General features: G+C 40.3%; 55 protein-coding genes and 2 tRNA genes. 55 read left to right on the top strand and 2 right to left on the bottom strand.

Features of this window, described 5'->3' with window-relative positions:
- Positions 1-339: 339 nt before the first annotated feature.
- The 10 genes from ACIFPW_RS08650 to rsmI all read left to right on the top strand — a co-directional run bounded on the left by ACIFPW_RS08650 (position 340) and on the right by rsmI (position 7,307).
- Complete coding sequence (locus ACIFPW_RS08650; RefSeq protein WP_194222578.1) at positions 340-537, top strand: sigma factor G inhibitor Gin; 198 nt, start codon at positions 340-342, stop codon at positions 535-537.
- A gap of 168 nt (positions 538-705) precedes the next feature.
- Entirely contained in the window at positions 706-2,145 is a 1,440-nt protein-coding gene (locus ACIFPW_RS08645; RefSeq protein ID WP_430243518.1) for an aminotransferase class I/II-fold pyridoxal phosphate-dependent enzyme, read from the top strand.
- A 4-nt stretch (positions 2,146-2,149) separates the two neighbouring features.
- Positions 2,150-2,788 (top strand): dTMP kinase, encoded by a 639-nt coding sequence (tmk, locus tag ACIFPW_RS08640; RefSeq protein WP_430243516.1) that lies wholly within the window; start codon positions 2,150-2,152, stop codon positions 2,786-2,788.
- A gap of 38 nt (positions 2,789-2,826) precedes the next feature.
- Entirely contained in the window at positions 2,827-3,108 is a 282-nt protein-coding gene (locus tag ACIFPW_RS08635) for a cyclic-di-AMP receptor (protein WP_430243514.1), read from the top strand.
- A 74-nt stretch (positions 3,109-3,182) separates the two neighbouring features.
- A complete protein-coding gene (holB, locus tag ACIFPW_RS08630; protein ID WP_430243512.1) occupies positions 3,183-4,169 on the top strand; it encodes a DNA polymerase III subunit delta' in 987 nt (328 codons plus the stop codon).
- 4 nt (positions 4,170-4,173) lie between these two features.
- On the top strand, positions 4,174-5,001 hold the full coding sequence (locus ACIFPW_RS08625) for a PSP1 domain-containing protein (RefSeq protein WP_430243511.1): 828 nt from the start codon (positions 4,174-4,176) through the stop codon (positions 4,999-5,001).
- Positions 5,002-5,017: 16 nt separating this feature from the next.
- Entirely contained in the window at positions 5,018-5,362 is a 345-nt protein-coding gene (gene yabA / locus ACIFPW_RS08620; RefSeq protein WP_098445898.1) for a DNA replication initiation control protein YabA, read from the top strand.
- Between the two features lie 89 nt (positions 5,363-5,451).
- Positions 5,452-6,189, top strand: coding sequence for a tRNA1(Val) (adenine(37)-N6)-methyltransferase (locus tag ACIFPW_RS08615; RefSeq protein ID WP_430243509.1), 738 nt, complete (start codon positions 5,452-5,454; stop codon positions 6,187-6,189).
- Positions 6,176-6,478 carry a GIY-YIG nuclease family protein gene (locus ACIFPW_RS08610; RefSeq protein WP_226616837.1) on the top strand — a complete coding sequence of 101 codons (303 nt, stop codon included), beginning with the start codon at positions 6,176-6,178 and terminating at the stop codon, positions 6,476-6,478. Before ACIFPW_RS08615 ends, ACIFPW_RS08610 begins: the two co-directional genes overlap by 14 nt.
- Positions 6,438-7,307: a 16S rRNA (cytidine(1402)-2'-O)-methyltransferase gene (rsmI, locus tag ACIFPW_RS08605; RefSeq protein WP_430243507.1), complete on the top strand. Its 870-nt coding sequence runs from the start codon at positions 6,438-6,440 to the stop codon at positions 7,305-7,307. Before ACIFPW_RS08610 ends, rsmI begins: the two co-directional genes overlap by 41 nt.
- Positions 7,308-7,358: 51 nt before the next feature.
- Here the strand turns inward: rsmI and ACIFPW_RS08600 are convergent, their stop codons facing one another.
- A complete protein-coding gene (locus tag ACIFPW_RS08600; protein WP_430243505.1) occupies positions 7,359-7,637 on the bottom strand; it encodes an AbrB/MazE/SpoVT family DNA-binding domain-containing protein in 279 nt (92 codons plus the stop codon).
- A gap of 536 nt (positions 7,638-8,173) precedes the next feature.
- Between ACIFPW_RS08600 and metG the strand changes: the two genes are divergently transcribed.
- The 45 genes from metG to lysS all read left to right on the top strand — a co-directional run bounded on the left by metG (position 8,174) and on the right by lysS (position 52,654).
- Positions 8,174-10,114, top strand: a complete 1,941-nt coding sequence (gene metG, locus ACIFPW_RS08595; protein ID WP_430243503.1) for a methionine--tRNA ligase — start codon at positions 8,174-8,176, stop codon at positions 10,112-10,114.
- Between the two features lie 279 nt (positions 10,115-10,393).
- Entirely contained in the window at positions 10,394-11,164 is a 771-nt protein-coding gene (locus ACIFPW_RS08590; RefSeq protein ID WP_303536035.1) for a TatD family hydrolase, read from the top strand.
- A 160-nt stretch (positions 11,165-11,324) separates the two neighbouring features.
- Positions 11,325-12,611, top strand: a complete 1,287-nt coding sequence (locus ACIFPW_RS08585) for a ubiquitin-like domain-containing protein (protein WP_430243501.1) — start codon at positions 11,325-11,327, stop codon at positions 12,609-12,611.
- Between the two features lie 155 nt (positions 12,612-12,766).
- Positions 12,767-13,324 carry a ribonuclease M5 gene (rnmV, locus tag ACIFPW_RS08580; RefSeq protein WP_226616842.1) on the top strand — a complete coding sequence of 186 codons (558 nt, stop codon included), beginning with the start codon at positions 12,767-12,769 and terminating at the stop codon, positions 13,322-13,324.
- Entirely contained in the window at positions 13,321-14,214 is an 894-nt protein-coding gene (rsmA, locus tag ACIFPW_RS08575; protein WP_430243499.1) for a 16S rRNA (adenine(1518)-N(6)/adenine(1519)-N(6))-dimethyltransferase RsmA, read from the top strand. The genes rnmV and rsmA overlap by 4 nt, the downstream gene beginning before the upstream one ends.
- Positions 14,215-14,418: 204 nt before the next feature.
- Positions 14,419-15,297, top strand: a complete 879-nt coding sequence (gene yabG / locus ACIFPW_RS08570) for a sporulation peptidase YabG (RefSeq protein ID WP_194222590.1) — start codon at positions 14,419-14,421, stop codon at positions 15,295-15,297.
- Positions 15,298-15,588: 291 nt separating this feature from the next.
- Positions 15,589-15,846, top strand: coding sequence for a biofilm formation stimulator Veg (veg, locus tag ACIFPW_RS08565; RefSeq protein WP_098445908.1), 258 nt, complete (start codon positions 15,589-15,591; stop codon positions 15,844-15,846).
- A 140-nt stretch (positions 15,847-15,986) separates the two neighbouring features.
- A complete protein-coding gene (locus ACIFPW_RS08560; RefSeq protein WP_430243497.1) occupies positions 15,987-16,169 on the top strand; it encodes a small, acid-soluble spore protein, alpha/beta type in 183 nt (60 codons plus the stop codon).
- A 173-nt stretch (positions 16,170-16,342) separates the two neighbouring features.
- A complete protein-coding gene (gene ispE / locus ACIFPW_RS08555; RefSeq protein WP_404684326.1) occupies positions 16,343-17,212 on the top strand; it encodes a 4-(cytidine 5'-diphospho)-2-C-methyl-D-erythritol kinase in 870 nt (289 codons plus the stop codon).
- 61 nt (positions 17,213-17,273) lie between these two features.
- Positions 17,274-18,128 carry a pur operon repressor gene (gene purR / locus ACIFPW_RS08550; protein ID WP_194222593.1) on the top strand — a complete coding sequence of 285 codons (855 nt, stop codon included), beginning with the start codon at positions 17,274-17,276 and terminating at the stop codon, positions 18,126-18,128.
- The gene (locus ACIFPW_RS08545) at positions 18,125-18,499 is read left to right on the top strand and encodes a RidA family protein (protein WP_194222594.1); all 375 of its coding nucleotides are present in this window, start codon (positions 18,125-18,127) and stop codon (positions 18,497-18,499) included. Before purR ends, ACIFPW_RS08545 begins: the two co-directional genes overlap by 4 nt.
- A 258-nt stretch (positions 18,500-18,757) precedes the next feature.
- Positions 18,758-19,048, top strand: coding sequence for a septation regulator SpoVG (spoVG, locus tag ACIFPW_RS08540; RefSeq protein ID WP_098445913.1), 291 nt, complete (start codon positions 18,758-18,760; stop codon positions 19,046-19,048).
- Positions 19,049-19,238: 190 nt separating this feature from the next.
- Entirely contained in the window at positions 19,239-20,606 is a 1,368-nt protein-coding gene (glmU, locus tag ACIFPW_RS08535) for a bifunctional UDP-N-acetylglucosamine diphosphorylase/glucosamine-1-phosphate N-acetyltransferase GlmU (RefSeq protein WP_430243495.1), read from the top strand.
- Between the two features lie 114 nt (positions 20,607-20,720).
- Entirely contained in the window at positions 20,721-21,671 is a 951-nt protein-coding gene (locus ACIFPW_RS08530; RefSeq protein WP_194222596.1) for a ribose-phosphate diphosphokinase, read from the top strand.
- Between the two features lie 76 nt (positions 21,672-21,747).
- Positions 21,748-22,398 (top strand): 50S ribosomal protein L25/general stress protein Ctc, encoded by a 651-nt coding sequence (locus ACIFPW_RS08525; RefSeq protein WP_194222597.1) that lies wholly within the window; start codon positions 21,748-21,750, stop codon positions 22,396-22,398.
- A gap of 121 nt (positions 22,399-22,519) precedes the next feature.
- A complete protein-coding gene (pth, locus tag ACIFPW_RS08520) occupies positions 22,520-23,077 on the top strand; it encodes an aminoacyl-tRNA hydrolase (protein WP_430243493.1) in 558 nt (185 codons plus the stop codon).
- A gap of 57 nt (positions 23,078-23,134) precedes the next feature.
- Positions 23,135-23,365 carry an anti-sigma-F factor Fin family protein gene (locus tag ACIFPW_RS08515; RefSeq protein WP_283153210.1) on the top strand — a complete coding sequence of 77 codons (231 nt, stop codon included), beginning with the start codon at positions 23,135-23,137 and terminating at the stop codon, positions 23,363-23,365.
- 232 nt (positions 23,366-23,597) lie between these two features.
- Positions 23,598-27,131: a transcription-repair coupling factor gene (mfd, locus tag ACIFPW_RS08510; RefSeq protein ID WP_430243491.1), complete on the top strand. Its 3,534-nt coding sequence runs from the start codon at positions 23,598-23,600 to the stop codon at positions 27,129-27,131.
- A 151-nt stretch (positions 27,132-27,282) separates the two neighbouring features.
- Positions 27,283-27,813 (top strand): stage V sporulation protein T, encoded by a 531-nt coding sequence (gene spoVT / locus ACIFPW_RS08505; protein ID WP_194222601.1) that lies wholly within the window; start codon positions 27,283-27,285, stop codon positions 27,811-27,813.
- Positions 27,814-27,937: 124 nt separating this feature from the next.
- Positions 27,938-29,530 carry a putative polysaccharide biosynthesis protein gene (locus ACIFPW_RS08500; RefSeq protein WP_430243489.1) on the top strand — a complete coding sequence of 531 codons (1,593 nt, stop codon included), beginning with the start codon at positions 27,938-27,940 and terminating at the stop codon, positions 29,528-29,530.
- 3 nt (positions 29,531-29,533) lie between these two features.
- Positions 29,534-30,988, top strand: coding sequence for a nucleoside triphosphate pyrophosphohydrolase (gene mazG / locus ACIFPW_RS08495; protein WP_430243487.1), 1,455 nt, complete (start codon positions 29,534-29,536; stop codon positions 30,986-30,988).
- An 18-nt stretch (positions 30,989-31,006) separates the two neighbouring features.
- On the top strand, positions 31,007-31,267 hold the full coding sequence (locus tag ACIFPW_RS08490) for an RNA-binding S4 domain-containing protein (protein ID WP_194222604.1): 261 nt from the start codon (positions 31,007-31,009) through the stop codon (positions 31,265-31,267).
- 161 nt (positions 31,268-31,428) lie between these two features.
- On the top strand, positions 31,429-31,737 hold the full coding sequence (gene yabP / locus ACIFPW_RS08485; protein ID WP_194222605.1) for a sporulation protein YabP: 309 nt from the start codon (positions 31,429-31,431) through the stop codon (positions 31,735-31,737).
- Positions 31,734-32,324, top strand: coding sequence for a spore cortex biosynthesis protein YabQ (gene yabQ, locus ACIFPW_RS08480; RefSeq protein ID WP_430243485.1), 591 nt, complete (start codon positions 31,734-31,736; stop codon positions 32,322-32,324). The genes yabP and yabQ overlap by 4 nt, the downstream gene beginning before the upstream one ends.
- Positions 32,325-32,336: 12 nt before the next feature.
- Positions 32,337-32,720, top strand: a complete 384-nt coding sequence (locus ACIFPW_RS08475) for an FtsB family cell division protein (RefSeq protein ID WP_226616861.1) — start codon at positions 32,337-32,339, stop codon at positions 32,718-32,720.
- A 119-nt stretch (positions 32,721-32,839) separates the two neighbouring features.
- A complete protein-coding gene (locus ACIFPW_RS08470) occupies positions 32,840-33,280 on the top strand; it encodes a S1 domain-containing RNA-binding protein (RefSeq protein ID WP_430243523.1) in 441 nt (146 codons plus the stop codon).
- 272 nt (positions 33,281-33,552) lie between these two features.
- Positions 33,553-33,629 (top strand) — tRNA-Met (locus ACIFPW_RS08465).
- A gap of 12 nt (positions 33,630-33,641) precedes the next feature.
- Positions 33,642-33,716 (top strand) — tRNA-Glu (locus tag ACIFPW_RS08460).
- A 490-nt stretch (positions 33,717-34,206) separates the two neighbouring features.
- Entirely contained in the window at positions 34,207-36,666 is a 2,460-nt protein-coding gene (gene spoIIE, locus ACIFPW_RS08455) for a stage II sporulation protein E (protein WP_430243483.1), read from the top strand.
- 60 nt (positions 36,667-36,726) lie between these two features.
- On the top strand, positions 36,727-37,458 hold the full coding sequence (locus tag ACIFPW_RS08450) for a VWA domain-containing protein (RefSeq protein ID WP_430243481.1): 732 nt from the start codon (positions 36,727-36,729) through the stop codon (positions 37,456-37,458).
- Positions 37,427-38,404 (top strand): serine/threonine protein kinase, encoded by a 978-nt coding sequence (locus ACIFPW_RS08445; RefSeq protein WP_430243479.1) that lies wholly within the window; start codon positions 37,427-37,429, stop codon positions 38,402-38,404. The genes ACIFPW_RS08450 and ACIFPW_RS08445 overlap by 32 nt, the downstream gene beginning before the upstream one ends.
- Positions 38,405-38,506: 102 nt before the next feature.
- Positions 38,507-39,892 (top strand): tRNA lysidine(34) synthetase TilS, encoded by a 1,386-nt coding sequence (tilS, locus tag ACIFPW_RS08440; RefSeq protein ID WP_430243477.1) that lies wholly within the window; start codon positions 38,507-38,509, stop codon positions 39,890-39,892.
- A gap of 21 nt (positions 39,893-39,913) precedes the next feature.
- The gene (gene hpt / locus ACIFPW_RS08435; protein WP_098445932.1) at positions 39,914-40,453 is read left to right on the top strand and encodes a hypoxanthine phosphoribosyltransferase; all 540 of its coding nucleotides are present in this window, start codon (positions 39,914-39,916) and stop codon (positions 40,451-40,453) included.
- Positions 40,454-40,523: 70 nt separating this feature from the next.
- Positions 40,524-42,458 carry an ATP-dependent zinc metalloprotease FtsH gene (ftsH, locus tag ACIFPW_RS08430; RefSeq protein WP_430243475.1) on the top strand — a complete coding sequence of 645 codons (1,935 nt, stop codon included), beginning with the start codon at positions 40,524-40,526 and terminating at the stop codon, positions 42,456-42,458.
- Positions 42,459-42,641: 183 nt separating this feature from the next.
- A complete protein-coding gene (locus ACIFPW_RS08425) occupies positions 42,642-43,427 on the top strand; it encodes a type III pantothenate kinase (RefSeq protein WP_430243474.1) in 786 nt (261 codons plus the stop codon).
- 269 nt (positions 43,428-43,696) lie between these two features.
- Complete coding sequence (gene hslO, locus ACIFPW_RS08420; RefSeq protein WP_430243472.1) at positions 43,697-44,578, top strand: Hsp33 family molecular chaperone HslO; 882 nt, start codon at positions 43,697-43,699, stop codon at positions 44,576-44,578.
- 87 nt (positions 44,579-44,665) lie between these two features.
- Positions 44,666-45,592, top strand: a complete 927-nt coding sequence (gene cysK, locus ACIFPW_RS08415; RefSeq protein WP_430243470.1) for a cysteine synthase A — start codon at positions 44,666-44,668, stop codon at positions 45,590-45,592.
- A 308-nt stretch (positions 45,593-45,900) separates the two neighbouring features.
- Entirely contained in the window at positions 45,901-47,295 is a 1,395-nt protein-coding gene (locus tag ACIFPW_RS08410) for an anthranilate synthase component I family protein (RefSeq protein ID WP_430243521.1), read from the top strand.
- A gap of 18 nt (positions 47,296-47,313) precedes the next feature.
- Positions 47,314-47,898, top strand: a complete 585-nt coding sequence (gene pabA, locus ACIFPW_RS08405; RefSeq protein ID WP_430243468.1) for an aminodeoxychorismate/anthranilate synthase component II — start codon at positions 47,314-47,316, stop codon at positions 47,896-47,898.
- On the top strand, positions 47,889-48,743 hold the full coding sequence (gene pabC / locus ACIFPW_RS08400; protein WP_430243466.1) for an aminodeoxychorismate lyase: 855 nt from the start codon (positions 47,889-47,891) through the stop codon (positions 48,741-48,743). The genes pabA and pabC overlap by 10 nt, the downstream gene beginning before the upstream one ends.
- A 69-nt stretch (positions 48,744-48,812) precedes the next feature.
- The gene (folP, locus tag ACIFPW_RS08395; protein ID WP_430243519.1) at positions 48,813-49,634 is read left to right on the top strand and encodes a dihydropteroate synthase; all 822 of its coding nucleotides are present in this window, start codon (positions 48,813-48,815) and stop codon (positions 49,632-49,634) included.
- 20 nt (positions 49,635-49,654) lie between these two features.
- On the top strand, positions 49,655-50,020 hold the full coding sequence (folB, locus tag ACIFPW_RS08390) for a dihydroneopterin aldolase (RefSeq protein ID WP_194222620.1): 366 nt from the start codon (positions 49,655-49,657) through the stop codon (positions 50,018-50,020).
- A complete protein-coding gene (gene folK, locus ACIFPW_RS08385; protein ID WP_194222621.1) occupies positions 50,013-50,537 on the top strand; it encodes a 2-amino-4-hydroxy-6-hydroxymethyldihydropteridine diphosphokinase in 525 nt (174 codons plus the stop codon). The genes folB and folK overlap by 8 nt, the downstream gene beginning before the upstream one ends.
- Positions 50,489-50,701: a helix-turn-helix domain-containing protein gene (locus ACIFPW_RS08380; protein ID WP_283153205.1), complete on the top strand. Its 213-nt coding sequence runs from the start codon at positions 50,489-50,491 to the stop codon at positions 50,699-50,701. The genes folK and ACIFPW_RS08380 overlap by 49 nt, the downstream gene beginning before the upstream one ends.
- Before the next feature lie 459 nt (positions 50,702-51,160).
- Positions 51,161-52,654 carry a lysine--tRNA ligase gene (gene lysS / locus ACIFPW_RS08375; protein ID WP_430243464.1) on the top strand — a complete coding sequence of 498 codons (1,494 nt, stop codon included), beginning with the start codon at positions 51,161-51,163 and terminating at the stop codon, positions 52,652-52,654.
- A gap of 13 nt (positions 52,655-52,667) precedes the next feature.
- On the opposite strand, the gene ACIFPW_RS08370 is transcribed toward lysS, so the two are convergent.
- Positions 52,668-52,906, bottom strand: a 239-nt coding sequence (locus ACIFPW_RS08370; RefSeq protein ID WP_430243462.1) for a hypothetical protein, incomplete at its 5' end; no start/stop codon positions are given.

Here is a 52,906-nt window from a genome sequence, read left to right as displayed (position 1 = left end):
GTAGGACGTCGCTGGGCAACATAAGAGAAGCGAGAGACCTGAGGGTTTCTCGCTTTTTTGTATGGTTTTTTCACGTTCGCGGAATAAATCTCAAATTCGCGGAATTAATCCGATTTTCGCGGAAATATCTAAAATATAGCGAAATAAAATCGGTATTTTTTTACCTTCTTAAGCTACAAGGATAATATACTTATGAAATTTCCTTTCTTTTTTAAAATCACTGACACGGGATAAGTTAAAGCCACATATCCATAGAAAGAAGAAAAAATAGGCTAAAATGAAGTGAATCGGTATAGATCCACTATAATTAGGCAAAGCTTTTACCATGGAGGTGGGAAGATGGAGAAGACAATCAGGCATAGCTTAAGTGAGTGCTGTCTTGTTTGCGAAGAACACAGTTTAAAAGGTATTCATATTTGCGACCGATTTATTTGTTATGAGTGTGAGCGAAAGGTAATTCAAACAGATACCAGTCATGAAAACTATCAATTTTATCTTGAAAAACTACGAAAACTACGACTTAGTCGATTAGCATAAGCAGATAGCTGTTTTATAGGCTATCTGCTTTTTTACGGAAGAATGTGAAGCGGCAGTAAGTAGGAAGAGACGATACAGATTTACTTGCGCCTTTACTTCTCCGAAAGTCTAGATAATGATAGAATACTAGTATAAGTAATGAATCTTCGATAGATAGAAGTTGGTTTTATGAATAAAGCAGATCAAGCACCTTTATATGAAGCATTAACTATGCGGAAGGAACAGAACCCCCTCTCATTTCATGTACCAGGTCATAAAAACGGTAAGGTTTTTTCAACTTATAGAAGTGCGGATAACTCATTTAAAGAAATATTGAATATAGATGCCACAGAACTTTCTGGACTAGATGATCTTCATCATGCAGACGGTCCAATTAAGAAGGCAGAGCAGCTTACTGCTGATCTTTATGGAAGTGTTGAAAGCCGATTTTTGGTAGGGGGATCTTCAGCTGGTAACCTTGCGATGATCATGGCATTATGTTCTGAAGGGGACATTGTTCTTGTTCAAAACAACTGTCACAAATCAGTACTAAATGGACTTCGCTTATCGAAAGCACATCCTATTTTTCTTACTCCCTCCATTGATGAGGAAAGTCAGGTGCCAACAGGTGTGTCAGTTGATCTCATCCATCGAGCGATCACAAGATATAAGAATATTAAAGCAATCGTACTGACAAACCCCAATTATTACGGAATGACGAAAGATCTAAAACCGATCATTTCTTATGCTCATGAGAAAGGAATTCCGGTTCTTGTTGATGAAGCACATGGTGCACATTTTGTAAGAGAAAATTTTTTTCCTGAAAGTGCTTTGAAACAAGGAGCAGATGTTGTTGTTCAATCAGCACATAAAACACTCCCCGCCATGACGATGGGTTCATATTTACATATAGGTGATCCGAAGTACAGGAATGCAATAAACGATTATTTACAAGTCTTTCAATCAAGCAGCCCTTCATACCCGATTATGGCTTCGCTCGATTTAGCCAGACACTATATTTCTTCACTTCCTGACAATCAGCTCGGTCAAATTTTAGAAGAGATTCTTCAGTTTAAGCACCGGCTGAATAAGATTCCTGGTATAAACGTTATTGGAGATGTAAGTCATGCTTATAAGCAGATTGATCCAATAAAAATAACGGTCCAGTTATCTGGCACCTCAGGATATGATTTGGCAAAAAAGCTTGAGAATGAAGGTATATTTGTTGAGCTTAGTGACCCATTAAACATTTTGCTCATTTGTCCCATAGCATTTAATGGTGAGGCTTATGAGCGAACGTTACAGGCATTTGAAAGGATTGCAGTTCATAGGGATGAAGCCACATTTAGAATACCTATGAATCAGTTGAATCATGAAGAGATAACATTTCCTGCTTATTCTTTTGCGAAGTTGGAAACGATGAATACCAATACAGTTAGTATTAGAAACGCTGTTGGTTTAATTGCAGCGAAAGCCATTATCCCCTATCCCCCAGGAATTCCTATCGTTCTGCCAGGGGAGCGCATAACTTTAGGTAAGATTCAACTAGTAGAAACAGTGTTGAATGGCGGAGGACACATACAGGGGATGAATGGTGATATGATTGAGATTGCAATAGAAGAGGAGTAGGGCATTGAAAGGATTATTTATAACATTTGAAGGACCGGATGGCGCAGGTAAGTCAACACAGGTTCAAAAACTAGCCGATTATTTAAACGAAGAAGGCATTCGTTTTATTCATACAAGAGAGCCAGGTGGTACAGCTATAAGCGATCAAATTAGATCTTTGATCCTTAATCCAGAACATGAAGAGATGGTGGATGAGACGGAAGTACTTCTTTATGCTTCCTCCCGAGCTCAGCATGTGAGAGAAAAGATTCTTCCAGCATTAAACGAAGGATATCTTGTACTGTGTGATCGCTTTGTTGATGCATCAATCGCTTATCAGGGGGTTGGCCTTGGATTAGATGTAGAAACGATAAAGGTCATCAATGAATTTGCAACAGGAGGACTAACACCTGATCGAAGCTATATGATTGATCTTCCTGTTTCTGTTGGTAAAGAAAGAATGGCGGCAAGAAATCAACTTGATCGGATAGAGCAAAAAGGAACCGCTTATCATGAAAAGGTGAGAGAAGCTTTCCTGGAATTATATAAAAATAATAATGAACGGATTCATTTGATTGATGGTGAAAATGCTGTCGATGAGATTTTTTCCTCAATAAAAAAGGATTTTACAGTGTTGTGGGATAACTATTGTAGTAATAACTAATTGACGGGTGCATGCTTGCCGCCCGGGGAGGGATATACATGAAACTAGTAATGGCTGTCGTTCAGGATAAGGATAGTAATCGGTTATCCAATGCCCTGGTCGATCATAATTTCCAGGCGACAAAGCTTGCGACTACAGGTGGATTTTTACGTGCAGGAAATACGACATTTCTAGTAGGTACGGAAGATCATCGTGTACAAAAGCTTCTTGATATTATTAAAGACAATTGTCAGAGTAGAGAACAGATGGTGGCACCGGTCTCTCCGATGGGAGGAAATGCAGATTCTTATGTACCGTATCCTGTTGAAGTGTCAGTTTGAGGAGCAACGGTATTTGTTCTTCCAGTAGAGGCCTTCCATCATTTTTAATATGCACGGTAGGATGAGTGATAGCAATGACAGATTGGAATGAATTAAAAGACCGGCAACCCACGGTTGTTAGAATGGTCATAAATAGTTTCAAGAAAGAACGTCTTTCTCATGCGTATTTATTTGACGGTGGGGCAGGAACAGGCAAAAAAGATATTGCGGTTCATATGGCGAAAACGTATTTTTGTCAGGAAAGAACAGGAATCGATCCGTGTCAAAACTGCAGAGACTGTAAAAGGATTGATTCTGGGAATCATCCCGATTTTCATCTCCTAGAACCTGATGGACAATCGATTAAAATCGATCAAATTCGTAAGCTTCAGAAGGAATTCTCTTATCTTGGGGTAGAATCTCGAAAGAAAGTTTATATATTGAATCATTCAGATCGAATGACAACTCAAGCTGCTAATAGTTTACTTAAATTTCTTGAAGAGCCAGGACAAATGACGATGGCTATTCTCTTAACAGAGCAAAAGCAGCATATTCTATCCACGATTTATTCGAGGTGCCAGGTTATTACATTTCAACCCCTTTCAACAAATGGGGTGGAACAAGCGTTAGTGAATGACGGAGTAACAACACACCTTGCTAAATTAGCTGCTCAATTAACGAATGATCAGCGTGCAGCAAAGGAGTTGGCGCTTGATGAGTGGTTTGCACAGGCTAGAGCGATAGTGATACAATTAACTGAAGAGTTGAAGGAAAGACCTCATCAGGTTTTCCTAACGATCCATGACAAATGGCTAGCTCATTTTAAGGATAAAACGCAGCAGGATATGGGACTTAATCTTATGCTTTTTTGGTATAAGGATATAATGAAAATACAACTGCAGGATAATCGGATTGTCTATGCAGATCAGAAGGATAAGCTCGAACGTTATGCCCTTCAATTCGGAAGAAAGAAGATAAGTCAGCATATGATGGCGATACTTGATGCCAAAAGACGTCTGAGTGCAAACACAAACCCGCAGTTTGTGATGGAACAGCTAGTACTCAGGTTACGGGAGGGATAAGTTTGTGTATGAAGTAGTTGGCGTTCGCTTTAAGAAAGCGGGGAAGATCTATTACTTTGATCCGAGTAGCCTCCAGGTGTCCAACAAAGAATTTGTTATCGTGGAGACTGCAAGAGGGGTTGAATTTGGGAAAGTCGTATTAGCAAACAAGCAAGTTGATGAAGAGGATGTTGTACTTCCTCTCAAGAAAGTAATTCGCATAGCTGATGAAAAAGATCGCCTTGCGGTAGAAGATAATAAACACGCAGCTGAAGAAGCCTTTGAAGTGTGTGTTTCTAAAATTGAAGAGTACAAGCTTGATATGAAGCTTGTTGATGTTGAATATACATTTGATCGGAATAAGATCATCTTTTACTTTACAGCAGATGGAAGAGTAGATTTCCGCGAACTTGTGAAAGGACTCGCATCCATCTTTAGAACAAGAATTGAACTTCGTCAGATTGGTGTAAGAGATGAAGCGAAGATGCTTGGTGGAATTGGACCATGTGGCCGAATGCTTTGTTGCTCAACATGGCTTGGTGATTTTGAACCTGTTTCGATTAAGATGGCGAAAGATCAAAATCTATCTTTAAATCCTGCTAAAATTTCTGGTCTTTGCGGCAGGTTAATGTGCTGTTTGAAATATGAGAACGATGCTTACGAATCCGATAAAAAAGAGCTTCCAGACGTTGGAAAGACGATTCAAACCGGACAAGGTAAAGGGAAAGTTGTTGGGTTGAATATATTGGAACGTCTTGTTCAGGTCGAATTATTTGAACTCAACCGCGTGACAGAATATACGCTTGATGAATTGATACAAGACGGCGCAGTATCTACGCAAGCCACAGATTGATTGAGGTGGAACGGAAGTGGAGAAAAAAGAAGTTTTTTCACGTGTAAGCTCAATGGAAGAACAGATTGGTGACTTATACAAACAATTAGGCGAACTAAAAGAACATCTTGCAGGACTTCTGGAAGAAAATCACCATCTCGAAATTGAGAATCACCACTTGCGAGAGCGGTTAGAACAAACTTCAGAGCCGAAGAGTCATTCATCTGGCAAAAAGAAGCGCGGTAAACCAGAAGTTGGAGAAGGGTATGATAATCTTGCGAGATTATATCAAGAAGGTTTTCATATTTGTAATCTCCATTACGGTAGCATCCGGACAGAGGGAGATTGTCTTTTCTGCTTGTCGTTCTTAAATAAAAAGTAGTGATTTGGTCTTTCCACATCTGGAAAGACCTTTTTTACAATTAAATAACTTGTTCACTAAAGAATTAAAATAGATAGGAGAAAAGCATCATGCATTTATATGATGATGAACGGATTGACTACATCATTGAAAATGAATTAAGAATTATTCAAAGCCCAACGGTATTTTCTTTTTCTCTAGATGCCGTTCTACTTGCACGATTTGCCTGGGTGCCGATAAAACATGGTAAAATAATTGATCTTTGTACAGGTAATGGCATTATTCCACTTCTATTATCGAGAAGAAGTCAGGTTCCGATTGATGCGGTCGAAATTCAAGATCGGCTATATGACATGGGGACGAGAAGTGTGGATTTAAATGACCTTAATGAACAGCTTACCCTACATCATGGAGATATTCGGGACCTACCAGCTGGGTTATTAAAGGAATCTTATGATGCAGTAACATGCAACCCACCCTATTTTCAAAGTAAGCGAAATGAACAGCGTAATCTAAATGAACACCTTACCATCGCCCGACATGAAGTTATGTGTACTCTCGAAGATGTTATTCAATCTTGCAGTCGTTTAGCGAAACAGGGTGGGAAGGTATCACTGGTTCATCGTCCTGAGAGGTTACTTGATATTGTGACGCTAATGAGAAAATACCGTGTTGAACCTAAGAGAATGCAGCTTGTTTATCCGAAAGCTGGTAAACAAGCAAACACGCTATTAATAGAAGGAATTAAAGATGGGAAGCCTGATTTAAAAGTGTTGCCGCCGTTCATCGTTTATCAGAAAGATAATACGTATAGTGACGAGATGAGAAATGTTTATGAAGAACTATAGTCATTTTGTTTACATGCTCGAATGTCGAGATGGTAGTTATTATACTGGCTATACGACGGACTTATCTCATCGATTAGCTCAACATGAATGTGGAAAAGGTGCAAAATATACGAGGGGGAGAGGTCCACTACACCTTGTTTATCAAGCAGAATACGAGACAAAAAGTGAAGCAATGCAAGAAGAATATCGGATCAAACAACTATCTCGTATACAAAAAGAAAAGATAATAAAAGAAAAGAGGCAAGTTCATGTGGAGTCAGAAGAGTTACAAAGAGAGCGAGACAGGTAAACTTTATCTAGTACCAACCCCAATCGGAAACCTGAATGATATGACTTTCCGCGCTATACAGACGTTAAAAGACGTAGATCTTATTGCTGCAGAAGATACAAGACAATCAAAAAAGCTAACGAATCATTTTGAGATTGAGACACGGTTGATTAGCTATCATGAACATAATAAGGAATCGAGTGGAAATAAACTTTTGGAGCGTTTAAGGGAAGGACAAAGTATTGCTCTTATAAGCGATGCTGGAATGCCTGCTATATCAGATCCAGGGTATGAAATTGTGTCGGCATGTGTGGCAGAGGAAATTCCTGTTATTCCATTACCGGGTGCGAATGCAGCAATTACTGCTCTTGTGGCATCAGGTTTACCAACACAGCATTTCTATTATTATGGTTTTTTATCTAGACAAAAGAAAGAGCGAAAAATTGAATTACAACAGCTAAAAACAATTCCTTCACCAGTTCTATTCTATGAGGCTCCTCACCGCTTAAAAGAAATGATGAAAGCGGTTCTTGAAGTTCTAGGAAACAGAGAAATTATTATAGCAAGAGAATTAACGAAGAAATATGAAGAGTTTATTAGGGGATCAGTTGAAGAGGTGCTTCGCTGGTGTGAAGAAAATGAAATCCGTGGTGAATTTTGTGTGATCGTCGAAGGCGGCATAGTTGAAGAAGTGAATGAAGAGCTTTGGTGGGAAGATTTCACCTTACGAGATCATGTAGAACACTATATTAGTGACGGAATGAAAAGTAAGGATGCGATCAAACAAGTGTCGATTGATCGCGAGCTACCAAAAAGAGAAGTGTATCAGGCCTATCATGTAGAATCTTAGAGTACAAAAAAAGCTCCTGCCTTTATTGGCAGGAGCTTTTCTATACATTCATTATTTAGCAAGAGCTTTTTGGATTTCTTCCAATACTTGCTCCGCACCTTCGCGACTAAGGATTAGTTTGCCGTTACCGATGGCAAGATTGTCATCGGATACTTCACCAGTTACCTGGCAAGTCATGTTAGGCTTATTTTTTTTTAGGATGATGCGCTCATCGTCAACGTAGATTTCAAGAGCGTCCTTTTCTGCAATACCAAGTGTACGGCGTAGTTCGATCGGAATAACAACACGGCCAAGCTCGTCAACTTTACGTACAATACCAGTAGATTTCATGTTTTATACTCCCCTATTCCCAATTTTTTATTAATTACGTCAGGATTCGACAAATTTCTCTATTTATGTTCTATATAATACCAGTGTTTCCCATAAGCGTCAATCCTTTTAATCGGGTAAATATTTCCTATAATAGGTTTGTTACGGGATTCGAAGTACTATATTATTACCAAAACCTGACTTCCTTAAATAAATGATTCGACAATTTTCTTGTAAATCCTTCGACATTAATTGTAAATTTGTGTAGGTTACACGATTTAAGCTCCGCTTCCTTGCATTTCTTCCTTAAATTAGTTATATTTTGATGAAGAAGAATTGTACTTGAATGAACAAAATGATGTTACACAGCGATACGCAAACGCGGGCTGTAGTTGAGAGTTGCTAACGTTCTCGTCCTACATGGGGCGGGAGCTTTTTATCCAGTAGCCCCCACCTCTAAACGTGAGTCAATTTTGCGTTAAGGTGGGGGATTCACTGTTCTAAAGAACGAATTAAGCTTTTCACTTTATCACTGTTTTAATCAAGGAGGAAGCAACATGGGTGACAAGACGTTTTATATTACGACACCGATCTATTATCCTAGTGGAAAGCTCCACATAGGTCATGCCTACACAACTGTAGCAGGAGATGCTATGGCACGTTACAAGCGTTTAAGAGGTTTTGATGTTCAGTATTTAACAGGAACGGATGAACATGGGCAAAAGATCCAAAAGAAAGCACACGAGCAGGGGGTTACTCCTCAGAAGTATGTTGATGACATCGTTGCTGGCATTAAAGATTTGTGGGATAAGTTAGACATTAGTTACGATGATTTTATCCGTACAACCGAAAAGCGTCACGAGGAAATTGTCGAAACGATTTTTCAAAAGATGTATGAGAAGGGTGATATCTACCTTGACCAATATGAAGGTTGGTATTGCACACAATGTGAGTCCTTCTTTACTGAACGCCAGTTAGTCGATGGGAAATGTCCCGACTGTGGACGTGAGGTGGAGAAAGTAAAGGAAGAGTCTTACTTCTTTAAAATGGGCAAGTATTCCGATCGTCTATTGAAATTTTATGAAGACAATCCCGAGTTTATCCAGCCGGAATCTCGAAAAAATGAAATGATCAATAACTTTATCAAGCCTGGTCTTGAGGATCTTGCGGTATCAAGAACTTCTTTTGACTGGGGTGTTAAAGTTCCAGGAGATCCGAAACATGTCATTTATGTTTGGATCGATGCATTGTCCAATTACATCACCTCCCTTGGGTATGGCACTGAAAATGATGAGCTTTATAATAAGTTCTGGCCAGCGGATGTGCATCTTGTTGGGAAAGAAATCGTTCGTTTCCATACGATTTACTGGCCAATTATGCTGATGTCACTAGACCTGCCGTTACCAAAGAAAGTCTTTGCTCATGGTTGGTTGTTAATGAAAGATGGAAAAATGTCTAAATCCAAAGGTAATGTGGTTGACCCAGTTACCTTAATTGACCGCTATGGCCTTGATGCTTTACGTTATTATTTATTGCGTGAAGTACCGTTCGGTTCAGATGGCGTCTTTACACCTGAGAGCTTTGTGGAGCGAATCAATCATGATTTGGCGAACGATCTCGGCAACCTGTTAAATCGAACAGTAGCGATGATCGCTAAGTACTTCGACGGTGAAGTACCTGTGTATGAAGGATCGGTCACAGATTTTGATGATACTCTTGTAGAGATGGTAGATTCAACAATTTCTAAAGTAGAGACCTCTCTTGAAAACATGGAGTTTTCAGTTGCCCTTGCTTCGATTTGGCAGCTCATTAGTCGAACGAACAAGTACATTGATGAAACAGAACCATGGATTCTTGTTAAAGATGAAACTCATAAAGACAAGCTTGGTGCTGTAATGGTTCACCTCGCTGAATCATTAAGACAAGTGGGTATTCTATTGCAGCCTTTCCTTACGCAAACGCCTAAAAAGATCTGGTCACAGCTAGGTATTGAAGAAGGTGAGAAAACAAGTTGGGAATCATTAGGATTCAAAAAAGGATTCGGTGGTACAACGGTTCAAAAAGATGCTCCGCTTTTCCCAAGACTTGACCGTGAAGAAGAGGTTGCATATATAGTTGAACAAATGGGTGGCAATGTCGTTAAGGAAGCACCGCCAATTGAAAAACCAGATTTAGATGAAATTTCAATTGATGACTTTACAAAAGTTGATTTAAGAGTCGCCCAAGTACTTGAAGTAGAGCCGGTGAAAAAAGCCAATAAGTTATTGAAATTAAAATTAGATCTTGGTTATGAAACGAGACAAGTTGTTTCAGGAATTGCAAAACATTATAAACCAGAGGAACTCATCGGCAAAAAAGTTGTTTGTGTTTCCAATCTTAAGCCAGTAAAGCTTAGAGGAGAATTATCTGAAGGTATGATTCTAGCAGGTGAGCATGACGGCGAGCTGAAATTGTCGACTATTGCTGAAAGCTTGCCAAATGGAACACAAATCAAATAATGACTCATGACTCGGTCTTAAAATAGACCGGGTCTTTTTTACTTTCTAATTCACAATAAATCCCTGCCATTTACTTTGCTATTTGTGACTAAACTTCCATTTTGAGTTGCAAGATAAGTATACAAAAAAGAACCAAAACACCTTAATATACAGAATATTCTAACTTATTTTGTGAGCATTGTAAACAAAATGTAATTAAAATGAAACTGTTTAGACTTAGAAAATAACTAGGACATTTGGTACACTAGCATCGTACTAGAGCGGAGAAGGAGTTTTGACATGTTATTCGACACACACACGCATTTGAATGTTGAACAATTTTCCGAAGATCAAAAAGAAGTAATTGAGCGTGCCCAGGCAGCGGGAGTAAGCAAGATGGTTGTTGTTGGTTTTGATCGTGAAACGATAACACATGCTATGGAACTTGTTGAACAGTATGATTTTCTTTATGCAGCCGTAGGTTGGCATCCTGTTGATGCGATTGATATGAAAGAAGAGGACCTTGAGTGGATTGAAGAACTTGCTGGTCATCCAAAAGTAGTAGCAATCGGTGAAATGGGACTTGATTATCATTGGGACAAATCACCTCATGACATACAAAAAGATGTTTTTCGTAAGCAAATTCAACTTGCGAAAAAAGTGAAATTACCGATCATCATACATAATCGTGAAGCGACGCGAGATGTCATTGATGTATTGAAAGAAGAAAATGCAGCTGAGGTAGGTGGCATCATGCACTGTTTCGCTGGAACTGTAGAAGAGGCTAATGAGTGTCTTGATATGAATTTCTACATTTCTCTAGGTGGACCAGTAACATTTAAGAACGCTAAACTACCAAAAGAAGTAGCGAAAGAAATACCAATTGATCGTTTACTAATTGAAACGGACTGTCCTTTTCTAGCACCACACCCAAACCGCGGGAAGCGAAATGAACCTTCATATGTGAAGCTCATCGCTGAACAGATTGCGGATTTGAAAGAAATGGATTATGAAGAATTAGCAAGAAGAACATCCGAAAATGCTATGACATTATTCGGTATTAGTCGCTAATAAAAAAGACCGTTGTCGTTAAAAAGAAATGATAGCATGCTTTTAAAAATAACTTCTCCCATCATACAAGATCGAAGTAGATGCCTTTTCTACTAAACTAGCAATTGGGGATAAGTAAGAAGCTTTTCTTTTTGAAACACAGTCGGTTCAGGGGGTAACTATGACAATGAAATCGAACATGGAAAACTTTTTTGCTCGTGTTAAGGGTGGAAAGAACGTATTCATGATTTGTTTAAGTGTAATTGTACTAGGTTTAGTCTCCGGCTTTATCGTGTTTGAAACTACAAAAGCTTCGGTCACGCTTGTCCTTGATGGAGAAGAGAAGCCGGTAGATACACATGCAGATACAGTTGCGGAGTTATTAAAGGATGAAGAATTGAATATTGGTTCTCATGATTATTTAAGTCACGATTTATCAGCCAAGGTTGAGGCTGGAGATGTGATTGAATGGAAACCGGCTTTTCAAGTAACGCTATCGATTAATGGGGATAACCAACAAGTTTGGTCCACCAAAGATACAGTGAAAGGGTTACTTGAAGATCAAAACATGGAGCTCGGTAAGCATGATCAAATGTCTGTATCACTCGATGATGAATTGAAAGAAAATATGACGATTGCCGTTGATGAAGCTTTCAAAGTTGCGGTAAACGACGGTGGGAAACAAAAAGAGATTTGGACAACTTCGACTACGGTCGCTGGCTTTTTAGAACAGCAGAATATACAACTTGGAGAACTTGATCGCGTAGAACCCAAAAAAGATGAGGACGTTACAGCGAACTCGGAAATCAACGTGATTCGAGTGGAAAAGGTCACCGATGTAGTGGAAGAGACGATTGACTATGCAACGATTAAGAAGAATGATAGTTCAATTCAAAAAGGTAAAGAAACAGTCCTAGAAGACGGACAAGAAGGCAAGCGGGAGAAACGTTACGAAGTTGTTTTAGAAAATGGTAAAGAGGTTTCCCGTGAGCTTAAGAAAACTGATGTAGTGAAGGAAAGCAGTGACAAAATCGTTGCTGTTGGTACCCAGGTTATTACACAAACAGCTGTGAAAACTAGCAGTGCCCCTTCAACTCAATCTAAATCAACAAAGACAGCTAGTAAGCCTGCTACAAAAACTTCAAAATCACCATCTAAACCTGAAAGTAAGTCGTCAGGGAAGGTAATGAACGTATCGACGACAGCTTATACGGCAAATTGTGCTGGCTGTTCAGGTATCACATCTACGGGCTTTAACTTAAAATCTAATCCTGATGCGAAAATCATTGCGGTTGATCCTAGTGTGATTCCACTCGGCTCAAAAGTTCACGTAGAAGGATATGGAACGGCTATTGCGGCTGATACGGGTGGTGCGATTAAAGGTAACAAGATTGATGTGTTTTTCTCTTCGAAGTCTGCAGCTTACGCATGGGGAAACAAGACTGTTCAAATTACAATCCTCGATTAGTGATCGAGATATGGTATGCTAATAACACAGAGTGGGGAAAGTCTCTCTCTGTGTTTTTTGTATGATAAAGAAAAGATATATGAGAGAAACTATAAAAATTCACGTGTAGTTATAATAACAGGGTAGAATCGGTTATGTATTATGGAGGAAACAGAGTGAAAGTAAAAGAAATCATTATCGTAGAAGGCAAAAACGATACATTGGCTGTGAAACGAGCGCTTGATGCGGATACGCTAGAAACGAATGGATCTGAGATTAGCGAAGAGACGCTTAGACGTATTGAGCTTGCTTGGAAGAGACGAGGCGTAATTGTTTTTACAGATCCAGATTATCCTGGTACAAGAATTCGTCAAATCATTAGTGACCGACTGCCTTCTTGTAAACACGCCTTTCTAAATAAAAAACGTGCCATCTCATCTAATGGAAAGAAAGTTGGAATTGAACATGCCTCTATTCAGGATATTCAAGAAGCCATTCTTTCAGTAAGAGAAGAGATAGAAGCTCCAGATGTTTTGATTGAATGGGAGGATCTTATCGCTGCTGGTCTGGTTGTAGGCGATCGTTCTAAGGAGAGAAGAAAAGCTTTAGGAGATCGGTTGCAAATGGGCTATATGAATGGAAAGCAGCTTTTCAAACGGCTACAAATGTTTCAAATTTCAAGAGAAGAGTTTAGTCAGGCTTTGGAAGAAGTGTTACAGGAGGAAGAGAAATGAATAAAGAAATATCAACCCCTTTTAGAACAAAAGAAATTTTATCTAAACATGGTTTTACTTTTAAGAAAAGTCTTGGACAGAACTTTTTAATTGATTCGAATGTCCTAACAAAAATTGTTGACCAGGCTAAGTTATCACCGAATTCTGGCGCTATCGAGATCGGGCCAGGTATTGGAGCCTTAACAGAGAAACTAGCAAAACAAGCTAAAAAGGTCGTGGCATTTGAGATTGATCAGCGTCTACTCCCTATTCTAGAAGACACTCTTTCTCCTTATCCACACGTTCACATACGTCATAGTGATGTGTTAGAAGCCGATGTTCGTCAAGTGATTGAAGAAGAGTTTGAAGAGGGTCAGGATTTGATGGTAGTAGCGAATCTTCCTTACTATGTGACGACGCCTATTCTCATGAAGTTATTGGAAGAAAAATTACCAGTACGTGGGATCGTTGTTATGATTCAAAAAGAAGTAGCAGAGCGTATTGCTGCAAAGCCTGGTTCTAAGGAATACGGCTCATTATCACTTGCAGTGCAATACCATGCAGTGGCTAAAACGGCTCTCACAGTACCAAAAACCGTTTTTGTACCAAAGCCCAATGTAGATTCATCCGTTCTTCACTTGGAGCTGCGTAAGGAGCCTCCTGTCGATCTTTTGAATGAAGCCTATTTCTTTGAAGTGATTCGAGCAAGCTTCGGTCAACGTAGAAAGACCTTATTGAACAATTTGCAAAATAATCTTTTAAGTAAAGAGCAAAAGCCAATGATTGAGGAAGTATTACAAGAGACAGGGATTGATGGAACACGTCGGGGCGAAACGCTCTCAATGGAAGAATTCGCGGCGTTGAGTAATGCTTTTTATAGCAGAAAAAATGAAACTAAAAAAACACCTTGATTGTGGTGCACCCCGAAAGTTAGAGTTATAAACTAACTTCCGGGGTGTTTTTTTAGTTTTCATGATTCGAACATCTTCCTAATAATCAGTGAAGGTAAACCAAGTTCTCATTTCTATATAAATCATCTTTTCTTAAAGTTCTCATATAGTAGGTAAAGGAGATGCTGTTTAGTCTTTCAGGTCAAGCGGTGTGGAGGGAAGATAATGACGATGAAAGAAGGAGATATCGTTGCCAGGCGTTCATATGGCTGTGACTTAATCTTTCGAGTAACAAGGATGAATGAGTCAAGTAAGTCAGCGGAGCTCGTGGGCGAGGATATGAGGCTAATCGCAGATGCCCCGTTTGACGACCTGGTGGTAATTGACTCCAATGAACACAAAATGAGACGGGAGCAGTCCAAAGAGAAAGAAGACTATTCCTTTCGTTTGTTTCGACAAGACTATCAACTGTTGCGAATGAAGCGAGAATATTCGGCAACTAGTCATTTTAAGAAAGAAACAAGTTTTTTTGAACTACCGGGGAAAATTCTTCATATTGACGGGGATCCACTATACCTTAGTAAATGTTTGGAAATGTATAAGCGTCTTGGCGTCCCGGTTTATGGGCTATATATGAAGGAGAGCGAAATACCGGAGAATATTATCAAATTAGTTAACAATGTTAGACCAGATATTTTGGTTATCACAGGGCATGATGCGTATACAAAACATAAAGGCGAGAAAAAGGATCTTCAATCGTACCGAAATTCACGGTACTTTGTTCGAGCTGTAAAAGAAGTGAGAAGTGTTTTTCCGAATCTTGATCACCTTGTAATTTTTGCTGGAGCGTGTCAGTCTCATTTTGAGTCACTCATTCGTGCAGGGGCTAATTTTGCAAGCTCTCCAGCTCGAATCAACATTCACATGCTTGATCCAGTTTTTATCGTATCCAAAATTGCACTCACATCTTTTACTGATCACGTTAATGTTTGGGACGCTCTTAGAAACACGTTGACTGGTGAAGATGGACTTGGTGGAGTAGAAACAAGAGGAATTCTACGCACAGGTATGCCTATGAAGGACCAGGAGGATTATTCAGAGTGAGCGAACGGGTGGAATACATATCCATCCGTTCGCTTTTTTACGTCAGTTTTAATAAAAAAATAAGCTCGTTGAAAGGGGCTAGAATAGAGAAATGTTCTTTTGCGAAACCTGAGATAACCAGCATATTTCAATGAGTATACATATTTTTCGACAAATTAAGAAACAATAAAAATACACATCATCAGTAAATAACAATTGACATTGTTTTTGCTTCGTTGTTATAATTTAAGTTTTATTTGACAAGGTGATGCAAAAGATGTTATAATTTGTCTAAGTGAGGTGGAGGTTCCGATGGCAAAAACGATTATTGAGATCAAACAAACGTTACAATCTCAGGTTGGCAAACGGTTGACCTTAAAGGCAAACGGAGGTCGCAGAAAGACAATTCAACGTTCAGGCATCCTTGAAGAAACCTACCCGGCAGTGTTCATTGTTAAGCTGGATCAGGACACGAACGCATTTGAGCGTGTGTCATACAGCTACACAGATATTCTAACAGATACAGTACAAATTACATTTAATGAAGAACAAGCGGCAGTAAGCGGTTAAGGCAAATGGTCTAACTGCTTTTTTGCTTTATTTGGGAATAAATAATTTTTCTCTTTCTTTTGGTTACATATTGGCAGTATAGCGATGGCTTTCGATCCTCACACTAAGAGTGTTACAGGATAGAAAGGAGCTTGATTCGCATGGCAAGACGTAAAGGGATTATGTCTGATCAATTGAAAGAAGAAATTGCGAAAGAGCTTGGTATTTATGATACGGTTCAGAAAGAAGGTTGGGGAGGAATAAAAGCTCGCGATGCAGGTAACATCGTGAAGCGTGCTATTCAACTAGCTGAGGAGCAACTTGCAAACCAACAAAAACACTGAACCCTGTGACGATTGAACTCTGACTAATAGTCAGGGTTCTTTTTTGTTGCAGAGAAGTTAAACTCTCCCGTGGTTGCATCCTATTCCGTTTCTTTCTTTTAGGCTTGTTGTGTTACAATAATTCACAGTAAGTTAAAATGTCGAACGGTAGGACGAAAATGTAGGTGAACGAGATGAAAAGAAAACTGAGTGTGAAAGCACCGGCGAAAATAAATTTAGCACTCGATGTGCTTCATAAACGACCTGATGGCTTTCATGAAGTAGAAATGGTTATGACGAATGTCGATCTTGCAGATCGACTTGAGTTAACGGAATTGAGACGAAATGAAATCATTATTGAGTCAACAAGCGGTTTTGTTCCAGACGATCAAAGGAATTTAGCTTTTCAAGCTGCAGCATTATTAAAGAAAAAGTTCAACATTCGGCAGGGTTTATCGATCAAGATTGATAAGCAAATTCCAGTTGCTGCTGGTCTTGCTGGAGGAAGCAGTGATGCTGCCGCGGCATTACGAGGACTTAATGAGCTTTGGCAATTAGGTTTAACTTATGATGAGCTTGCTAATATTGGTTCTGAGATAGGGTCAGACGTTGCATTTTGTGTATATGGTGGCACCGCCCTTGCAAAAGGACGTGGAGAAATTATTCAGCCAATGGATGCACCACCTCCTTGTTGGGTGATTCTTGCTAAGCCTTCTATTGGGGTATCGACAGCAGATGTATATCGACGCCTTAGAACAGCAGAGATGAACCATCCAGACGTAAGAGGAATGATGCAAGCAATAGAGGAAAAAAATTATGAAGCGATATGTCAGCGCCTTGGTAATGTTCTCGAGGATGTTACATTGAAACTTCATCCTGAAGTACGTCAAATTAAAGAAAAGATGGAAAGCCTCGGAGCAGACGGTGTGCTGATGAGTGGCAGTGGGCCAACTGTCTTTGGTCTTACACGACATGAATCGCGCATGCAACGAATTTATAACGGTTTAAGAGGTTTTTGTGGTCAAGTTTATGCGGTACGTCTATTAGGTGAGAAGAACCCTTGAATAAATCCGTACATTAGTGATATATTATGATTAATTATTCGGATTTTTTGGAGGTTCTTCTATGAAGATGAAACGAAGTTCTCGGCTAGTGGATATGACAAGGTATTTATTAGAGCATCCACACCGGTTAGTTTCACTAACTTATTTCTCAGAGCGATACGGGGCGGCTAAATCATCTATAAGTGAGGATTTGGTCATCATTAAAGAGAATTTTGAACAACAGGGTGTGGGATCGTTGTTAACCGTTCCAGGTGCAGCTGGAGGCGTAAGATACATGCCGCTTATTAGTGAAGAAGAAGCAGATCGTGTGGTTGGTGAACTATGCGATTTTCTAGAAAGTCCTGATCGTCTTCTTCCGGGTGGTTATTTGTATTTAACAGATATCCTCGGTAATCCGGAAATTATGAATCAGGTTGGCCGCTTATTTGCGTCTGTTTTCGCTGATCGTAAAATTGATTGTGTGATGACTGTTGCTACGAAAGGAATCCCCCTTGCGTATGCTGCTGCAAGTCATCTTAACGTTCCGGTTGTCATTGTTAGACGCGATAGCAAGGTCACTGAAGGCTCAACAGTAAGTATTAACTATGTATCAGGATCGTCAAAACGAATTCAAACAATGGCGCTTGCTCGTCGAAGTTTGAAACCAGGAGCGAACGTTTTGATTGTAGATGATTTCATGAAGGCTGGTGGAACAATTCAAGGAATGGTTAATTTGCTTGAAGAATTTCAAGCAGACGTTGCTGGAATTGGAGTGCTTGTTGAGGCTGAGGGTGAAGGCGAAGAACGACTAGTTGAAGAGTACGTATCTATGATGAACCTTGGTGGAGTCGATATGAAAGAGCGATCGATTCAGGTTGCGCCAGGGAATTACAAGAAATTTCTTACGCCATTAACAGAAGGAGTGGAGAACGAATGAAGACAGTCTATACGAAATCAGCACCAGAAGCGATTGGCCCCTATTCACAAGGAATGATCGTGAATAACATCTTTTATAGCTCTGGCCAAATTCCTCTTAAAGCAGATGGAACGCTCATTGATGGAGCGATAGAAGACCAGACTCATCAAGTATTTCAAAATGTGAAAGCTGTTCTAGAAGCTGCCGGATCTTCACTCGAGAATGTCGTAAAAACTACAGTTTATATTAAAGACATGAACCAGTTTAGCGCGATCAATGAAATCTATGGTGAATATTTCAATGCACATAAACCCGCAAGATCTTGTGTTGAAGTTGCGCGTCTTCCAAAAGATGCCCTTATCGAAATTGAAGTCATTGCTCTAGTAGGCTAATCAATTTAACCCACTCATCCGCTGAGTGGGTTTTTTATTTATGAAACTTTTTTCTAATTGATTTAAGTTTTTGGAGTAAATGTCACTAAGGTGATTAATTTAGCTTCTTTCAGTCGATTTTTTATTCTGAAATAGAATCTTAGTGTGAAAGCAACTAAATTTTTATAACATTTTTTATATTTAGAAGAAGGAATTAATAACTAGAAGTTGAATAGTGCATATATGCTCTAATTAATGGAAAAAGGTGGTGCACTCAAGTTGGAAATTACAGATGTTCGCCTACGCCGTGTGAATACGGAAGGACGCATGCGCGCAATCGCTTCCATCACAATGGATCATGAATTCGTCGTTCATGATATTCGCGTCATTGATGGGAATAACGGCATGTTTGTAGCGATGCCAAGCAAAAGAACTCCAGATGGAGAGTTTCGCGATATCGCTCATCCAATTTCGTCGAATACAAGGGAAAAGATTCAAACAGCTGTATTAGCTGAATATCACCGTGTTGGTGAAATGGAAGCTGCTTATGAGGAAGCTGGAGCTTCCTAATCGTAAAAGTCTGGTCAACTGACCGGGCTTTTTTATTTGACCAGAAATTTCGCTTCATTTAGAAAAAAGTCATAGACCTTTCTTTTCCAACTTTTTATATGCTGAGGATTTAGGGAACTTCCTTGAAAATGAGGGGTTTTTGAGATATAGTCAAAGTGGAAAAATAGGATACAATGGAGGAACCATATACATGAATAGATTTGCAGTTGTGTTAGCAGCAGGTCAGGGAACACGGATGAAATCAAAGCTTTATAAAGTGCTTCACCCCGTTTGTGGGAAGCCTATGGTAGAGCATGTTGTTGATCAACTTGATGAACTTAAGCTCCAAAACATTGTAACTGTCGTCGGTCATGGCGCTGAAAAGGTTCGTGACCAGCTTGGTAGTCGAGTGAATTATGTCCTCCAGGAAGAACAGCTTGGTACAGCGCATGCTGTGATGAAGACTCAAGACACCCTAAACGATAAGGATGGCGTCACCCTTGTCGTATGTGGAGATACCCCTTTAATTACGAAAGAAACAATGGATGCACTATTGACTTATCATGAAGATCAGGGTGCAAAAGCCACGATTCTAACAGCAGATGCGGATAATCCATTTGGATACGGTCGAATTATCCGTGATGAGAATGGAAGTGTTCAACGAATTGTCGAACAGAAAGACGCAAGTGAAGCTGAGCAGAAAGTAACGGAAATTAACACAGGTACATACTGTTTTGATAACAAAACCCTTTTTGAGACGCTTCAGCTCGTTAAGAATGAAAATGCTCAGGGAGAGTATTATCTTCCAGATGTTGTTGAAATTCTTCAAAAGCAAGGTGAGATCGTAAGCGCCTATCAAACAGCAGATTTTGATGAAACAATGGGCGTAAATGATCGAGTCGCGCTTTCAAAAGCTGAAATTGCGATGAAAAAACGAATTAATGAGAAACATATGCGTAATGGCGTTACGTTAATTGATCCCAATCAAACATATATTTCTTCAGAAGCAGTGATTGGTCAAGATACTGTTATCTATCCAGGAACCACTATAACTGGCAAAACCACTATTGGTAATGAAGCTAAGATCGGCCCTAACTCTGAAATTAAGGATAGTAAAGTTGGAGATAAGAGCGTTGTGAAACAATCGGTTATTCATGATAGTGAAGTGGGAAATGCTGTCAATATTGGTCCTTTCGCACACGTTCGTCCAGCTTCACAAATTGGGAACGAAGTGAAGATTGGAAACTTCGTTGAAGTAAAGAAGTCTGTTATGGGTGATGGTAGCAAAGCTTCCCATTTAAGTTATGTTGGCGACGCTGAAATTGGTAAAGATGTGAATCTTGGGTGTGGTTCAATTACAGTAAATTATGATGGTAAGAAAAAGTACCTAACAAAAGTTGAAGATGGCGCGTTCATTGGATGTAATGTGAATTTGATTGCCCCTGTAACGGTAGGTAAAGGTGCAACTGTTGCTGCTGGATCGACGATCACAGATGATGTTCCTGAACAGGCGCTATCAATTGCTCGTTCTCGTCAGACGAATAAAGAAGACTACGCAACGAAAAAGAAGGATAGTTAATTTTAAGAAGATAAGAAAGCTTGAACTCTTGGTGTCTTACTACAATGCATAATCGTTTTGAAGTGATTAAGACGCTCGCGCTTTTCTTACTAATTAATGGAGGGGTACCGGCCAATGGCTAATTATTTAGATCCAAACTTGAAAGTGTTTAGTTTAAACTCGAATCCTGATCTTGCAGAAGAGATCGTAGAACATATTGGTGTTCCGATGGGGAAATGTTCTGTTGTTCGCTTTAGCGATGGGGAAATCCAGATTAACATTGAAGAGAGTATTCGTGGGTGTGACGTTTACGTTATCCAATCAACTTGTGCTCCAGTAAACGAAAACATTATGGAGCTTCTTATCATGATTGATGCGCTAAAGAGAGCCTCAGCTAAAACAATTAATATTGTACTCCCTTATTATGGATATGCACGTCAGGATCGTAAAGCAAGGTCTCGTGAACCCATTACGGCGAAGTTAGTTGCAAACTTACTTGAAGTTGCTGGAGTAACTCGACTCATTACACTCGATCTTCATGCTTCTCAGATTCAAGGATTCTTTGACATTCCTGTTGATCAATTAATGGGGGTTCCGACTCTCGCTAAACACTTTGAAGAAAAGAACCTTGAAGATATTGTTGTCGTATCTCCAGACCATGGCGGTGTAACTCGTGCTCGCAAGCTTGCTGAGCGACTGAAGGCACCAATTGCTATTATTGATAAGCGTCGTCCACGTCCAAACGTAGCAGAGGTCATGAATATTGTAGGTAATATTGAAGGGAAAACGGCAATCATTATTGACGACATTATTGATACGGCCGGTACAATTACCTTAGCAGCCAATGCATTGATCGAAAATGGAGCGACTGAAGTCTTTGCATGCTGTACGCACCCTGTTTTATCAGGACCAGCTATTGAACGCATCGATCAATCTAAAATTAAGGAACTTGCTATCACAAATACGATTCCGCTTCCGCATGATAAGCAAATCGATAAAATCACACAACTATCTGTTGCACCTCTTCTTGGTGAAGCAATCATCCGTGTTCATGAGCAACTTTCTGTAAGTAAATTATTTGATTAAATAATTTATGTTTATTGCCTCGTGATTATGGGTATCCATATAGAAGAGTAAAACCTAATCAGGAAGGTGATTTCAAATGGCAGCAACATTAAAAGCATTAGATCGTAATACGAAAAAAAGAAGTGAACTTAGAACATTACGCGAAACAGAAGAAGGACTTCCGGCTGTTCTTTACGGTAAAGACCGCAAAAGCGCACCGGTACAGGTTGACGCTTTAGAGTTCATTAAAGTATATCGTCAGGTCGGAAAAAACGGCGTTATTGAATTGAACTTTGAAGGACAGGGCACTTACCCAGTCATGGTTTACGACATGCAAGTTGACCCAATCAAGAATCAAGTTCTTCACGTAGACTTCTATTCAGTTGACCTTAACAAGGAAGTTGAAGCGGAGGTTCCAGTTCATTTGACTGGCGAAGCTGCAGGTAGCAAAGAGGGTGGCGTTGTTCAGCAAATGCTTCACGAGATTCTCGTAAAAGCGAAGCCGAACGATTTCCCTGATAGCATCGACGTTAGTATTGCTGAACTTAACATTGGAGACGCTATTCAAGCGGGAGATCTTCCAAAAGGAGATAAATACGAAATTCTTCTAGACGCTGAAGAGCCAATCGCTTCGATTGTTCCTCCGACGGAAGAACCTGCTGAAGACGAAGAAGAAGCTGATGAAGTGGCTGAAGAGCCACCAGCAGATCAAGAAAAAACTGATGATGAAACAACGAAAACCGAATAAACTTCGAAGACGTAACCGAACGGGTTACGTCTTTTTTTCAAGATAATGAGCTAACAGGTGAATAAGTGCTCGCATTTTTGATAGGATAGAATAAAAGTAATGAAAGGTAGGGCGTCAGCTGTTGAAATTAATTGTAGGCCTCGGTAATCCGGGGAAGAAATTTGATAATACAAGACATAATGTAGGATTCATGGCTATTGATCAGCTATCGAAAGACTTAGGCATATCTTTAGATCAAAAGAAGTTTCAAGGGATCTATGGGAAAGGTATAGTAAACGGAGAAGTAGTGTACCTCTTAAAACCGCAAACATATATGAACTTGTCAGGTGAATCGGTACGTCCTTTGATGGAATACTTTAATATTGAAGTGAATGATATGCTAGTCATTTACGATGATTTGGACCTTCCTACTGGTAAAGTGAGAATTCGTCAAAAAGGTAGCGCCGGTGGTCACAATGGGATGAAGTCGATTATCACGCACATTCATACTCAAGATTTTAAGAGAGTGCGGATAGGAATAGATCGATCTGCCAGACAGTCCGTTATTGACTACGTTTTAAAGCCATTCTCTAAAGAAGAGGCAGAGCCAATTCAGCTTGCCATTGAACAGACGGTCAAAGCTTGTGAAGCATGGACAACGACGTCGTTCCCAGAAGTAATGAATCAATATAACACATGAATATCCTTCTATTCTCCCGTCCATACTAGTAAAAGTTAGGAACAGGGAGGATCTGTTATGGATATTCATTACGTATGTCGTCACTGTAGAGCTGAGATTGGAAGATTGTCACAGATGAATCACACAGCTGATGAACTCGGATTTCAGCAGCTCACTGAAGAGGAGCGGCAAGCAATGGTTCATTACCACCACGATGGTACAATTGAAGTGAAAGCCATTTGTGAAGATTGTCATGAAGCTATGGAGCGTACGCCTTCTTTTCATGAGCTTGATACATTTATTCAGTAAGAAGCTTTGGGAGTTCGTCCAAAGCATTTTTGCGTTAACAGAATGATTATAAAGAATAGTCTGTGTTATAGAATATAAATTTAAGAGAAGTCTAGCTTCAGTGACAGGTCCCTTGGGCTGCTTCGCCTTTTTCAAAACAATCAAGATTTGTTTTGACTAATTGGTGGAAGCGTTTCTTGGGACTACATGTGCGCTTGCGCTTTTCAGAGTGAGAGGGGAGAATAACCTACCGATGTTAGGCTTAAGAGAATATTTTAGTAAGGGCGATGAATTCCAGTCCGTTTTTACCGGGGTGAAAGAGGGTCTTAAAGAACAACTTGTTGCAGGGCTAGCTGGTTCTGCTCGGATGTTCCTAATGGCTTCTCTCTATCATGAAACAAAGCGCCCCCAGCTGATTATTACCCATAATTTATATCAAGCACAAAAGCTGTATGAAGACATGTGTGAGCTTGTTTCACCAGACGAAGTGTACTTATACCCAGTTAATGAACTCATTTCTTCGGAAATCGCGATTGCTAGCCCGGAATTAAGAGGGCAGCGAATGGAAGCTTTAAATTATTGGATGAAAAATAACAATGGTATTGTGATTGCCCCGATCTCGGGAGTAAGAAGATATTTACCACCGAAGAGTATCTGGGAAAAAAGCCAGATTTCGTTTGCATTAGGCGACGATATTCCTTTGGATGAAACACTCGCTACTTTTGTAGCGATGGGTTATGAACGAGTACCAATGGTATCTTCACCGGGGGAGTTCAGTGTGCGTGGTGGTATCATAGATATTTATCCATTGACTGAAAATAGCCCAATACGAATTGAGTTATTTGATACTGAAGTTGATTCGATTCGATTTTTTGACATCGAGTCTCAGCGCTCTGCTAATAAAACAGAACGAATTACGATAGGACCAGCAGACGAAGTTGTTTTATTCCCTGAGCACTATGAAAAAGGGGCAGAACGTCTTCAACAAGAACTTCAGACTTCTTTAAAGAAAGTGAAGGATCAGAAAGTAAAAGAAGCAATGCATGAAAACATTACTTACGAAATTGATCAATTAAAAAGCCAGCAAAATTTTCAGGGTGTTATCAAATACATGGACTTCTATTACGATCAGCCTGCGAGTTTGCTAGACTATTTACCCGATGATGGTCTGGTCGTTTTTGATGAAGTGAGTCGCATTCAGGAAATGTCATCTGATCTGGATAAGGAAGAAGCAGAATGGCAAACAGCTCTTCTCAATCAAGGAGAGATTGTCTCGTCTGTTTCCCTATCGAGATCTTATGATACGTTATTCGCTAAGCCTGTACACTCAACTATCTATTTATCGATTTTCTTACGACATGTTCCCTATACAAATCCTGAGAATATCATTAATGCTTCAAGTAAAGCGATGCAAAATTTCCATGGTCAGATGAAAGTATTAAGTACTGAGATTGAACGATGGAAGAAAAGCGGTATGGCGATTGTCTTTCTTGCAGCAACGGAAGAAAGACGTAAACGACTTGAACGTGTACTAGAGGATTATGAAATTAATGCGATGATGGTCGAACAAGATACGCCGATCTCTCATCAGCAGCCACAGATATTAATCGGAAGTCTTAATGGTGGATTTGAACTGCCGATGCAAAAGCTAGCCGTTCTAACAGAGGCGGAAGTGTTTACGAAACAGTCGAAAAAACCGCGTCGCTCTCAAAAGATGTCTAATGCCGAGCGAATCAAGAGTTATTCAGAACTAAAAGTAGGCGATTATATCGTTCACGTGAATCATGGGATAGGAAAGTATCTCGGTATCCGAACCCTTGAAGTGAGTGGTATTCATAAGGATTACCTGTATGTGAGCTATGCTGGTAATGACAACTTGTATGTACCAGTTGAACAAATTGATCAGGTGATGAAGTACGTTGGATCTGAAGGAAAAGAACCAAAACTATATAAGCTTGGTGGAACAGAATGGAAGAAAGTTAAACGTAAAGTACAATCTTCCGTTGAAGATATTGCAGACGATTTAATTAAATTGTATGCAGAACGTGAAGCAAGCGTTGGCCACAGCTTTGAGAAAGATACGGAAGAGCAAAGAGAATTTGAAGCTGCATTCCCTTATCAAGAAACAGACGACCAGCTTAGAGCCATTCAAGAAATTAAAGAGGATATGGAAAAAACACGTCCGATGGATCGATTGCTTTGTGGAGATGTTGGTTACGGTAAAACAGAAGTCAGTATCCGTGCCGCTTTTAAAGCTATAATGGACGGAAAGCAAGTAGCCTTGCTTGTTCCAACTACAATTCTAGCTCAGCAGCATTTTGCAACGATTCAAGAGCGTTTTGCAGATCATCCGATTAACATTGGCTTATTAAGTCGTTTTCGCTCACGTAAAGAGCAAAATGAGACGTTAAAAGGATTAAAAAATGGGACCGTAGATATTGTTATTGGTACGCACCGTCTTTTATCAAAGGACGTCACCTATAACGAGCTTGGGTTACTTATTGTAGATGAAGAACAGCGTTTTGGAGTAACACATAAAGAGAAAATTAAGAAGTTAAAAGCGAATGTCGATGTGCTTACTCTTACTGCAACGCCAATTCCACGAACGCTTCATATGTCGATGTTAGGTGTGAGGGACCTATCTGTGATTGAGACCCCGCCTGAGAATCGCTTCCCAGTTCAAACGTATGTGGTTGAATATAGCGGCACGCTTGTACGAGAGGCAATTGAAAGAGAGCTTGCTCGAGGGGGACAGGTCTATTTCCTATATAATCGAGTGGAATCAATTGAATACATGACAGACCAAATTCGTACACTAGTGCCTGAAGCAAGAGTTAGCTTTGCACACGGTCAAATGACTGAGACGGAGCTTGAATCTGTGATGATTGATTTTCTTGATGGCAATTACGATGTTCTTGTAAGTACAACGATTATTGAAACAGGCGTTGATATTCCTAATGTCAATACACTGCTCGTGTATGATGGGGATAAAATGGGACTTTCTCAGCTCTATCAACTACGTGGTCGCGTTGGGCGTTCCAACCGAGTAGCTTATGCTTATATCACTTATCAACGGGATAAGGTTTTAACCGAAGTAGCGGAAAAACGTCTTCAAGCGATTAAGGAATTTACTGAACTAGGTTCTGGATTTAAAATTGCGATGCGAGATCTTTCGATTCGAGGTGCTGGTAACCTTTTGGGTGCAGAACAGCATGGGTTTATTGATTCAGTTGGTTTTGATTTATATTCTCAAATGTTAAAAGATGCCATCGAAGAAAGAAAAGGTGATGCACCGAAAGAGAAGGCATTTAGCGTTGAAATTGACCTTGAAGTGGATGCCTATATTCCTGGTACGTATATTAACGATGAGAAACAGAAAATCGATATGTATAAACGTTTCCGATCAATTGAATCGTTGAAAGATATTATGGACTTACAAGATGAAATGATGGATCGCTTCGGTGATTTTCCTGAAGAAGTGGACTATCTTTTCCAGGTCTCCCGCATGAAAGAGATTGCCAAAGAAGTTAAGGTTGAGAAAGTTGGCCGAAGTAAAAAAGATATACAACTTCTATTCCACGAATCGGCTCGAGAGGCGATTGGTGGGGAAACAATTTTTGAAGTAGCGAATGAATTTGGAAATAAGTTAGCTTTAGGAGCAGATGGAAATAAAGTGAAGGTAACGGTGAAAGGGAGAGGTCTTGATACAAAAGCTCACCTACAGCTTGTTGAGAAAGTCTTAAAGAAAGTGAAGCAAGCAGTAAAACAGCCAATGAATGCGAATTAAAGTCGATTTTGGATGAATCTCATAATTTTGACAGGTTTGTGAATAGAACTGATACCTCGAAAGGATACTAATGGAAACATATTGTAGAACAAACAATAGTAAAAGTGATTGGAGCAATCACCTACAACTTCCAGAAAGTGAGGCAACTTAGATGAAAGCAACAGGTATCGTTCGTCGTATTGATGATTTGGGTCGTGTTGTCATTCCGAAAGAAATTCGCAGAACCCTCAGGATTAGAGAAGGAGATCCATTAGAAATTTTTGTTGATCGCGAAGGGGAAGTTATTCTTAAGAAGTATTCTCCCATTAGTGAATTAGGTGACTTTGCCAAAGAGTATGCCGAGTCTCTTGCAGAACATTCGGGACACATTGCTCTCATATCTGACCGAGATGTCTATATTACAGCTGCGGGGGGACCAAAGAAAGAGTATTTGAACAAAAGCATTGGCGATTCTGTAGAAAAAGCAATGAATGAGCGAAGAAGTTTACTGAACGAAAGTAAGTCAGAGCTCATTGAAGGTGTTCCTGTTGATACAGGTCACGTGATAGCTCCAATTATAGCGAATGGCGATCCAATTGGTACGGTGATTCTACTTGCAAAAGAAGATGAAAAAGTGACTGAATTGGAACAAAAGCTGTCTGAAACGGCAGCTGGTTTCCTAGCAAGACAAATGGAACAATAAGTATAGAAGAAAATGGAGGCCAATGCCTCCATTTTCTTCGTTTTATGAAGCTTGAAAAGTTTCCCACTTTTATTCATGTGATATAATTCGTACATAAACTGGTACTTTCATTTGGCAGGTGTATATGACAAAAGAAGAAAATCAAAAAGGATTTTGGCAAGGCGCACTTCTGCTAACTGCAGTAGCCCTTTTTATGAAAGTCCTCAGCGCCGGCTATCGAATTCCTTATCAAAATATAACTGGTGACATCGGTTTTTATGTGTATCAACAAATCTATCCATTTTACTCAATCGCGATAATACTTGCTACATATGGGTTTCCTGTAGTGATCTCCCGACTTATTTCAGAAGAAATTGCAAAAAGGGAGTATGAGAAGGCTGAGGAGCTTTCACGGTATAGCTTTTGCGTGCTTGTGATTCTAGGCATTACAGGCTTTATTTTGCTTTATACAGGTGCGCCAGCGGTGGCGGCTTTAATGGCGGATCGAAATTTAGTTGGTCCTCTGCGAATGACGGCATTTTCATTTCTTATTATGCCTGGCATTGCTTCAATCAGAGGTTTTTTTCAGGGGCAGGAAAATGTGGTACCTACTGCATGGTCTCAAGTGACAGAACAATCGATTCGTGTTATCGCTATTCTTGCTATTTCAATTGGTCTAGTAGCGGGCGGAGCGGATGCATATGCGACTGGTACAGGTGCAGCGCTAGGGTCAATATTAGGAGGAGTCGCTGCGCTATTGCTTCTTGTAGTGCTTCGATTTAAAAAACGAGTAGCTAAAATAACGAAAATCAAATTTGAGTCTTTTCGGTTCATTGGCATTGCGCGTAGGCTCCTAACAGAAGGTACGTTAATTTGTGTAAGTGCGCTTGTATTGGTGCTATTTCAGTTAATGGATGCTTTAACGATTGTGCCGGGATTAACTGAGCATGGTCTTTCTTCTTTAGAAGCTCGTGAAACGAAAGGGGTATTTGATCGAGGACAGCCATTAATGCAGGTCGGTACCGTTCTGGCCACATCTCTCTCATTATCGATTGTCCCAGTCATTTCTAAAGCGGCTGCAGAGAATAATGAGATATTGATTCGCGAAAAAGCAGCTCTTGCTCTTAAAGTGAGCTTTGTAATAGGGCTTGCTGCTGCAGCAGGATTGGCCATTATTATGAGTGAGACAAACATGATGTTATTTAAAGATCAATCCCTTTCTGCTACGCTCAGTATCCTTGCCATTGCAATCTTTTTTAGTTCGCTTAGCATGACGGCAGCAGGTGTTTTGCAAGGAGTAGGCTTAGCGAGAAACGCTGCTCGGTATGCTGGAATTGGAATACTAGTGAAGGGATTATTAAACCTTGTTCTAATCCCGCTTATCGGTATTAATGGGGCGGCAGTGGCCACGGTTTTTGGCTTTGTCGTTGTCGCTACGCTCGCCATTCTTGCCGTATATTACAAAGTAGGGCTTCTCCAGTACCAATTTCATTTAAGGCGTGCAGTAACAGCCGTTATGTTCATGAGTGCAGCAGTAATCATTCTGCAACTATTTATCCCCTCCTTCCTTTCTAGGGGGCTTTCAAGCGTTTCAGCACTTGGAGGCGCATTACTCGGAGGCATCGTTTTTGGGTTTGCAACATTAGCGCTGCGGGTGTTTACAGAGAAAGAATTAATGCAATTGCCAAAAGGAGAAATTATTACGATCTATCAAAATAAATTACGGAGAGGGGCATAAGCGATGCCACGTATAACAATTGTAGGAACTGGAGCGGGAGATCTCAGTCAGCTTTCACTAGGAAGTTACCGCACGCTTCAGTCAGCTGAACGGATATTTGCTAGGACGCTTGATCATCCCGTTCTTAGGGAATTGATGGATGATGGGCTATCGATGACAGGGTTTGATGAGGTATATGAAGCGAATGAATCTTTCGAGGAGACTTATCGAACCATTGTTAATCAGCTGTTTCATGAAGCACAAAAAGGATCGCTTGTTTACGCAGTACCTGGTCATCCAATGATGGCTGAAGCAACCGTGCAGCTCCTGTTGGAAGAACAATCTCAACATGGTGTTGAAGTGACTGTTGCTGGAGGTCAAAGCTTTCTTGATGCGCTTTTTACTGCAGTTCGAATCGATCCTATTGAAGGTTGTCAAATTCTAGATGCCACGCGTTTTACAAAGTCTGAGGTTCAGGTACGTAATCACTTAATCTTTGTCCAAGTTTATGATCAATTTACAGCATCGAGTGTAAAACTCACATTAATGGAGCTCTTACCTGACGATTATGAAATTACTGTACTGCAAGCAGCGGGAAGTCGGGATGAGAAAATCGTCTCTGTTCCCCTTTTTGAATTAGATCGTTCGATGGAAGTAAATAATTTAACCGCTGTCTACGTTCCTCCAGTAAAAGAAGAAAATCTTCTCTACCAGGATTTCGGATGGTTACGAAATGTGGTTGCAACACTGCGAGGACCTGGGGGGTGTCCGTGGGATAGAAAGCAGACGCATGAGTCTCTCAAAAAATATTTGATTGAAGAAGCCTATGAAGTATTAGAAGCTATTGATGATCAAGATGAAGAGCATCTCGCAGAAGAGCTTGGTGATGTGCTGCTTCAAGTTATGCTTCATGCTCAGATAGGTGAAGATGAAGGTATGTTTTCTGTGGATGATGTGATTCATAAGCTAAACGACAAATTAATACGGAGGCATCCACACGTATTCGGCGACGAAAATGTGCAAACAGCCGAGGAAGTAGCTGGTGTTTGGAAGCGAGTGAAAGAAGAAGAAAAGAAAATTGCACCATCACAGTTTGATCAGGTACCAAAAGGGCTTCCAGGTCTCATGCGCGCCAATGAAATCCAGAAGGCTGCTGCGAAAGTCGGGTTTGACTGGGACGAAGTTGAACCGATTTGGGCAAAGATTTATGAGGAACTAGCCGAATTTAAAGAAGCTGTAAATGAAAAATCTTTTGATGATCGAGAAGACGAATTAGGCGATTTAGTGTTTGCTGTCGTCAATTTAGCTCGGTACTATAAAGTTGATCCGGAAGTGGCGATCCATCGCACGAATCATAAATTCTTCTCGCGTTTTCAATATATTGAGAATCGGGTAAAGGAAAAGGGACTTGAGATCGAGAATTTATCACTTGAGGAACTTGATCACTTCTGGGATGAGGCAAAAGAAAAAGGAATTTAATAGGGAGCGTTGAAACAAATGAGATTAGATAAATTTCTGAAAGTATCGCGTTTAATTAAACGTCGTTCAATCGCAAAAGAAATTTGTGATAAAGGACGAATTGAAGTGAATGGAAATAAAGCTAAAGCTGGAACAAATGTGAAGGCCGGCGACGAACTGGTGATTTCCTTTGGTCATAAGAAAGTGACGGCCCGAGTTGATGAAATTAAAGAAACAACGAAGAAAGAAGAAGCTAGCAATATGTTTACCATTTTAAAAGAAGAAGCTGCAGGTGAATAAAAAAGATCCGAGAGGGTCTTTTTTTTATTGATGTTCATTTTGAAATTCTCTTTTAATGAGAAGGGAATGGGCTACTTTTTGAATCGTTTTAGCCATCAGAACAGCTTGTTCTAAATGATCTCTTCTTCTCATAGACATGTATCGAGAAGAGGAGGAGAGCGATGGATAATTATTATGAATATGGCACATACGATAAGGCTTCTAACACCCCTGAGCATGATTTAGTTATGAAGTCGCGAAAGTCGCTTGAAATTACAGGTGTGAAGCACGTCGATAGCTTCGATAATGAAGAATTTCTTCTAGAAACAGCAATGGGATTTCTTGCGATCAGAGGGCAGCATTTGAAAATGAAAAATTTAAATGTCGAGCAAGGTCGTGTTTCGATCGAAGGGAAAATCTTTGATCTTAGTTATCTCGATCATCACGAAGGGGAAAAAGCTAAAGGTTTCTTTAGCAAGCTGTTCAAATGACGCTAACGGTGCAATTTTATACGATGGTAGCCATGGTGGCTATGGGGGTGTGGCTTGGTATAGCCATGGATACCTATAGCCGTTTTCTTCATCCAGATAGAAGTAAAAGTTTGTGGCTCTATGCGAACGATATCGTTTTCTGGTTGCTACAAGGGCTGATTATCTTTTATGTTCTCTATCTTGTTAACGAGGGTGAATTACGATTTTATGTCTTTTTGGCCATATTATGTGGTTATGCAGCATATCGGTCCCTTTTTCAACCGTTATATCGCCGTTTACTTGAACGAATCATTTTAATAACTATTGCTATTATTCGTTTTGTGAAGTCTTTATTTATTTATCTTATTTATCAGCCGATAAGGTTCATATTGAAAGTTGTATTTAGCTTATGTATGATGATAGTGAGTATTATGACAACCATTTTTTGGTTTATCTTTAAGTTTTTTTGGGTACCGTTAAAGTGGGGATTCTCGTTGATCTGGCGATTAATACCACAATCGGTACAAATGCCACTAATAAAATTAGCAGGAGTTGCCGATAAAATAAAGAACTACATATACCATTGGTTAACTAAAATACGAAAGTGAGGAGGGAAAAGCTTGGTTACTGCGAATAAGCGTAAGCCTAAAGTTACGGAAGTGCATTCGGAATATCATCAAGAGAAACAGCTACAGGACAAAGTGAAAGAACGAAGAAAGAGAGGTCTTGTACGGCGTCTGACAGCCTTCGCGGTAGCTGCTTTAGCCATAGCTATTCTATTCATCTCCGTATTCACTTCACAGGCAGCAACGATCGAAGAAAAAAACTTACAGCAAAAGCAGGCTGAAGAAGAATTAACGAAACTGAAAGACCAGGAAAAATATTTAACGGAAGAAATTGAGAAACTTAATGACCTTGATTATATCGGTGAATTGGCAAGAAGAGACTACTTTATGTCAAAACCCGGAGAGACAATCTTTAAGCTTCCTTCTTCCTCAAATTGACACGTTGTTTTTTGAAGGGGTATAATTAGCGTACGACTGATCTTTTAAAGATTCTAAGGAGGAGCTTTTTTTACATGGCAATCTAAGTAGGCAGCAAGTTACAGGGAAAGGTAACAGGTATTACAAATTTTGGCGCGTTTGTTGAACTACCAGACGGCAAAACAGGTCTCGTTCACATTAGTGAAGTTGCAGACAATTATGTTAAGGACATTAATGATTTTCTTTCAGTTGGCGATCAGGTTGAGGTAAAAGTCATCCAGGTTGAAAACGACGGTAAAATTGGTTTATCGATTAAGAAAGCAAAAGATCGACCTGCTCCTGAGCGTCCTCAGGGCCGTCCACAAGGTCGCCCTCAAGGTGGAGGAGGCCGTCCACAAGGCGGTGGAAGACCTGGAGGCGGTGGTTTTAAAGGTAAGCCACGCGGTGGTGGCGGACGTCCACCGGTAGAGTCATTTGAGGATAAAATGAGCAAGTTCCTTAAAGACAGTGAAGACCGCCTTTCAACTTTGAAGAAACAAACAGAGTCAAAACGCGGTGGTCGCGGCGCTCGTCGCGGCTAGGGCTTGTTGTCTACTATTTATATTCTATAACAAACCAGGCATGCATTCGCATGCCTGGTTTGTTATATGTGAAGATGTATTCCCTGTCATCTCAGTAAATATTTTTGGTTAATTTTCTTAAGTATTTTGCAGTATAGGATTATACGAAATGAATCTTTTATCGTTGCTGAAGAAGATTATAAGATTTTTATGCAAAAATATTAAAAAGAAGTTGACACAAACTTTCTCGCAATGTATTATATATCTTGTGCTTAAGAAAGCAACAGTCTTATGGCGGTGTAGCTCAGCTGGCTAGAGCGTACGGTTCATACCCGTGAGGTCGGGGGTTCGATCCCCTCCGCCGCTACCATTTTTATTAATTGGCCCGTTGGTCAAGTGGTTAAGACACCGCCCTTTCACGGCGGTATCACGGGTTCGAATCCCGTACGGGTCACCACTTATTAGTAATAACTATTCATTTGAATGTTTGTTATATACATAGTCTGCTAAAAAACACCCTGCATTAATAAAATGCAGGGTGTTTTTTTGTCTTGTCTTTCATGATTTCACTATGAGTCCTAGGATTCATAGTGAAAATAAACGTTATTAATATTCTTTTATTGGTTTTATGAGAGTTTCTTTTCTTTTTTATCTTTAACATTTCGACCTTTTATTTCTAGTTGCTTTTTTAGATAGAAAAGCATGAAAAAGCTTTATCTTTCTAATGAAAATTCATACTCTCCTATAATATGGATCGTTCCAGTTGTTTACAGGTTTCTTGTTCTGTCTACAAGTGATTGACAAGCTTCACTGAAAGAAGTCGAGAAGTTTATATCATACCTGTTCTTTTTTTGACAAAAAGCGAATTTCTATTGTGTTTTAATGATTAACACAAACTGCTTCAAGCAGATCGGTGAAAAAAAGAATGAAAGAAAGCAGGTGGGGGAATGCAAAGCGAACTAGTGATGGAAAGGTCAAAATCGAAGGTGGGCAAATGGATTCACGGAACAAAGAGTCGATTAGAAACGATTCTATTCCAGCGAGGTCTTCTGCTTTTTGTGATTGGGTTCCTACTTGGACGAGCTGTTATCCTTACTCAGGTTACTCCTTTCGCTATTCCTTTTTTTGGCGCAGTATTCTTCCTGAGACGAGAACGTGCACCTATGATTATCGTTGCTTTATTAGCTGGAGCGGTATCAACGGCTAATTTGCAGAATACAGCATTTATAATGTGTGGCATTCTTGTTTTTCTATTCATTAATCGTTTTGTGAAGTTATCTTCCCTTTCTCTTGTTAAGACGTTACCCATACTTGTGTTCTCAACGAGTATGTTGGGACGTCTGATCCTAAGTTTACTTACTGAACGTTCATTAGCTAACACAAATTGGATCCTAGCAGCTGTTGAAGGTGCTCTTGGAATGATACTAACCATTATTTTTATTCAGAGTATACCGGTATTATCTATTAAGAAAAGAACTCAGGCTCTAAAAAATGAAGAGATCATTAGTTTTATCATTTTATTAGCAACGATGTTAACAGGAACAATAGGTTGGGTTGTATATGGTTTCTCAATTGAAAATATCCTTTCTCGGTATCTCGTATTAATTTTCGCATATGTAGGTGGAGCAGCGATTGGCTCAACAGTTGGCGTGGTTACTGGCTTGATACTGGCCCTCGCTAATGTAGCTAGTCTCTATCAGATGAGTATGCTTGCGTTCTCGGGATTACTTGGTGGGTTATTGAAAGATGGTAGAAAAGTTGGAGTTGGTATGGGTTTACTGATCGGTACGTTATTAATCGCTTTATATGGGAGTGGTCCTGAGTTTCTATATCCTAATCTGATGGAGTCTGTGATTGCCGTATTACTCTTTTTCTTCACACCGTCTAAAGTTACTTCACAGCTTTCTAAATATATCCCGGGAACGGTGGAACATGCGAATGAGCAGCAACAATACTTAAGAAAAGTACGCGACGTTACAGCTAATCGTGTCGAACAATTTTCAAGCTTATTTCAGGCTCTTTCTAGTAGCTTTACAGATGCCGATCTTCAAGGTGAAGAACAGTCAGAACGCGAAGTTGATTATTTTCTAAGTCACGTTACAGAAAAGACTTGTCAAAATTGTTTTAAGAAAGAAACTTGCTGGGCGAAAAACTTCGATGCCACCTATGGGTATATGACAGGGATAATGGAGGAACTGGAACAAACGGCGGAATTGACTAACTATAGTCTGAAGAGAGATTTCGATAAGCACTGCATTAAGGCAAATAAGGTGATTGATCTTATTGGAAAGGAGATGAGTCACTATCACGCCAATCGAATGTTAAAAAAACAAGTTCGTGAAAGCCGGAAGATCGTTGCCGATCAATTGCGTGGAGTGTCGCATGTTATGGGGGATTTCGCGAAAGAAATACAAAAAGAGCGTGATAACCTCCACCAACAAGAAGAGCAAATCATGGATGCCATTCAAAGTATGGGTCTGGAAGTAGGACAGGTGGAAATCTACAGCTTAGAAGAGGGAAACGTCGACATTGAGATGAAGATACCTGCCTGCGGAGGGAGAGGAGAAGGAGAAAAGGTCATCGCTCCAATGCTGTCAGATATTCTAAAGGAAAACATCGTCGTGAAAAGAGAAGTGTGTGCAGAACATGAGCACGACACATGTCACCTTTACTTTGGTTCAGCTAAAGATTTTGTGATCGAAACAGGCGTAGCAAATGCAGCGAAAGGAGGAGCTTGGATATCTGGAGACAGTCATTCTACGATTGAGCTAGGTGCAGGCAAATATGCTATTGCGATAAGTGACGGAATGGGCAATGGAGAGAGAGCGCATCAGGAAAGCACGGAAACCATTCAACTCCTTCAAAAAATTCTACATTCAGGAATTGATGAGACGGTGGCGATTAAATCGGTTAACTCTGTTCTATCTTTACGAAATACCGACGAAATATTCTCAACGCTTGATTTAGCCATGATTGACTTACAGGATGCTTCAGCCAAGTTTCTTAAAATTGGATCAATTCCAAGCTTTATAAAAAGAGGCGATCGAGTCATGATGGTGGAATCTGGTAATCTACCGATGGGGATTATTCCAGAATTTGATGTAGAGGTCGTAAGTGAACAATTAAAAGCTGGGGATCTCTTGATCATGATGAGCGACGGTATTTATGAAGGGGTTAAAAATATAGAGAATCCGGAGTTCTGGATGAAGCGGAAAATTAGAGAGCTTTCAACAGATAAGCCACAAGAAATTGCAGACCTCATCATGGAAGAAGTAATTAGGACGGAGTATGGCAGAATTGATGATGACATGACGATTGTAGTGGCAAGAATAAAACGTAATGTGCCTAAATGGTCAACTATTCCAATCTATTCAGCTCCTTCATTCAGGAAGAAAAAAGCGCAGTAGGTAAGTATAAACTCTCCTCCTAAAGGCGATGCTTGTAACAGCAAAAAAGGAGGAGTCGAGATGAAGAAAGGAACGCTAAGACAGATTCTATTAATCACAGACGGATGTTCAAATCAGGGGGAAGATCCGGTTGCAATGGCGGCTCTTGCACGGGAGCATGGAATGACAGTGAATGTAATTGGAGTGCTAGACGAAAACGAGCGGACAGATCATGGACTAAAAGAAATTGAGAATATTGCATTATCTGGCGGGGGCATCCACCAGCTTGTTTATGCTAAGCAGCTATCGCATACGGTACAAATGGTTACACGTAAAGCGATGACCCAGACGATTCAAGGATTCATTCATAAAGAATTGCAATCGATCTTGGGTAGCGAAAAAGAAATAGAAGATTTACCACCTGACAAACGGGGGCAGGTCGTGGAAGTGGTCGATGAACTGGGGGAAACGATGGATCTCGAAGTGTTGATTATGATCGATACAAGTGCGAGTATGCAGCATAAACTTCCTACGGTAAAAGATGCCCTTCTTGATCTTTCAATTAGCCTTCATTCAAGAATCGGTGAAAACGAATATTCTCTATATGCATTTCCCGGGAAACGAAAGCAAGTAGAACGTCTAATGGATTGGACGCCAATGTTGAAAGATATTCATACCATTTTTCCAAAGCTGACATCTGGAGGCATTACGCCAACAGGTCCGGCATTAAAAGAAGCGATCGAAGCTTATCAGAAAAAACGCTCAAAGAGAGGGCTATTAGATGACGGGTACTTCGAAGAATCAGGCAGCTGATGTTTCTCGTGGAACAAGACTAAGTGGGAAATGGAATCAGCAAAGCTACCAAATTATGAGGAAATTAGGTAGCGGGGCACTTGGTACAGTATACTTAGCTGACTCTGCAAGGGGGCGAGTCGCATTAAAATTAGGTACTGATAGTATGTCCATTACGTCAGAAGTGAATGTTCTAAAACAGCTTTCGGTGGTCCAGGGAACAGTTCTTGGGCCGTTTTTCTATGAGGTGGATGACTGGGAGATAAATGGGAAGCGTTATCCGTTTTATGTGATGGAATATATTGATGGTGAACCTCTTTTTACTTTCATTGAACGTAGAGGAAAAGAATGGATTGGGATTTTAATGCTTCAATTGCTCCGTGATCTTTCAGCCCTTCATAAAGAAGGCTGGGTTTTTGGTGATCTAAAACCAGACAATCTTCTAGTAGAAGGATCGCCTCCAACTATGAGATGGCTTGATGTGGGAGGGACGACTTCAATGGGAAGGTCAGTGAAGGAGTTTACGGAGTTTTTCGATCGAGGATACTGGGGGCTTGGCAACCGAGTAGCAGAGCCGTCGTATGATTTATTTTCTGTAGCTATGATCGTAATAAATGCCGCTTACCCTAAGCGATTTGACCGTCCTAAAAAAGACTCAGAAACCTATTTGCTCAATAAAATGGAACAAAGTCATCTGCTAAGGGAGTATAAGCCAATTCTTCGAAAGGCTCTACTAGGGAAGTATATACATGCTCAAGATATGCGACAGGAGCTTTTTTCCCTACTGCAAGGAGATAAGTCAAAGGTCCGTAAACGACCAGAAGCACCTTCTAACTCAAGGGTAGCCTCAAGGCAGAAGCCTCCAAAACGTGTGAAACAAAAGAGCTCAAAATGGATTGAAACCGTACTAATAGTTGCTTTTCTTCTATTCTTCTATACTTTATACTTAGTTGGTCATGTTTTTTAACAGAGCCTATATAAAAGAAAGGTTTGAAAAAGACGTGGTTGGGTTATTAGTACTAAAATGAAATGCTGTTTATCGAGACAGTGAGTGAGAGGAAGACAGAGTTTGTTGCAAGATGTCGAACGTTTTATCCACAAGCATGATTTAATCAAACATGGGGATACGTTAGTTATTGGAGTTTCTGGAGGACCAGACTCTGTTGCGCTACTTCACTACTTAGTAAGTTTAGCTCCCCGATTAAAATTATCAATTGTTGCCACGCATGTGGACCATAGTTTACGGGGAAAGGAATCTGCTGAGGATTTAGCGTTTGTGGAGAGCTATTGTGAACAAGAAGGGATCATCTTTGAAGCTTCTACGGTAGATGTGAATGCTTACAAAAAGGAGCGAAACCTCTCTACACAAGTTGCAGCACGAGATTGCCGCTATGATTTTTTTCGAAAAGTAATGGAAAAACATCATGCTAGCGCTCTGGCCCTTGCTCACCATGGAGACGATCAGATTGAAACAATGCTTATGAGACAGGTTCACGGTAGCTCAGGTTCTGGACTTTCTGGGATGCCGGTCCAACGTCCCTTCTCAACTGGAAAAATCATTCGTCCGTTTCTATGCGTTACAAAGGAGCATCTCGTGAACTATTGTAAGGAGCATTTACTTGGGTATAGGCTCGATCCATCTAATGAGAGCAATCAATATATGAGGAATCGTTTTCGGAATCATGTGTTACCTTTTCTTAAAGAAGAAAATCCCAATGTCCATACAAGATACCAATTATATAGCGAGCGAACTCAAAGTGACGAAGCATTTTTAATGAATTTAGCTAAGGGATATCTCGATGATGTGATCATCGATCAATATGACAAATTTGTGAAGTTGGATAACAAGGCGTATGATTGCCTTCCTATTCCTTTACAAAGAAGAGTGATTCATCTAATATTAAATTATCTTTATACAGGCAATGCTCCTTTTTCTTCTATACATATTGAGGATTTGCGGTTAATGCTCGATTCTGAGCACCCTTCTGCTTCCCTTAATCTACCCCTGGAACTGAGGGCGGTAAAATCTTATACCACCTGTTATTTTTCTTTTGAAACCTTTTTGCAACCAGAACCGTATAAGTATCATCTCCCTTTATGGGGTACTGTCGAAACGCCACTTGGAACGATTACGGCCATTCCAGTTAACGACGTTCCGCAACACCTGACAAGTGATGATCTTATTATTGAGGAGCAATTGCTTCCTGCGGTTGTGCGCTCCAGGCGTCCTGGTGATCGAATTCAGCCAAAAGGCATGATAGGGACGAAAAAGGTAAAAGATATTTTTATCGACCGTAAAATAGACCGTTCAGAACGCGATGTATGGCCAATCGTTGAGGATGTGATGGGCCACACAATCTGGGTCGCTGGAGTAACTCGTTCTGAAAAGGCAACACTGTCTGCAAAAAAGAATCAGCTCGTGCACGTGCACTATGAGAAAAAAACACTTACATAGGTTGGGAGGGCAATACCACTGATGTTAAATGAAATTCAAGAAACACTAATTAGTGAAGAACAGATTCAAGAGAAATGCCGCGAGTTAGGGAAACGGCTTTCAGATGAATACGAGGATCGCTTTCCGCTTGTAATTGGCGTCCTTAAAGGTGCAATGCCTTTCATGGGTGATTTAACAAAGCGGATGACTTGTCATCTTGAGATGGACTTTATGGACGTATCAAGTTATGGCAATTCAACCGTTTCTTCTGGTGAAGTAAAGATAATTAAAGATCTTGATACTTCCGTAGAAGGACGAGACGTTCTTATTCTCGAAGATATTATAGATAGTGGGTTAACGCTTAGCTATTTGATCGACCTTCTAAAATACCGTAAAGCAAAGTCGATTAAGATTGTAACGCTTCTAGATAAGCCTACTGGAAGAAAAGTTGATTTAAAGCCGGATGTGGCAGGATTTATCGTACCTGATGAGTTTGTAGTCGGATACGGTCTTGACTTTGCTGAAAGGTATCGTAATCTTCCGTTTATCGGGATTCTTAAACCCGAGATTTATCAAGGTTAATTTGTTGTAGTCAGTTGTGCCAGTATGGTAAGATAATCTATGGTTTCCTGTTCGTGGGAGGAGGTAAGGAATGAATCGTATCTTCCGAAATACAATATTTTATTTGTTAATATTCCTCGTCGTAGTAGGTGTAGTCAGTTTCTTTAACGGAACAAATAATGACACGAATGTCCTCGATTACGGCGAATTTCAGTCCAAATTGAATAATGGTGAGATTCAAGAGTTAACGTTACAACCTGAGCGTGGGGTTTACACTGTCACTGGTCAATTAGCTGGTGGCGATGAAGACAGCGAAGATGCCAATGCATTCGTAACGAATGTACCTGACTCAGAGAAAGCTGTAGAGAATATCTTAACTGCAGCTGACGAAGGGATTGTAGAATTAACGACAGAACCAGCCCCTGAACAAAGTGGGTGGGTTACATTTCTAACAAGCATCATTCCTTTCGTTATTATCTTCATTCTGTTCTTCTTCCTACTTAACCAGGCTCAAGGCGGCGGTGGCCGTGTCATGAACTTTGGTAAGAGTAAGGCGAAGTTATACAGCGAAGAGAAAAAGAAAGTTACATTTAAAGACGTAGCTGGTGCAGATGAAGAGAAGCAAGAGCTTGTTGAGGTCGTTGAGTTTTTGAAGGATCCTCGTAAGTTTGCTGCAGTTGGGGCCCGTATTCCAAAGGGTGTTCTATTAGTAGGACCTCCAGGTACAGGTAAAACGTTGATCGCACGAGCGGTTGCTGGTGAAGCAGGCGTTCCGTTCTTCTCAATTTCTGGTTCTGACTTCGTAGAAATGTTCGTAGGTGTCGGTGCATCTCGTGTACGTGACCTATTCGAAAATGCGAAAAAGAACGCACCTTGTATAATCTTTATTGATGAGATTGATGCAGTTGGTCGTCAGCGTGGTGCAGGTCTTGGCGGCGGTCACGATGAGCGTGAGCAGACGCTTAACCAACTTCTCGTTGAAATGGATGGCTTTAGTGCAAACGAAGGTATCATTATCGTTGCGGCAACAAACCGTCCTGATATTCTTGACCCGGCACTTCTTCGTCCTGGACGTTTTGACCGTCAAATCCCGGTAAATCGCCCTGATGTGAATGGTCGTGAAGCGGTACTTCGAGTACACGCACGTAACAAACCTCTTAGTGATGAAGTCGATTTGAAAACAGTCGCAATGCGTACACCAGGGTTCTCTGGTGCAGATCTTGAAAACTTGTTGAATGAAGCTGCTCTTGTTGCTGCTCGTCATAACAAGAAGAAGGTTGATATGAACGATATCGATGAAGCGACAGACCGTGTTATTGCTGGGCCCGCTAAGAAGAGTCGCGTGATCTCTGTAAAAGAGAAAAATATCGTTGCTTATCACGAAGCTGGTCATACAATCATCGGTACACAGCTTGATAATGCAGATGTTGTTCATAAGGTTACGATTGTTCCGCGCGGACAAGCTGGCGGTTATGCTGTAACACTTCCTAAAGAAGACCGTTACTTAATGACAAAGCCTGAATTGGTCGATAAAATCATAGGCTTACTCGGTGGGCGTGTTGCCGAAGAAATTACATTCGGTGAAGCAAGTACCGGAGCAAGTAATGACTTCCAACGTGCGACAGCCATTGCCCGTAGTATGGTTACAGAATATGGTATGAGTGAAAAGCTAGGTCCGATGCAGTTTGGATCAGGTTCGGGAGGAAATGTCTTCCTTGGACGTGATATCCAAAATGAACAGAACTATAGTGATTCATTCGCCAATGAAATTGATCTTGAAGTTCAAAAGATCATCAAATCAGCTTATGAGCGTTGTCGTGAAATACTCCTTGAAAATCAGGATAAGTTAAATCTTGTTGCTGAAACGCTTAAGGAAATTGAAACGCTTGATGCTGAACAAATTCGTTCTCTTGTTGAAGAAGGAAAACTTCCTGAAGGTCACCATGCAACTGGTAGTTCAGAAGATGTGAAAGTCAACATCTCTAAAAAGGAAGATAAGCCTGAAACAGATGAAGAACAAGAATAAGTAAGATTGAAAGTAGGATGTCTTAAGGACGTCCTGCTTTTTTATTTATAATAAATCCATGTTTTCTGTGAAATCGATATCTATGGTAATCGTTTTCAAAAAAGAACTTCGTTTTTAATTCCATTGTGTGGTATAACTATAGAGAGCATGATGAAAGTTAAAATTTTTTAATAAGGTGATAATATGATACTTGTGCTTGATGTAGGAAATACAAATATTGTTCTTGGTGTATACGAAGGCGAAGAGTTAACGCATCACTGGCGAATGGGAACAAGCAGAAAACAGACAGAAGATGAGTATGCAATGGTTATTAAAGGACTCTTCTCTCATGAAGAACTTTCTTTTGACGATGTGGAAGGCATCATTATTTCGTCTGTAGTGCCACCTATTATGTTCGCTCTTGAGCGTATGTGCCAGAAATATTTTCATCATAAACCGTTAGTGATTGGTCCAGGAATTAAGACAGGCCTCAATATAAAATATGATAACCCGAAAGAAGTAGGAGCGGATCGTATTGTGAATGCCGTGGCGGGGATTCAATTATATGGAGCACCGCTAATTATTGTGGATTTTGGAACAGCTACAACTTACTGCTACATTGATGAGCAAAAACAGTATGTTGGGGGCGCCATCGCACCAGGCATTAACATTTCGACAGAAGCTCTATACATGCATGCAGCAAAGCTTCCACGAATTGAAATTGCGAAGCCAAATCATATCGTTGGAAAGAATACGGTTAGCGCCATGCAAAGCGGCACGCTATATGGATACGTAGGACAAGTGGAAGGGATTGTTTCTAGGATGAAGAAACATTCTCCGAAGGAACCTACTGTAATAGCGACTGGTGGACTTGCCTCACTTATAGCAGAAGAATGCGATCTTATCGATGTGGTTGACCCGTTTCTAACATTAAAGGGATTACACATAATTTATAATAAGAACAAAGAAGAATTAAACGCATACCGATAAAACGGGGTGCGTTTTTCATTTTGCGTTTTGGGGGAAAATAAAAATAGATACTCTTTTTATCTCTTGTTTTATGGATGGATGTACCGTTTCCCATAATGATATCTAGACTTAGTTAAAAAAGCATTTAAAAAGTAAGTCGCAAGCCACAGATTTATTTAACGAAAGATACTAAAGGGAGAGCAAGTTAGTTTCTCATAATGGAAGTTCTTGAAAAAATATTGTATCGTGTAATTGGGCAATGGCCCATTAGTGAAAGGAGCTACAAACAAATGAATGATTATTTAATAAAAGCACTTGCGTTCGATGGCAATGTAAGGGCTTATGCGATATCTAGTACTGAAATGGTTGCGGAAGCACAGCGACGTCACACTACTTGGCCTACTGCATCTGCTGCAATTGGTCGTGCTATGACTGCTTCCACAATGATAGCAACAGGATTAAAAGGTGAAGAGAAAATCACTGTGAAAATTGAGGGCGGTGGTCCTATCGGAGCCATTGTTGTAGACGCTAACGCGAATGGTGAAACGCGCGGGTACGTAAGCAATCCACATGTGCACTTTGATCTTAATGATAGTGGGAAATTGGACGTTGCGCGTGCCGTTGGACAAGATGGTTTCCTATCCGTTGTAAAAGATATTGGTATGCGTGAAAAATTCACAGGGCAAGTTCCAATTGTCTCAGGTGAATTAGGAGAAGACTTTACGTACTATCTTGTGACTTCAGAACAAGTCCCTTCTGCAGTTGGAGTGGGCGTGCTTGTTAATCCAGATAATACGATCCTTGCAGCAGGTGGTTTTATGATTCAATTACTTCCTGGTGCAGGTGAAGAAACGATTCGTTTTATTGAAAAACGTATTGAAGCGATTCCTCCAATCTCTAAATTGATTGAAGCAGGGAAAACACCTGAAGAAATCTTGAATGAACTTCTCGGAGAAGAAAACATTAAAATTATCGACAATATGCCTGTTCAATTTGAATGTAGTTGTTCCAAAGAGCGCTTTTCGAATGGCATTATGGGGCTTGGCAAAGAAGAGATCAGCAGTATGATTGAAGAAGACGGTGAAGCGGAAACAACTTGTCACTTCTGTAATGCACATTATCACTTCTCGAAAGAAGAGCTTGAAGAATTACACGCTGAGAGCAAAGTTTAATAAGGTTCAAATTGACACTTTTGACCTACGGTGATATTCTTTTAGAAAGAGAATTCCTATAAAAACACTCGGGTTTGAGGAGGCGTGATGATGAGGGTAGCAAATTCTATTACTGACTTAATCGGTCAAACACCTATTGTGAAACTAAATCGCATCACTAACGAGGATCATGCAGAGGTATATTTAAAGCTTGAATTCATGAACCCTGGAAGCAGCGTTAAAGATCGTATTGCACTTGCAATGATTGAAGCAGCTGAAGAAAAAGGCGAATTGAAACCTGGTGATACATTCGTAGAACCAACAAGTGGTAATACAGGTATTGGTCTTGCTATGGTTGCGGCTGCAAAAGGTTACCAGGCTGTTCTTGTTATGCCAGATACTATGAGCATGGAACGTCGTAACCTGCTGAAGGCGTATGGAGCAAAGCTTGTCCTTACTCCTGGTTCTGAAGGTATGGGCGGAGCGATTCGTAAATCAGAAGAACTAGCGAAGGAACATGGTTATTTCATGCCTCAGCAATTTAATAACGAAGCAAATCCGGAAGTGCACCGTCGTACGACTGGTCAAGAAATTGTTGATCAGATGGACCAGCTTGATGGATTTGTGGCAGGTATTGGCACTGGTGGGACAATTACTGGAGCAGGCGAAGTGTTAAAAAAGCATTTCCCTTCAATCAAGCTATACGCGGTTGAACCAACAGATTCACCTATTCTATCCGGAGGCAAGCCTGGCCCACATAAAATTCAGGGGATTGGTGCAGGTTTTGTACCGTCAGTTTTGAATACGGATGTATATGATGAAGTCGTTCAGGTTCAAAATGAACAGGCTTTTGAATGGGCTAGAAAAGCTGCACGAGAAGAAGGTATTCTTGGAGGCATTTCTTCAGGCGCGGCGATTTATGCAGCGCTTGAGGTAGCAAAGAAACTGGGTAAAGGAAAGAAAGTGCTTGCTGTGATCCCAAGTAATGGGGAACGTTACCTCAGCACACCTCTTTTTCAATTTGATGAAGATTAAGCAACTCTAAAAACAGTCCTTAACGGGCTGTTTTTCTTTTTAGTTTTTTGAAGTGTTGATTTTTTACTATTCTAAATGAACGCTAATTAAATTAGACCGTCTATTAATTTATTTATTAGAGACAACGAAAAGCAAAATGAAAAGGTGAGTTTTTCCAAAAGGGTGTTCGGAAGAGTTTGGGGAATATAAAAAGGATGAAGCAACGAAAGACTTCATGTAGAATAGAGGCATAAACAGGGCGTACGCTTAGCTTTTGATAGGGTGTGAAAAATTTGCCGGAACAACTAGAGAAAACAACACGGTTTTCAATTTTTGAAACTCTCGAATTAAGTGCGGATGAGTGGTTTTCAGGGTATAAATCTTTTATTGAAGGCCGCGATGAACATATTTTATTGGATAGTACACGTGGTGGTCGATATAGCATGTTTGGTATTAAGCCTATTGCGAGCCTGTATGGACACGGCACTTTTCTTACGATTGATGAAGTAGGAAAAGAACCGAAAACGTTAGAGGGTAATTTACTTGAGTTGATGCAACACTGGATGGAACGGAATGTGTCGATCGTGGATGAACGCTTACCTGACTTTCAGGGTGGGGCAATGGGGTTTCTGAGCTATGATATTACGCGTCAAATTGAAAAACTTCCTGATATAGCATCAGATGACCTGGAGCTTCCTGAACTTTTCTTTGTTGTGTATGAAGATGTTGGCGTATATGATCACACTACGCAAACACTATGGTTTATTGCGCAAGTTGAAGAGGGAAATAAAGAAGAAGGTAAGCGGCGTCTCGAAGCTTATAAGGAGAAGTGGGTACAACATAGTGAAGCAAGTTCTACTGTGTGTGATTCTTATTCGAAAGCAACAACACAGACCTTTTCAATGAGTCAAGAGTCATTCTCTATTGCCGTTCGAAAAGTACAGGAGTATATTTCAGCTGGAGACGTTTTTCAGGTCAATCTTTCTTTAAGAGAGTCAAGAAGTCTCCACACAGCCCCTATTTCTATTTACGAGACGCTTAGAACAATTAATCCATCTCCGTATATGTCCTTTATTCATACTCACTCATTTGATCTTGTGAGTGCGTCACCAGAATTACTTATTAAGAAAAAGGGACAAGAATTAAGTACAAGACCAATTGCAGGGACGAGATCACGGGGAAAGAATGACGATGAGGATGAAGAATTGGCACGTACCCTTATTGAGAATGAGAAAGAGCGCGCCGAGCATGTGATGCTTGTCGATCTTGAGCGAAATGATCTGGGGCGCGTTTGTGCCTATGGAACGGTAGAAGTAGATGAGTTTATAGTGATCGAGAAATATTCTCATGTGCAGCACATTGTTTCAAACGTTCGTGGTATTTCATCACCTGAGGCGACAGCATTTGATGCTATTAAAGCCACTTTTCCAGGGGGGACAATCACGGGCGCCCCTAAGGTTCGAACAATGGAAATTATTGAAGAACTTGAGCCTGTTCGCCGAGGGGTTTACACTGGATCTATCGGATGGATTGGATTCAATGATGATATGGAATTAAATATTGCTATTCGAACTATGGTCATTAAAGATAATATTGCTCACGTACAAGCCGGTGCTGGAATTGTAATTGACTCTAATCCCGAAGCGGAGTACAAAGAGTCATTAAAGAAAGCAAGAGCATTATGGAAAGCGAAAGAGTTAAGTGAAGAGATTAGCAGAGATTAGCTTAGAGGAGGAAACAAAATGATTTTAATGATTGATAACTACGATTCATTTACGTATAACCTTGTGCAATACCTTGGAGAAATGGGAGAAGAGCTAGTTGTAAAAAGAAATGATGAGATAACTATTCAAGAAATTGAACAGCTTCGTCCGTCATTTATTATGGTTTCTCCAGGACCGTGTAGTCCTGATGAAGCGGGAATTAGTATGTCTGTTATTCAGCACTTTGCCGGTAGCATACCGATATTCGGTGTTTGTCTTGGTCACCAGTCGATTGCGCAGGTATTTGGTGGAGATGTTATTAAAGCCGATCGACTTATGCATGGGAAAACATCCCCGATGCATCATGATGGACGATCAATCTTTAAGGGGCTTGAGAACCCGTTTACTGCAACGAGATATCATTCATTAATTGTCAAAAAAGAGACATTACCGGACTGCTTTGAGATCAGCGCCTGGACACAGGAAGGCGAAATCATGGCAATTCGACATAAAGAGCTTGCGATTGAAGGGGTTCAGTTCCACCCTGAATCGATTATGACTGGTATAGGGAAAGCTTTGCTTAAGAACTTTATAGATGAGCACCGAAAAGAGCCATGTTTATAAACGTTAACGGAGAACTTATCGATGAAAAATCAGCTGTTATACCAGCTTATGATCACGGTTATCTCTATGGCGTAGGAGTTTTTGAGACGTTTCGAACGTACGATGGACATCCCTTTCTATTTGAAGATCACTATAATCGACTTTGTGATTCCTTAAATGAACTTCAAATCGCACTACCTTTTACAAAAGAAGGGCTTCTCTTTGAGATAAGGCGAACGATTGATGTAAATGGCATTAAAGACGCATATGTTCGCTTAAATGTTTCTGCTGGAGAAGGAGAGATTGGTCTGAGGACGGAACCCTACATTAGTCCAACGGTGATTATTTATTTGAAAGAAATAGGCGAACCAGTGCGAAAAGAAAAGCGTGGTGTGATTCTTTCGCTTAGGCGAAATACGCCTGAAGGCCCTGTAAGACTTAAATCACACCACTATTTAAATAATATTCTTGCAAAAAGAGAAGTTGGAAATGATCCTTCAGTGGAAGGGATTTTTCTCTCACAAAGAGGAAAGCTTGCTGAAGGAATTGTTTCAAATTTATTCTGGTTTAAAAACGGCATTCTTTACACCCCGGACCTTACTACAGGAATTTTAAATGGCATTACGAGACAATATGTGATGGACGTAGCAAGAAAAAAAGGGATGTTAGTCAGGGAAGGTAACTTCGAGAAAAAGGAAATTCTTGAAGCGGATGAAGTGTTTGTTACAAATTCTATTCAAGAGATCGTGCCATTATCTAAGATTGAGCATAAATCTTTACCAGGACTTGAGGGTCATGCGACAAATGAGCTCATCCTTCAATATGAACAACACCGCACTTCGTTAATGAGTCGAAATGAATGCTAGCTGAGAACATATGTACGAAAAGGAGTGAGCCGTTTGTCGACGGTAATAGATAATCATAAAAAACACCCAATGGTGATGAAATGGCGGAATGGATTCATTGACTGGAATGAAAAAACCTGGGTTATGGGTATTCTGAATGCTACCCCCGATTCGTTTTCTGATGGTGGAGAATATAACACCACAGTTCAAGCAGTAGCGCATGCTCTCCAACTTGTTGAGGATGGCGCGGACCTCATCGACATTGGCGGTGAATCTACCCGCCCAGGGGCTACAATAGTTCCGATGGATGAGGAGTTGAACCGTGTTATTCCAGTTATCAAAGCTGTGCGTCATACTGTGGACGTTCCTATTTCTATTGATACTTATAAAGCGGAAGTGGCTAACCAAGCAATATTAGCAGGAGCGGATATTATTAACGATGTATGGGGAGCTAAGGCGGACCCTGATATGGCAAGGGTGGCAGCGGAACATAATGTACCAATTATTCTTATGCATAATCGGTACGACACGAATTATGCGGATATCATGCTTGATATCAAGTCTGACATTGGAGAAAGTATTGAGATAGCTCGTTCTGCAGGTGTACGCACTGAAAACATCATTCTCGATCCTGGAATTGGATTTGCAAAAACTCATGAGCAAAATCTTGAAGTTATGAGGAGACTCGATGAATTTTCTTCTCTTGGATATCCTGTTTTGCTTGGTACATCAAGAAAATCGATTGTTGCTAGAACATTGAATACGCCGCCGAATGATCGAGTAGAAGGTACTGGAGCGACAGTTTGTCTCGGGATTGAAAGAGGCGTTCAAATTATCAGAGTTCATGATGTAAAACCAATGGTACGTATGGCTCGTATGATGGACGCTATGCTTAAACCACAGCTTAATTAAACAACAGGAGAGTGAATGATATGGATAAGATCTATCTAAACGGAATGAAATTTTACGGTTATCACGGCGTTTTTCCTGAAGAAAATAAGCTTGGTCAGCGTTTCTATGTTGATTTGGCCCTCGAAACAGATCTATCCAAGGCTAGTAACTCTGATGATTTAAATTACACTGTGAATTATGCAGACGCGTATAATTCAATCAAATCAATTGTTGAAGGAACGCCAAGAAAACTAGTTGAAACTGTTGCTGAGGAAATAACAAAAAAGATGTTTCAAGAATTTGAGATTGTCGATGCTTGTACGGTGAAAGTGACTAAACCGGATCCTCCAATCGATGGTCAATATGATTCTGTTGCAATCGAGATGAAGAGGGAACGTAATGAATAGTGTATATGTTGGTATTGGATCCAATGTAGGGGATCGAGAAAACTATATCAAAACATCTTTATTAAGACTTCAAGAGTACCCGGGTGTAGAGATCACATCTACATCCTCGTTATATGAAACCGCTCCTGTAGGCGTAACAGAGCAGGGTGCTTTTCTTAACATGGTGGCTTTGCTAGAAACAGAATTGAATGCATTTCAGCTGCTCGAAATTCTTCAAGGGATTGAGCAGTCTCTAGGTAGAGAGCGCGACATTCGATGGGGTCCAAGAACAATAGACCTTGACATTTTGCTCTATAATCATGAGAATATTGTAGCAGAAGGTCTGGTCATTCCTCATCCTCGTCTCATTCAAAGAGGATTTGTGGTTATACCTCTTCACGAATTGAGTCCTGATATTATTATTCCAACTACCAATAAGAGAATTGATTCCTATTTTAATCATATAGAAGATAAAGAAGGTGTACGTCTATGGAAGCGGAGATCTACGGAAGACGTATTCGCGCTTTTCGAAAGTTGAAGGGTTATACTCAGGAACAGCTTGCGAAGGAACTCGGTGTTTCGGTATCTGTACTAGGAGAGATCGAGCGAGGGAACCGAAGACCTACAAATGATTTTATGCAGCTAGTAGCTAAGCAGCTCAGAGTTCCGCTTGAGGAACTTTTTCCTTTAGAACACAACTGAATAATGAAGTGAAGCGTGTTAACGATTGGTGATGTTGCTTTATCGCACGGCTCAATACCTTGAAACCGGAAAGATTCTGGGTATCCTATGGCTAAAGAGAAGATTGATGTAGCAATGCTTCATCTTAATCGCCTTTTAGAGCTTAAAGGAGAAAGAGTCACCGTTCACGAAATAGGTAAACATGTTGAATAATACTCAATAGAACTTCGCGGTAACGATAAGGTTCTTTATCAAATCAATGTAACGACTACGAGAGATGGTCTTGCTGAATTACTATGCGGGTTTATTGCAGAGCTTGAATCTAGACAGGCAGTTTGACTTTCTAACTAGCGCTTCACCTTTGCCATGATACACCCGGCGCGTTTGTCATAAGTTTTATATAAGTGAATGCTTGCTATTCATGATGCTTTCCGATAAAGTTATAGCGGGATAAACATAGATTTGACAGGAGTGATAGAGATGAGTCAGGAGCTTGAACTGAATGACCTTCTTAAAGTAAGAAGAGAAAAGCTTGACGTTCTGAAAGAGAATAATATTGATCCATTCGGACATCGGTTTGATCGTTCTCACTCAGCTAGCAAAATGCTAGAAGAGTTCGATTCTTTTTCAAAGGAAGAATTAGCTGAACAAAGCAAGGCAGTATCCTTAGCTGGAAGAATTATGACTAAACGCGGAAAAGGAAAAGCAGGATTCGCGCATATTCAAGATTTAACTGGTCAAATTCAGCTTTATGTTCGTAAAGACACTGTTGGAGATGATCAGTATGATCTTTTTGACTCAATGGATATTGGAGATATCATTGGTGTAAGTGGTGAAGCGTTCAAAACAAAAGTCGGGGAACTCTCTGTTAAAGTGAGTGACCTTCATTTGCTTTCAAAATCACTACGTCCATTGCCAGACAAATTCCATGGTTTGAAAGATGTAGAACAACGCTACCGTCAGCGTTATCTTGATTTAATAATGAGTCCTGACTCTAAAGAAACGTTCATCGCAAGAAGTCGCATCATCCAATCGATGAGACGTTATCTTGATGACCAGGGTTTCCTAGAAGTTGAAACACCAATGATGCACTCTATTCCTGGCGGCGCATCAGCACGTCCTTTCGTTACACACCACAATGCTCTTGATATGGAGCTTTATATGCGTATTGCCATTGAACTACATCTAAAGCGATTGATTGTAGGTGGCATGGAGCGTGTATATGAAATCGGAAGAGTTTTCCGAAATGAAGGTGTTTCTACACGACACAATCCTGAATTCACAATGCTTGAGTTATACGAAGCTTATGCGGATTATAAAGACGTCATGTCCTTAACAGAGCAAATGGTTGCTCACATCGCTAAAGAGGTAACAGGCTCTACAATGATTCAGTACGGTGATTATGAGATTAACCTCGAACCAGAGTGGAAAAGAGTGCATATGGTTGAGGCTGTTAAAGAAGCAACAGGTGTCGACTTCTGGAAAGAGATGACGGATGAAGAAGCGCGCAGTATCGCTAAGGAACATGGTGTCGAAATCAAAGAGACAATGGAATTCGGACATGTCGTAAATGAATTCTTTGAACAGAAAGTTGAAGAAACGCTCATTCAACCTACTTTTGTATATGGACATCCGGTGGCTATTTCGCCTCTAGCTAAGAAAAATCCTGAAGATGGCCGTTTCACAGATCGTTTTGAGTTGTTTATCGTAGCTCGTGAACACGCCAACGCATTTACTGAGCTTAATGATCCAATTGATCAAAGAGAACGGTTTGAAGCGCAGCTTGTGGAGAGAGAGCAAGGTAATGACGAGGCCCACATGATGGACCATGACTTTATCGAAGCTCTTGAGTACGGTTTACCACCAACCGGTGGTTTAGGTATTGGAATTGATCGGCTTGTAATGCTTCTAACAAATTCTCCTTCTATTAGAGATGTTCTTCTATTCCCTCAAATGAGAAATACGGAACGATAGAAGGTAAAAGCCTTTAGAATGAAGTTCGTTTATCGAACTTCATTCTTTTTAGTTTTTCTAAAAAGAATTCAAAAAAGGGGTTGCGTATCCAAAGTAACCCTGATATAGTTATATAGGTCGCCGCAACAACGCGGTTGACGCCGAAAAGAATTTCAATAAAGTTGTTGACGTTGACTTTATTAATATGGTATATTAATAAAGTCGCTGAAAACGACATTGAAAGAAACAAATCGATCTTTGAAAACTGAACGA

It is taken from the genome of Pseudalkalibacillus sp. NRS-1564, from assembly GCF_050467905.1.
Classification (GTDB): Bacteria; Bacillota; Bacilli; order Bacillales; family Guptibacillaceae; genus Guptibacillus; species Guptibacillus hwajinpoensis_B.
This window is presented reverse-complemented; position numbering and strand designations above follow the sequence as displayed.

Bases quoted from the DNA above. Each gene is read 5' to 3' on its own strand.
- ACIFPW_RS08650 (WP_194222578.1), top strand. From the start codon at position 340: ATGGAGAAGACAATCAGGCATAGCTTAAGTGAGTGCTGTCTTGTTTGC.
- ACIFPW_RS08645 (WP_430243518.1), top strand. From the start codon at position 706: ATGAATAAAGCAGATCAAGCACCTTTATATGAAGCATTAACTATGCGG.
- ACIFPW_RS08635 (WP_430243514.1), top strand. From the start codon at position 2,827: ATGAAACTAGTAATGGCTGTCGTTCAGGATAAGGATAGTAATCGGTTA.
- holB (WP_430243512.1), top strand. From the start codon at position 3,183: ATGACAGATTGGAATGAATTAAAAGACCGGCAACCCACGGTTGTTAGA.
- ACIFPW_RS08615 (WP_430243509.1), top strand. From the start codon at position 5,452: ATGCATTTATATGATGATGAACGGATTGACTACATCATTGAAAATGAA.
- ACIFPW_RS08610 (WP_226616837.1), top strand. From the start codon at position 6,176: ATGAAGAACTATAGTCATTTTGTTTACATGCTCGAATGTCGAGATGGT.
- rsmI (WP_430243507.1), top strand. From the start codon at position 6,438: ATGTGGAGTCAGAAGAGTTACAAAGAGAGCGAGACAGGTAAACTTTAT.
- ACIFPW_RS08600 (WP_430243505.1), bottom strand. From the start codon at position 7,637: ATGAAATCTACTGGTATTGTACGTAAAGTTGACGAGCTTGGCCGTGTT.
- metG (WP_430243503.1), top strand. From the start codon at position 8,174: ATGGGTGACAAGACGTTTTATATTACGACACCGATCTATTATCCTAGT.
- ACIFPW_RS08590 (WP_303536035.1), top strand. From the start codon at position 10,394: ATGTTATTCGACACACACACGCATTTGAATGTTGAACAATTTTCCGAA.
- ACIFPW_RS08585 (WP_430243501.1), top strand. From the start codon at position 11,325: ATGACAATGAAATCGAACATGGAAAACTTTTTTGCTCGTGTTAAGGGT.
- rsmA (WP_430243499.1), top strand. From the start codon at position 13,321: ATGAATAAAGAAATATCAACCCCTTTTAGAACAAAAGAAATTTTATCT.
- yabG (WP_194222590.1), top strand. From the start codon at position 14,419: ATGACGATGAAAGAAGGAGATATCGTTGCCAGGCGTTCATATGGCTGT.
- veg (WP_098445908.1), top strand. From the start codon at position 15,589: ATGGCAAAAACGATTATTGAGATCAAACAAACGTTACAATCTCAGGTT.
- ACIFPW_RS08560 (WP_430243497.1), top strand. From the start codon at position 15,987: ATGGCAAGACGTAAAGGGATTATGTCTGATCAATTGAAAGAAGAAATT.
- ispE (WP_404684326.1), top strand. From the start codon at position 16,343: ATGAAAAGAAAACTGAGTGTGAAAGCACCGGCGAAAATAAATTTAGCA.
- purR (WP_194222593.1), top strand. From the start codon at position 17,274: ATGAAGATGAAACGAAGTTCTCGGCTAGTGGATATGACAAGGTATTTA.
- ACIFPW_RS08545 (WP_194222594.1), top strand. From the start codon at position 18,125: ATGAAGACAGTCTATACGAAATCAGCACCAGAAGCGATTGGCCCCTAT.
- glmU (WP_430243495.1), top strand. From the start codon at position 19,239: ATGAATAGATTTGCAGTTGTGTTAGCAGCAGGTCAGGGAACACGGATG.
- ACIFPW_RS08530 (WP_194222596.1), top strand. From the start codon at position 20,721: ATGGCTAATTATTTAGATCCAAACTTGAAAGTGTTTAGTTTAAACTCG.
- ACIFPW_RS08525 (WP_194222597.1), top strand. From the start codon at position 21,748: ATGGCAGCAACATTAAAAGCATTAGATCGTAATACGAAAAAAAGAAGT.
- ACIFPW_RS08515 (WP_283153210.1), top strand. From the start codon at position 23,135: ATGGATATTCATTACGTATGTCGTCACTGTAGAGCTGAGATTGGAAGA.
- mfd (WP_430243491.1), top strand. From the start codon at position 23,598: ATGTTAGGCTTAAGAGAATATTTTAGTAAGGGCGATGAATTCCAGTCC.
- spoVT (WP_194222601.1), top strand. From the start codon at position 27,283: ATGAAAGCAACAGGTATCGTTCGTCGTATTGATGATTTGGGTCGTGTT.
- ACIFPW_RS08500 (WP_430243489.1), top strand. From the start codon at position 27,938: ATGACAAAAGAAGAAAATCAAAAAGGATTTTGGCAAGGCGCACTTCTG.
- mazG (WP_430243487.1), top strand. From the start codon at position 29,534: ATGCCACGTATAACAATTGTAGGAACTGGAGCGGGAGATCTCAGTCAG.
- ACIFPW_RS08490 (WP_194222604.1), top strand. From the start codon at position 31,007: ATGAGATTAGATAAATTTCTGAAAGTATCGCGTTTAATTAAACGTCGT.
- yabP (WP_194222605.1), top strand. From the start codon at position 31,429: ATGGATAATTATTATGAATATGGCACATACGATAAGGCTTCTAACACC.
- yabQ (WP_430243485.1), top strand. From the start codon at position 31,734: ATGACGCTAACGGTGCAATTTTATACGATGGTAGCCATGGTGGCTATG.
- spoIIE (WP_430243483.1), top strand. From the start codon at position 34,207: ATGCAAAGCGAACTAGTGATGGAAAGGTCAAAATCGAAGGTGGGCAAA.
- ACIFPW_RS08450 (WP_430243481.1), top strand. From the start codon at position 36,727: ATGAAGAAAGGAACGCTAAGACAGATTCTATTAATCACAGACGGATGT.
- ACIFPW_RS08445 (WP_430243479.1), top strand. From the start codon at position 37,427: ATGACGGGTACTTCGAAGAATCAGGCAGCTGATGTTTCTCGTGGAACA.
- hpt (WP_098445932.1), top strand. From the start codon at position 39,914: ATGTTAAATGAAATTCAAGAAACACTAATTAGTGAAGAACAGATTCAA.
- ftsH (WP_430243475.1), top strand. From the start codon at position 40,524: ATGAATCGTATCTTCCGAAATACAATATTTTATTTGTTAATATTCCTC.
- ACIFPW_RS08425 (WP_430243474.1), top strand. From the start codon at position 42,642: ATGATACTTGTGCTTGATGTAGGAAATACAAATATTGTTCTTGGTGTA.
- hslO (WP_430243472.1), top strand. From the start codon at position 43,697: ATGAATGATTATTTAATAAAAGCACTTGCGTTCGATGGCAATGTAAGG.
- cysK (WP_430243470.1), top strand. From the start codon at position 44,666: ATGATGAGGGTAGCAAATTCTATTACTGACTTAATCGGTCAAACACCT.
- pabA (WP_430243468.1), top strand. From the start codon at position 47,314: ATGATTTTAATGATTGATAACTACGATTCATTTACGTATAACCTTGTG.
- pabC (WP_430243466.1), top strand. From the start codon at position 47,889: ATGTTTATAAACGTTAACGGAGAACTTATCGATGAAAAATCAGCTGTT.
- folP (WP_430243519.1), top strand. From the start codon at position 48,813: ATGGTGATGAAATGGCGGAATGGATTCATTGACTGGAATGAAAAAACC.
- folB (WP_194222620.1), top strand. From the start codon at position 49,655: ATGGATAAGATCTATCTAAACGGAATGAAATTTTACGGTTATCACGGC.
- folK (WP_194222621.1), top strand. From the start codon at position 50,013: ATGAATAGTGTATATGTTGGTATTGGATCCAATGTAGGGGATCGAGAA.
- ACIFPW_RS08380 (WP_283153205.1), top strand. From the start codon at position 50,489: ATGGAAGCGGAGATCTACGGAAGACGTATTCGCGCTTTTCGAAAGTTG.
- lysS (WP_430243464.1), top strand. From the start codon at position 51,161: ATGAGTCAGGAGCTTGAACTGAATGACCTTCTTAAAGTAAGAAGAGAA.